The sequence below is a fragment of the Stenotrophomonas sp. AS012628 genome (genome assembly GCF_010608305.1).
Lineage (GTDB): Bacteria > Pseudomonadota > Gammaproteobacteria > Xanthomonadales > Xanthomonadaceae > Stenotrophomonas > Stenotrophomonas geniculata.
In genome coordinates this window covers 56648-114318 of record NZ_VMBJ01000007.1, presented here as the reverse complement: position 1 = coordinate 114318, position 57671 = coordinate 56648, and the positions used below count along the sequence as shown (strand labels likewise).

Genomic DNA, 57671 nt, shown 5'->3' with positions numbered 1-57671 from the left:
CTGGCTGATCCTGGCCATCTTCGATTACGAGAAGCGCCACGACATCGAATTCGCCGGGGTGATCCTGCACGACAGCGAGGACGTGCTGCACCCGATGGAACTGTGCTTCTACAACTACCTGCTGCCACGCAAGGACATGATCCAGTTGCCGGTGACCTCGCTGGACCGCGAGTGGTACGAACTGGTGGCCGGCGTCTACATGGACGAGTTCGCCGAATGGCACGCAAAGGATCTGGTGGTGCGCGAGAGCGTGTCCGGCATGGTGCCCTCCGCGGGCGTGGGTACCTGCTTCTCGCGGCGCGCGCTGCTGGCGCTGAGCGCGCAGACCGACAACCAGCCCTTCAATACCGACAGCCTCACCGAGGATTACGACGTCGGTGCGCGGCTGGCGACGATGGGCATGCAGTCGATCTTCGCCCGCTTCCCGGTGCAGTTCCGCGTGCGCCGTCCGTCATGGTTCGGCTGGGGGCCGGTGCGCGAGCGTACCCAGCAGATGGCGCTGTGCGTGCGCGAGTACTTCCCCGACAACTTCCGTGCCTCGTACCGGCAGAAGGCGCGGTGGGTGCTGGGCATCGGCCTGCAGAGCTGGGAGTCGCTGGGCTGGCGTGGATCACTGGCCACCAAGTACCTGCTGGCGCGCGACCGCAAGGGCATCATCACCTCGTTCGTCAGCATCATCGCCTACATCATCTTCCTGCAGCTGCTGCTGTTCTGGCTGTTGAAGATGACCGGGCTGTGGACGATGCAGTTCCCCAGCGTGTTCCAGGCCGGTACCTGGCAGATGAATGTCGCGCTGCTGACCACCGCAGCGCTGGCGACCCGGGTCGTGCAGCGTTTCTACTTCGTCAACCGGCTGTACGGCTGGGAGCACGCGCTGATGTCGATCCCGCGCATGGTGGTCGGCAACATGATCAATTTCATGGCCACCGCCCGTGCCTGGAAGGTGTTCCTGGCCTACCTGCTGTTCGGCAAGCGCATGGTCTGGGACAAGACAATGCACGACTTCCCCGATGCGGCGCAGCTGGTGCAGACCCGCAAGCAACTGGGTGAGCTGTTGACCACCTGGCAGGCGGTGGAACCCGAGCGCCTGCAGCAGGCGCTGGACCAGCAGCAGGCAGGCCGCCAGCAACCGCTGGGCCGCATCCTGCTCACCCAGGGCTGGCTGGATGACGAGACCCTGGCCGAGGCCATCGCGTTCCAGGGTGACCTGCCACGCGCGGTGATCGACGTGGATTACCTGCGTGCCTGCCAGTTCCCGGTCAGTGCCGATGCCTGCGTGCAATGGCGCATGCTGCCGCTGCCGCCGCGCCAGGAAGGCACCCTGCGGCTGGCCGTGGCCAGTCCGCTGCCCGAGGACGCCGTGGCATTGCTGAAGCAGGAAACGCGCAGCGAGCACATCGAACAGAGCATTGCCCGCGAAAGCGAGATCAACGCGGGCCTGCGCCTGATCGGTGGCGAACGGCAGTGGCACCTGGACAACGTGCCATTGCTGGGCGACCTGCTGGTGGAAATGCGCCTGATCGATCACGCACGCTTCGAGATCGCACTGGACGACTACATGCCGCAGCGCGACGGTCGCATCGGCGACTACCTGGTCAAGCAGGGCATCACCACCGAGGAGGCCGTGGCCCAGGCCATGCAGGAGCAGCGCCGGCTTGCGGCCACGCTGCAGTCGCCGCCGCCCGGAGCCTTGCCGGCATGAAGACCACGCTGCTGTCCACCGTCATTGCCGTGGCACTGGCCACGGCCGCCGCGCCGGTGATGGCGCAGGCCGAGGTGCCACTGCCGCTGTCCGGTGCGGCCTACCGCATCGCCGAGCAGGCGTTTGCTGCCTATGAACGTGGCGATTACCCCACGGCCTACCGGCAGTCCAGCGAAGCGATCCGGCTGCGCCCGGACGTGGTGCGGCTGCGCCTGCTGCAGATCTATGCGCTGCAGAAGCTTGGTCGTGGCGCAGAAGCGCAGCAGCAGGCGCGCCGTGCGCTGGACGCGGGGATGAAGGATCCAGCCTTGCCTGCGCTGGCGGCGCCCAGGACGACCACAGGTGCAGCGCGTAGCACAGCGGTGCCGCGTGCACCCGCAACGGTGGCCGGCCACAACAACCGGCAGGCCTACATGCTGGCAACCGAAGCCTATGCGGCCTACGACGCCGGGCAGATGGGCATCGCCGCCAGCAAGGCCGAACAGGCGTTCCGGCAGCAGCCGGAACAGGGCGCATGGGCCCTGCTGTGGGTGGCGGCGCTGGAGGCACAGCAACAGCCCGAACAGGCCGACGCCGCCATCGGCACCGCGCTGCAGTTGGGTGCACCGAATGTCGAAGCGCTGCGCGCGCGGCGCGTGACACTGGGCCGCCAACGCGCGCTGCTGCAGGCACAGCAGGCCTATCAATTGCTGTCCGCAGGCGAGGATGCCGCCGCCATTGAGCAGGCGCACGCCGCCGTGGAACTGGCACCCGACGTTGCTTCATACCGGTTGCTGCTGATCACCGCGCAGCTGCAGGGCGATCAGCTGGCCGACGCTGAGCACAGTGCTGATCAGGCATTGCAGGTGGACGCCAACGATCTCAATGCCCGGGTGATGCGTGGCTACCTGCGCCAGCGCCAGGGCAGTACGCTGCGGGCCAATGAGGATTTCGATGCCGCGCTCGCCACGCCGGGATCAACCGCGCAGCGGCGCAACGTGCGGCTGCTGGCGGTGGATGCGGCGCTGGCCGCAGGTGATCGGGTACGCGCAGCTGCGCTGCTGGCACCGTTGCAGGCGGCGCTACCGGCAGGTGAAGGCGATGCACGGACACGGCAGCTGCTGCAGCAGGGCATCGAGCAGCGCAGCCGGGCGATCCGCTCCAGTCGCGAGCTTCCCCGCATCAGCGCCGAGGCCTACCCGGCACCGGTCCAGCACTGCCAGTCCGGTGACAGCGGCAACGTCTGCGAACTGGTGCCGGCCGATCTGCAGGGGGATGGCGGTGCCGCACAGCGTGCCTACGCTGCCTACGCGCGCCAGGATTACGCCGATGCCATCGGTGAGGCGCGGCAGGCCGTGCAACTCGCACCGGACGACGCGAACCTGCAAGGCCTGCTGACCACCACGCTGGCGGCGGGCAACCGTGCCCAGCAGGACGAAGCGCGGCAGCGCCTGGATACGGCACTGGCACAGCGTCCTGATGACGCGGGTGCACTGATGCAGCGCGGCTACCTCAACCAGAGGGCCCACGAACCGGCGCGCGCACTGGCCGACTTCCGTGCCGCCGAGGCCACCGGAAAGGCACCGAAAAGCGTAGTGCTCGACCAGGCCTACGCCAGCGCAGCCAACGGTGACCATGCGCAGGCGGTGACGCTGCTGCGCAGCGCCATTGATCGCGCCGATGCCGGCGAGCTGTCACTGGATGCGCATCAGCGCTACAACGTGCGCAATGCCATCGCCAACTATTCGCGCGAGTGGGGCGTGATCGCCTCGGCGGGTTTCCGCGGTGCGCGCCAGGCGGCGACCAATGTGGGCGGTGCGGCGATCAGCACGCCCGGCGATTCGGTGTTCAGCACGCTGGAAGCGTTCTGGCGGCCCCCGGCCTTCAACGACCAGCATGGCACGCTGGAACTCTACGCGCGCCTGCTCAACACGCTGTACGACGAGGGTGGCACTTACGAATCGATCCGCGCGGTGGACCCGTGCACCGGCGAATCAACGCCGGATGCGCGTGCACGCGCGGAGCGCCTCAGCCACTCGCGTTCCACTACCGGCTGGCCCTCCACGATCGCTTCCTTCGGCATGCGCTACGCGTTTGGCCAGACCGGTCTGAGTGCTGGTATCGAGCGCCGACAGTTCCTCGGCAGTGCAACCCGCCAGGGCGAGGTCTACCCCGAGTCGGCAGCGGTGCAGTGCCGCCTGCAGCTGGCCCTGAACCGGCCACTGGAAGCCAGCACGCTGGCGCGCTACCGGCTGGCCAGTGGTTCCGGTGGCTGGATGTCCTACCTGACCTATGGCTACTACCATGGCACCGATCTGCGCACCGATGTGAACCAGTGGTGGATGGTCAGTGGCTACGCGCAGGGGGGATACACCTGGGACGACAACGGTGCCACCTTCACCCTCGACGCGCTTGATGCCAACGGCACGCCGGTGCGGCGCCTGGGTGAGGCCAATGGGCGCCTGCATCGCCAACAGTGGTTCGCTGCCGGTGAACTGCGCGCCGGGCGCAGTTTCCGCTTCGGTGCAGGGCAGACGCATTGGGTGGTCACACCCTATGTCGTGGTGGGTGCCGATTGGCTGGACCAGCGCTCGCGCGTGCGCGACATCCGTTATCCGCCGTTCCCGGCGCAGTCGTTCGCGCTCAACGATACGCAGCGCAGCTGGTCACTTGGCGCAGGGCCGGGCGTGGGCGTGCGTTACGGGTTCCGCGAGGACCACTACAACACGCCGCGTTCCTACCTGGACCTGACCGTGCAGTACCGCTTCGCGATCGGTGGCGGTGATACACAGCGCGCCAAGGGCCTGTTCGCTACCGCCATCCTCTACTATTGACGCAGGCCCCAGCGTCGCCGCAGCGCTGCGGCCTGCGGCGTGTCCTGGGTCAGCCATGGCTCCAGTGCATAGACCAGCACGTGCTGTGCGCCGCTGTCGCGTGCCCATGCCAACTGCCGCTGGATACGTGCGGCATCGGCGGTTTCGCCCTTGAATCCGCTGCCATCAGCGGCGCTGCCAGGCAGTTCGCGGAACAGTTCGATGATCGCATCGAAGCCGATGCCGTGTGCATGGAAATGATCGAGCAACGGTTGGAGCTGCTGCACGTTGCCGGCACCGGCCACCCCCACGCCATCCTGCACCATCGGCCGCAGCGTGGCCTGTGCCAGCACCGCCTGCCACAGCGTGACCAGGTTGCCATCGGTCTGCAGGCGGCTGAAGTAACAGGAGATCGCACAGTCACCGCCGCGCGCGCTGGCGGCCTGCACCAACCCGTGCAGCCACTGCGCCAGCCATTGCTGGCGGGCCGGATCGGCCCAGTGGTACTGCTCCAGTTCGTAGGGCAGGTACCAGCCTCCGAAGGCTGGCTGCTGTGCCCAGGGTGCCTGTGCCAACCAGCTGCGTGCGTGCGCCAGGCTCTCGGCCAGGAAGGCCTGCAGCGTGGCGTCGTCTGCGCCGATAGCCTGCCACCAGCGTTGCTGGAAGGGCAGGCCGACGCGGATGCGGATGTCGTTCTCGCTGGCAGCGGTGAACAGCTGCTGCAGGCTGCCGTCGGGCAGTGACCAGTCGCCGTCGCTGCCACCGACGATGCCGGTCCATTGCAGCACCAGCTGACGGCAGCCCAGCGTATGCGCAAGCTTCAAGGATCGCTGCCAGTCGGCCAGGCCCCATTGCAGGTGGCTGCGCCACGGCTGCAGGAAGGTGCCATCGACCTGCACCGGCAGCGAGCAGCCGGGCAGAGTGGCGAGCGTACCGGCCAATGGCGCCAGCACTGCCGCGCGCAGCAAGCGACGGCGCAACGGCGAAGACGGATCCGCGGGAAGGTCGGGCCGAGCCATGCCCGCATCATCCCAGAGCGCCGTGCGTGGCGGGTGAACCCCGCGCCTGGTAGTCCCGGTCGCGGGCCGAAGCGTGCTCTGGTAGTGCCGGCCGCTTATTCCAGCGCGTAGCGCAGGGTGAACAGCACCGCCACCAGCCACACCGCCGGATGCACTTCGCGCCAACGCCCGGTACCGGCCTTCAGCGCGGCATACGCAATGAAGCCGAACGCCAGGCCGTTGGCAATCGAGTAGGTGAACGGCATCGCCAGCGCACACAGCGCGGCCGGCACCGATTCGGTCAGGTCGCTCCAGTCCACTTCCACCAGCTCACGCAGCATCAGGCCAGCCACGAACAGCAGTGCCGGCGCGGTGGCATAGCTGGGCACCATCGCCGCAAGCGGCGAGAACAGCAGCGCGGCCAGGAACAGCGCCGACACCACCAATGCAGTCAGGCCGGTACGGCCGCCCACCTGCACGCCCGAGGCGCTTTCGGCAAAGGCCGTGGTGCTGCTGGTGCCAAGCATCGAACCGGCCACGATCGCGGTGCTGTCGGCCAGCAGCGCGCGGCCGAAACGCTTCTGCGCGCCCGGCAGCTTCAGCAGGCCGGCGCGACCGACCACGCCGTACAGCGTGCCGGTGGCATCGAACACTTCCACCAGCACGAACACCAGCACCACCTGCAGCAGTACTGCGATGGGTGCGCCACCGTCATGGTGCAGCAGGCCCGGCAGGTCCAGCTGCAGGAAGGTGGGTGCCAGGCTCGGCGGCAACGAGACCAGGCCCTGGTACTGCACATCGCCCAATGCCCAGCCCGCACCGGTCACCGCCAGGATGCCGATCAGGATCGCACCGCGGATGCGGCGCGCTTCCAGCACCGCGATCAGCAGGAAGCCGGCCAGCGCCAGCAGCGGCGGCGCCGTGTTCAACGGGCCCAGCGCCACCAGCGTGTCTTCGTTGCCGACGATCACGCCGGACTTCTGCAGCGCGATGATCGCCAGGAACAGGCCGATGCCAGCCACGATGGCCGAGCGCAGCGACGAGGGGATGCCGGACACCAGCCACGCACGCACGCCGGTCAGCGACAGCACCAGGAACACCAGGCCGGAGATGAACACCGCACCCAGTGCCTGTTGCCATGGCAGGCCAGCGGCACCGACCACGGTGAAGGCGAAGAACGCGTTCAGGCCCATGCCCGGTGCCATGCCCACCGGGAAGTTGGCGGCCAGCGCCATCACTGCCGAACCCAGTGCAGCAGCCAGGCAGGTGGCCACGAACACCGCGCCCGCGTCCATGCCGGTGGTGCCGAGGATCTCGGGGTTCACGAAGACGATGTAGGACATCGTCAGGAAGGTGGTGACACCGGCCAGCAGCTCGGTACGCACGGTGGTGCCGTGCTGCTGCAGCTGGAACAGGCGCTCGAACAGGGACATGGGGAATCTCGACCCGTTGGTGGTGGGTACCGACCGTTGGTCGGTACGCCTTGAAGCGTCACCACCAACGGTGGTGACCTACCGAAAGGAGAAAGGCCGCGCGAGCGCGGCCTTTCCGGTTGCCTTATTTCAGCGCCTTGAAGCGCAGGCGCTTCGGCGCAGCGTCGTCGCCCATGCGGCGGCGCTTGTCTTCTTCGTACTCGCGGTAGTTGCCCTGGAAGAACTCCACGTGCGAGTCGCCTTCGAACGCCAGGATGTGGGTCGCGATGCGATCCAGGAACCAGCGGTCATGCGAGATGACGAAGGTGTTGCCCGGGAACTCCAGCAGCGCATCTTCCAGCGCACGCAGGGTTTCGATGTCCAGGTCGTTGGACGGTTCGTCGAGCAGCAGCACGTTGCCACCCTGCAGCAGGGTCTTGGCCATGTGCAGGCGGCCACGCTCACCACCGGACAGCGAACCGACCATCTTCTGCTGGTCCTGGCCCTTGAAGTTGAAGCGGCCGATGTAGGCGCGCGACTGGATCTCGATGCCGTTGATGTTGAGGATGTCCAGGCCGCCCGCGATTTCCTGGAAGACGTTGTGGTTGCCTTCCAGCGCGTCGCGGCTCTGGTCCACGTAGGACAGCTTCACGGTCGGGCCGACCACGATCTCGCCGGTGTCCGGCTTTTCCTGGCCGGTGATCATCTTGAACAGGGTCGACTTACCGGCACCGTTCGGGCCGATGATGCCGACGATGGCGCCAGCCGGCACCAGGAAGCTCAGGTTGTCGAACAGCAGGCGGTCGCCGAACTTCTTGGAGACGTTCTTGAACTCCATCACCGCATTGCCCAGGCGCTCGCCCGGCGGGATGAAGATTTCATTGGTCTCGTTGCGCTTCTGGTAATCGACCGACTGCAGCTCTTCCAGGCGGGCCAGACGGGCCTTGCCCTTGGTGCGGCCGCCCTTGGCGTTCTGGCGCGACCACTCCAGCTCCTTCTGGATCGCCTTCTGGCGGGCCTTTTCCTGGTTGTCTTCCTGCTTCAGGCGCTCGTCCTTCTGGGTCAGCCAGTCGGTGTAGTTGCCCTTCCACGGAATGCCGCGGCCGCGGTCCAGTTCCAGGATCCATTCGGCGGCGTTGTCCAGGAAGTAGCGATCGTGGGTGACCGCCACCACGGTGCCGGTGTAGCGCGCCAGGAACTGTTCCAGCCATTCCACCGACTCGGCGTCGAGGTGGTTGGTCGGTTCGTCGAGCAGCAGCATGTCCGGCTTCTGCAGCAGCAGGCGGCACAGGGCCACGCGGCGCTTTTCACCACCGGACAGCTTGCCGACCACGGCATCCCACGGCGGCAGGCGCAGCGCATCGGCGGCCACGTCCAGCTGGTTTTCCAGGGTGTGTGCGTCGCCAGCGGCCAGGATCGCCTCCAGGCGCTCCTGTTCCTTGGCCAGCGCGTCGAAGTCGGCGCCTTCCTCGGCGTAGGCGGCGTACACCGCTTCCAGCGCGGCCTGGGCCTGCAGCACTTCGCCCACGCCTTCCTCCACCGCTTCACGCACGGTCTTGGTCGGGTCCAGCTCCGGTTCCTGCGCCAGGTAGCCGACCTTGATGCCCGGCTGCGGGCGGGCTTCGCCCTCGAAATCGGTGTCCACGCCGGCCATGATCTTCAGCACGGTGGACTTGCCGGCGCCGTTCAGGCCCAGCAGGCCGATCTTCGCGCCCGGGAAGAAGGACAGCGAGATGTCCTTGATGATCTGCCGCTTGGGCGGGACCACCTTGGACACGCGGTTCATGGTGTAGATGTATTGCGAGGACATGCGGTCTCCGTAGGCGCGGCCCTGCGCCCGGTCCGTCACGGGAAGATCCCGTTGCGGCAGCGGGCACAGACTGAAATGGAATACCGCCAATTATAGCCGGAACCGGTTCCGGGCCGCGCCCGGGAAGGGGCGCCGGGCTGGCCGCGGCCTGAATACTGGGTCACAGTCCTGCAACGGGAAGCGTTTCCAGCCGGAAACGGTTCAGATCGGTTGCGCAATATGGGCTCACCACCCACCCGAGCAGAGGTCTGACATGCGCATCAATCGAGTAATGGCCAGTGCCGTGGCCTCTGTGCTGGCGCTGGGCGCCGTGGCCCCGGCGTTCGCCGACAACGACCATCGCCGCAACCACGACCGCCGCGAATGGCGCGAGGATCGCCGTGAGTGGCGCCACGACCGCCGTGACTGGGAACGCGACCGCCGCGAGGCCCGGCGCGACTACCGCCAGGATCGCCGCGAGTGGCACCGTGATCATGACCGCTACTACCGCCCGGCACCGCCGCGTGTGGTGTACCGCCCGGCCTATGGCCCGGGCTATGGCTGGAAGGTCGGCCATCGCTACCGCGACTATTACCGCGGCCCGATCTATGTGGTGAACGACTACCCGCGCTATCACCTGCGTCGCCCGCCCTACGGGCACCACTGGATCCGCGATGACCGCGGCAACATGCTGCTGGTTGCCATCGCCACCGGTGTGATCGCCCAGTACGTGCTCAGCAACCGCTGAGTCGGCGGTCATATCCGCGCATGGCGTGGATCTACCGGCACGGCGGGGCAGCGCAATCGAAACCATACGGGGCCGGATTCCTTCGGGGATGCCGGCCCCGTCCGTTTCGGCCCCAGCAGGCCGGTGCGGGGCTACAATCGGGGGCTGAGCCGTACCCCCTTTTCCCTGCCTGCTGGAGTACCCGATGTTCCCGCGTGACGTCCGCATCGAATCCTACGATCCCGAACTGGCCAAGGCCATCGCCGCTGAAACCCAGCGCCAGGAAGACCACGTCGAGCTGATCGCCAGCGAGAACTACACCAGCCCGGCGGTGATGGAAGCGCAGGGCAGCCAGCTGACCAACAAGTACGCCGAAGGCTACCCGGGCAAGCGCTACTACGGTGGCTGCGAATACGTGGACATCGCCGAGCAGCTTGCGATCGACCGCCTGAAGCAGCTGTTCGGCGCGGACTACGCCAACGTGCAGCCGCACAGCGGTTCGCAGGCCAACCAGGCCGTGTACTTCGCCCTGCTGCAGCCGGGTGACACCATCCTCGGCATGAGCCTGGCCCACGGCGGCCACCTCACCCACGGTGCCAAGGTGAATGCCTCGGGCAAGCTGTTCAACGCCGTGCAGTACGGCGTGAACGATCAGGGCCTGATCGATTACGACGAAGTCGAGCGCCTGGCCCTGGAGCACAAGCCGAAGATGGTCGTGGCCGGCTTCTCGGCCTACTCGCAGGTGATCGACTGGGCACGCTTCCGCGCCATCGCCGACAAGGTCGGTGCCTATCTGTTCGTCGACATGGCCCACGTTGCCGGCCTGGTCGCCGCAGGCGTGTACCCCAGCCCGCTGGAGCACGCCCACGTGGTCACCTCCACCACCCACAAGACCCTGCGCGGCCCGCGCGGCGGCATCATCGTCGCCAAGGGCGCCGACGAAGACCTGGTCAAGAAGCTGCAGTCGATCGTGTTCCCGGGCATCCAGGGTGGTCCGCTGATGCACGTCATCGCCGGCAAGGCCGTGGCCTTCAAGGAAGCACTGGAGCCGGGCTTCAAGGCCTACCAGCAGCAGGTGGTGAAGAACGCCCAGGCGATGGCCAACACGCTGATCGCGCGCGGCTACAAGATCGTCTCCGGTGGCACCCAGAACCACCTGATGCTGGTCGACATGATCGGCAAGGACGTGTCCGGCAAGGACGCGGAAGCGGCGCTGGGCAAGGCGCACATCACCGTCAACAAGAACTCGGTGCCGAACGACCCGCGTTCGCCGTTCGTGACCTCGGGCCTGCGCCTGGGTACCCCGGCGGTGACCACCCGTGGTTACGTTGAACAGGACTGCGTGGACCTGGCCAACTGGATCGCCGACGTGCTCGACGCGCCGAACGATGACGCCGTGATCGCCCGCGTGCGCGACGCCGTCAGCGCGCAGTGCCGCAAGTACCCGGTCTACGGCTGATCGGGGCGTGGGGTCGGATCCCTTCCCGCGAGGGAAGGGCTCTGACCCCGGTATTGGAGCAACCGCGCATGGATGAGCGCCACCTCAAGTACCTGTACACCGTGCTGGCGGTGCTGTTTGGCCTGCCCAGCCTGGCGATGGGCGGCGCGGCAGCGACCATGCTGCTGCTGATGGGGCTGGGCCAGTTCGGTCATGGCACGCTGGCCTCGGTGACGGTGATGCCGCTGTGGGGCCTGGCCGGCATTGCCGGCTGCCTGGCCTGGCTGTGGCTCAGCGCGGGTTTCCTGATGCAGGGGCGTGCCGGGCTGCACGTGCACCGCCTCTGGTGGTGGATGCTGCTGGCGGGCGGTCTCGCCGCCTTGCCCCCGCTGGGACTGGCGCTGTGGTGGGGCATCACCGTGCACGCCGAAGGCATCACCCTGTTGCTGCTGGGCCCGTCGATGCTGGTGCCGGCTGCGATGCTGGTGTGGATCAAACGCTGCGCATGACGTGGCCCATGGAAGGACATCGAACGCATGGATGAGCGTCTGCACAAACGCTGGATGGCGATCGCCGGCCTGCTGGTAGGCCTGCCCACTGCGGCAGCAGGCGGCACGGGTGCTGTGCTGGGGCTGATGGTCGTATGGGATGGCAAGTACCTGACAGGCGACGAGCACACACTGTTGCTGCTGTGGTCGACCGCCGGAATCATCGGCCTGCTGTCGTGGTTGTGGCTGAGCGGCCTGTTCCTGTGGCGTGGCCTTGTCGGCCTGCGCGATTCCCCGGTTGTCGCCTGGGTGGGGTTGGCGCTGGGGGGGCTGGCCGCATTGGCCGTGGTTGCCGCCACGCTGTACTTCACCTTCAAGCACGGGGAGATCTCGACATTGGCCTTCCTCGGCTTTGGCCCACCGTTGCTGGTGATGGCCGGGCACCTGGTATGGCTGCGCTGGGCACGCGCGGCCTCGGCGCCACCGGCACCCGGTTGAGCGCACAGCCCTGACCGCGCTGGAGGCTCTGTTCGGCCGAAATGCAGGCACTTCCGCGCAGACAGCATTTGCTGCGGGGCCCTTTCTCAGGTACCTTTGCGACGCTGCCATGACCGTGGCAATAGGTACTTCCCTGAGCCAGGCGTTCCATGCATTGCCCCTTCTGCCAACATGCCGATACCCGGGTCATCGACTCGCGCGTCTCCGAAGACGGCGCGACGATCCGTCGTCGGCGTGAATGCGAAGCCTGCGGCGAGCGCTTCAGCACCCTGGAAACGGTTGAACTGAAGCTGCCGGCCATCGTCAAGAGCGATGGCACCCGCGAGGCGTTCGACCAGCGCAAGGTCCGCGCTGGCTTCGACCGCGCGCTGCAGAAGCGTGCGGTGGCCGAAGACAAGATCGAAGCGGCGGTACGCGCCGTGGTCCACCAGCTGCGCATCAGCGGCGAGCGCGAAGTGCCTTCGATCAAGGTCGGCGAGTTCGTCATGAACGAACTGCGCAAGCTCGACCACGTCGGCTATGTGCGCTTCGCTTCGGTCTACCGCAGCTTCGAGGACGTGGCCGATTTCCGCGAGGAGATCGAAAAGCTGGAACGCGACCTGCCGTCCAGCACCGAACAGCTGCAGCTGCTGGGTGACGTGATTGCCCTGACCAAGAAGAAGAAGGGCTGACCGCCTTTTCCCTGGTAGATGCCAACCTTGGTTGGCACTGATGGCATGGATGCACACCGGCGGCGTTACCATGGCCGCATGACCACCCCGTTCTCCGTCCTCGACCACCTGCACATGGCCAACGCACTGCGCCTGGCCGAGCGTGCCGCCTACACCACCCGCCCCAACCCGATGGTCGGCTGCGTGATCGCCCACGGCGAACGCGTGGTCGGGCAGGGCTGGCACCAGCGCGCCGGTGGTCCGCACGCTGAAGTGTTCGCGCTGCGCGAGGCCGGCAGCGACGCCCGTGGCGCCACCGCCTACGTCACCCTGGAACCCTGCGCGCACTACGGGCGCACGCCACCGTGTGCGCTGGCACTGATCGAAGCGGGCGTGTCGCGTGTGGTCGCGGCGATGCGCGATCCGTTCCCCAAGGTCGATGGCGGTGGCTTCGATCTGCTGCGCAATGCAGGCATCGACGTCGCCGAAGGGCTGATGGCGGCACAGGCGCGCGAGCTCAACAAGGGTTACCTGTCGCGCGTGGAGCGCAACCGCCCGTGGCTGCGGGTGAAGCTGGCCGCCAGCCTCGATGGCCGTACCGCGATGGCCGATGGCAGCTCCAAGTGGATTACCGGTCCGGCCGCGCGCGAAGACGTGCAGCACTGGCGCGCACGTGCGGGTGCGATCCTGACCGGCGCCGACACCGTGCTGGCCGACGACCCGATGCTGACCGTGCGCCTGGCCGATACCGAGGTGATGCCACCGCTGCGCGTGGTGCTCGATTCACGCCTGCGCTCGCTGGAATGCAGCCGTGTGCGCGAGGGTGGGGCGCCGACGTTGTACCTGCATGGCACAGCAGTAAGCGCACCGGATGCGGCCGACGCCGAATTTGCCAGCGTGCCCTGTGTTGATGGGCGGTTGGACCTGGGCGCGGTACTGGCGCTGCTGGCCGAACGTGGCATCAACGAAGTGCATACCGAAGCCGGCGCGACGCTGGCCGGTGCCTTGCTGCGCGGCGGCTGGGTGGACGAACTGCTGCTGTATCAGGCGCCCACGCTGCTGGGCGATAACGGTCGTCCGCTGCTGGCCGGCCTCGGCATCGAGGCGATGGACCAGCAGCGGCGGCTGCACGTGGTGGATCAGCGGCAGGTGGGTGAGGACATCCGCTTGTTGCTGCGGTCGTAGCGCAATGACATGCGCCGGGCATTGTCCGGCGCATGTCGTGGGATGGAACCGCCGGGCATGGCCCGGCGCTACCGCTTACCACCTCACGCGCATTCGTCGGTCCACATCATCTCGGCGATCGGGCGCAGTGCCTTGCACTCCTGCGTCATCTCCTCGGCCGACTGCACCTGCGCCTTGGCCTTCAGTTCCTCGGCCATCGCATCCACGCCGCTGATCTGCTCCGGCGCGATCTTCGCCACGCAGGCGCGGTGCTGCTGCAGCAGCAGGTCGCAGCCCGGTACGCCGGTTACTTTCGGCGCGCTGGCGGCCTGTGCATCCTGCATCCAGTCCTCGAACGGCGCCAGCGCACCGGCTACGGTGCCCACCAGATCATCGAAATTACCGCTGTACCAGTAGCCGTTGTCCTTGGCCGGGTACAGGGTGAAGGTGCCGCTGACCGGCACGCGCACGCCACTCTGCAGTGCCTGGGTGTAGGCATCGGTGAACTGCTTGCGCGCGGCCGGGCTGGCATCAGACGCGAGACTGGCGGCAAACAGCGGGCGGACCTTGCCCAGGTAGGGCAGCTGGCAGCTGTAGGTGATCCGCGCCAGCTTCTGGTCTTCAACGTATTCGTTGTCTTCGACCACGCTCTTGGTCGCGCGGCACTTCGAATCACGCAGCGCCTTGGCATACAGCGCTTCGGTGGCCGCAGCGTCGGACTTGTCACCGGCGCTGGCCAGCACGGTCTGCCACGGCTCGGCCAATGCCTTGGCCAGCGCACCCGGGTTGGGGGTCACGGCGTCCTGGCCTTCGAAGGCCGGCTTCAGTGCGTCGTTGAGCGTGCGCGTGGCGGCCGCGTCGTCTTCCAGCAGCACGCGTGCGTACAGGTCGAAGGCCTGCTCGGGCGTCAGCTGGGCCGGTGCAGCGCTGGCAATCAGCGGGGCGCACAGCAGCACGCTGGCCAGAAGTGTACGGGTGGGGGTCTTCATGACGGTGTTTTCCTGTTCCAGAGGCGCGCAAGCCTAGCGCATCCAGCGCTACTTTCGATGGCGGCCAGAGGTCACATGGCGGTGTACCCCGGCCAAAAAAACGGGCCCCTTGCGGGGCCCGTTCGATCGCACGACGAGGAGCGATCGTTGGATCAGAAGCTGGCGCGCACGCCGGCCGAGTACTGGGTGACGTCACGGTAGCCGGAGATCTCGCCCACCAGACCCCAGGTCCTGGTGAAGTTGATCTGGCCGCCGACGGTGCCGACCCAGGTGCCCTTGAAGTTGTTGCCGCCGTCCATGTAGCCGGCCTTGGCCCAGGCTTCGGTCATGCGCGACGGCTTGCCGCGGATGCCCAGGGTGGCGCGGCCCAGGTTGGTGTGGTCCTTGTAGCGGTCGCTGTAGCCGTCGTAACGGTCGGTCAGTTCAGCGCTCTGGCGCACCCAGGCGATATCGGCGGTGAAGTCCAGGCGGTCGGTCCACGGCATGTGGTAGCCGATGCCCAGCTCCGGCTGATTCAGTTCCAGCTTCAGCGAGCCGTCGCTGTAATGGTAGGTCTTGCTGGTGCGCGACCAGCCACCGAACACGTAGACCTGTTCGGCGATGGCCACGGAGCCACGCAGGTAGCCGCCGTCGACCTTCGGGTCGTCCAGTGCGTTGTCGTCAACCTTGACCTGCGTCCAACCGCCTTCGACGTAGGTGTAGCTCAGGGCGTCGGCCGAAGCCGAGAGCGGGGCGGCGGCCAGCAGGGCGGCCACGATCAGCATCTTGCGCATGGGAATTCCTGTGAATTTCAGTCCTTTGGCGGGCCTGCCCCAGCGGGCTGCCCGTGGCGACCTCATGTCGTCCGGGGTGGAATTTTAATGAAAGTTTTACAAATTGCGAGCGACGGCCGTCACAGCTGTGGCATCCGACCCCGTTCAGCCCGGGCTGGTACACTAGCCACGCCGGTTCGCCGGTACACAAACGTCTTCAGGGCGGGGTGCAATTCCCCACCGGCGGTAGGTGCGCAAGCACGAGCCCGCGAGCGCCCCGGCCCACGGCCGGGGGTCAGCAGATCCGGTCCAATGCCGGAGCCGACGGTCATAGTCCGGATGAAAGAAGACGGTGCCACAGGGCTCATGCCCTGCGCGTGCCTGTTTGCCTTGCGGCGTTTTTCGCTCACTTTTCGCGGAGAACGTTTCTTGTTTACTGGAATCATCGAAGGCGTCGGCCGTCTGGCCGCACGCGAATCCATCGGCGGCGATGTCCGCTTCACCTTCAATGTCGGGAATCTGCCGTTCGACAACGTGCAGATGGGCGAGAGCATTGCCATCAACGGCGTCTGCCTCACCGTCATCGCATTCGACGCCAGCAGCTTCCAGGCCGATGCCTCCACCGAGACCCTGGGCCTGACCACGCTGGGCCAGCTGGGCGAAGGGGCGGTCATCAATCTCGAACGTGCCATGCGCCCGACCGACCGCCTGGGCGGCCATCTGGTCAGCGGCCACGTGGACGGCCTCGGCCAGGTGCTGTCCATCCACGAAGACGCGCGTGCCCAGCGCTGGCGTTTCGCCGCGCCGGCCGCGCTGCGCCGCTACATCGCCAAGAAGGGCTCGATCTGCGTGGACGGCGTCAGCCTCACCGTCAACGAAGTGGACGATGAAGGCTTCGAAGTCGCCCTCATTCCGCACACCGTCGCCAACACCGCCTTCTCCGCCGCAGGCGTGGGCAGCGCGGTCAATCTTGAAATCGATCTGGTCGCCCGGTATGTGGAGCGCCTGATCAGTGTGCCGGCCAACGGTCAGCACCCACAGGGAGATGTCGCATGAATTTCGCCCCGATTCCGGACATCCTGGAAGACATCCGCCTGGGCCGCATGGTGGTCATCGTCGATGACGAAGACCGCGAGAACGAAGGCGACCTGATCATGGCCGCCGAGCTGGTCAAGGCCAGCGACATCAACTTCATGGTCACCCATGGCCGTGGCCTGGTCTGCCTGCCGTTGAACCGCACCCGCGCCGCCGATCTCGGCCTGGCGCCGATGGTGCAGGCCAATACCGCGCAGTTCCAGACCAACTTCACGGTCAGTATCGAAGCCGCCGAGGGCGTCACCACCGGTATCTCGGCGCACGACCGCGCCCACACCATCCGCACTGCGGTGAAACCCAACGCCAAACCGTCGGACCTGCACCAGCCTGGCCACATCTTCCCGCTGATCGCTCAGCCGGGTGGCGTGCTGACCCGCGCCGGCCACACCGAAGCCGCCGTGGACATGGCCATGCTGGCCGGGCTGGAACCGGCCGGCGTGCTGGTGGAGATCCTGAACCCGGATGGCAGCATGGCGCGCCGCCCGGAACTGGAAGTGTTCGCCCGCGAGCACGGCCTGAAGATGGGCTCCATCGCCGACCTGATCGCCTACCGCCTGGCCACCGAAAAGACCGTCGAACGCGTGGACGAGCGCGAGATCGACACCGAATTCGGCCCGTTCAAGCTGGTTACCTACCGCGACCGCATCGCCCACGACCTGCATTTCGCCCTGGTCCGTGGCACGCCGGATGCCGACACCCCCACCCTGGTGCGGGTGCAGGTGGAAAATCCGCTGGCCGACCTGCTGCACTGGCGCCGTGATGACTTCGGCGTGGCCGCCACCGATGCCCTGCGTGCGATCGATGCTGAAGGCAGTGGCGTGATGGTGGTGCTGCAAGCCCCGCGTGATGGCGAGGCCCTGCTGGCCCGCCTGCGCCAGCAGCCGGCGCCGGTGGTGCCGGGCAAGGACAAGGACGTGAGCCAGTGGCGCCGCAACGGTGCCGGCGCGCAGATCCTGTCCGACCTGGGCCTGGGCAAGCTGCGCGTGCTGGGCACCCCGCGCCGCCAGATCGGCCTGGCCGGGTACGGCCTGGAAGTGGTGGAGACGGTTACCCCGTAACGCGCCCGCTGCGCTCGCCGGGCATGGCCCGGCGCTACCCCGGCGCCCCCTAATCCGGTAGCGCCGGGCCATGCCCGGCGGGTTCCCCAGGCCCCCGCCAGCCACGGCCGGGGCCCATCCACGCTAGAATTACCCCCTTATCGAGTCCCCCAAGCCGCATATGAGCCACTACGAAGGCGATCTTCGCACTCCCGAATCGGCGCGCTTCGCCATCCTGGCCAGCCGCTGGAACGCCCGCATCACCGATACGCTGGTCGCTGGCGCCCGCCAGAGCCTGGCCGGCAACGGCATCACCGAAGCCAACATCGACGTGATCCGCGTGCCGGGTGCCTGGGAGCTGCCGCTGGTGGCCGCGCGCCTGGCCGCGGCCCATGAACACGCCGCCATCCTCACCCTGGGCTGCGTGATCCGTGGCGATACCCGCCACTACGAACACGTGGCCGACCGCTGCGCCGAAGGCCTGATGCGCGTGCAGCTGGACTTCGGCGTGCCGGTGCTGAACGGCGTGCTGGCGGTGGAACGCGTTGAAGACGCCGAGGCCCGCGCAGGCGGCAGCCACGGCAACAAGGGCGAGGAAGTCGCACTCGCCGCATTGGAAATGGTCAATCTTCTGGAGCAGCTGCCATGAACAAGAACACCCAGGGCAAGCCCTCCGGTAAACCCGTCCGCCGCGATGGCGTCGATCCGGTGCTGCGCTCGCGCGCCCGCCGTCGTGCCGTGCAGGCCATCTACGCCTGGCAGATCTCCGGCGGCAACGCACAGTCGCTGATCGCCCAGTTCGCTCACGAGCAGGCCCGCGAAATCGCCGATCTGGCGTACTTCGAGGCACTGCTGCACGGCGTGCTCGACAACCGCCGCGACATCGACGAAGCGCTCGGCCCGTACCTGGACCGCGGCATCGAAGAAGTGGACGCGATCGAACGCGCGGTGCTGCGCCTGGCCGCCTACGAGCTGCGCTACCGCCTGGATGTGCCGTACCGCGTAGTGATCAACGAAGCCATCGAATCGGCCAAGCGCTTCGGTTCCGAACACGGCCACACCTACGTCAACGGCGTGCTGGATCGTGCCGCCGTGGAATGGCGCAAGGTCGAATCGGGTCACTGACCCGGTTCTGCTCGTCCTGGACGGGCCGTGACCTGCTGGGTCGATGCCGGCCCTGACTCCGCTTCTGGTGGGTGCCAACCTTGGTTGGCACCGATGCCCGATATCGCCGCCACCCCCACGGGAACGCCCCATGTCCCTGGCTGAATTCGCCCTCATCGACCGCATCCGCGCCCGCACCGCCGAGCGCGACGACATCGTGCTCGGTATTGGCGACGACGCCGCACTGCTGCAGCCACGCCCGAACGAACAGCTGGTGGTCACCGCCGATACGCTCAACAGCGGCGTGCACTTCCCGGCCGAAACGCCGGCGTTCGATATCGGCTGGAAGACGCTGGCCGTCAACCTGTCCGACCTCGCCGCGATGGGCGCGCGCCCGGCGTGGTGCACGCTGGCGCTGTCGTTGCCGGAAGCCAGCGAAGACTGGATCGAGGCCTTCGCCGACGGTTTCTTCGCACTGGCCGACCAGCACGACATCGCCCTGATTGGTGGCGACACCACGCGTGGCCCGCTGTCGCTGTCGGTCACTGCGATGGGGCAGGTGTCGCGCGGCCAGGCGCTGCGTCGTGATCGCGCACAGATTGGCGATGACATCTGGGTCAGCGGCACCCTCGGCGACGCTGCCGGTGCGCTGCGGCTATGGCAGCAGGGTGCGCTGAACGTGGCCACCGCCACGCTGCTGGCCGATTACGAAAGCCTGCGCCTGCGCCTGCTGCGGCCGACCCCGCGCGTCACCCTCGGCCTGCGCCTGCGTGCATTCGCGCATGCGGCCGTGGATATCTCCGATGGGTTGCTGGCCGACCTTGGCCACATTGCTGCCCGCAGCGGCGTGCGCGCCGAAGTCGATGCCGATGCGTTGCCGATGTCAGCGGCGCTGCGCGAACTGCTGGGCCGCGATGTTGCCCGTGAGTGCGCGCTGCACGGCGGCGACGATTACGAACTGTGCTTCACCGCCGCCGCCGACCAGCGCGACGCGTTGCACTTCGTTGCCGAATCGCTGGATCTGCCGATCACCCGCATCGGCCGCATCATGGAAGGGCAGGGCGTGCACACCGAAGGCCACGACGGCCCCAGCGGGTACGAGCACTTCGCCGGCTGAGCACGCAGGTCATGCCTGCTGCTGCGCGGCAACCTGACGTTCGATGCTCGCCGCGATCAACGCGATAGCCTCAATGACGATCGCCTTCGACGTCGCATCTGTCACACCGGTGCTACGCAAGGCCTGCTCGGCCTGTTGGCAGCTGCGCGCTGCCTGGGCTTCTCCCAGAAATACCAGCGCGCCGGCGAAGCTGTGCAGCTGATCGATCATGGCCGGTGCGTCGGCACTGTCCAGCGCCTGGGTCAGCGCCGCGTAGTCGCGATGCGCGGTCTGCAGGAACGCCTCGCGCATCTGCCGCTGAACCGCCTCGCTCACCACCGGAGGTAAGGGTGGCTGTGCCGAGCGATCGAGGTCGAATCCATGCAGCGCGGCCTGCAGCGACGGCAGATCGAGCGGCTTCAGCAGCAGTGTGGACATACCGGCCTCGCGTACGCGCTGCGCGTCCTCGGGCATCGCATTGGCGGTGAGTGCGACGATGGGGATGGAGGGGTCATCCGCACGCAGTTTCCGGGCCAGCCCGTATCCGTCCAGGTGCGGCATGTTCAGATCAGTCAGCACGATGTCGAACCGGCCCCCGCGCCAGCGGTGCCACGCCTCCTCGCCGTCGGCCGCGAGGGTGACCTGCCAACCCAGCGCATGCAGTTGCCCCAGCGTCACGTCACGGCTGATCACGCTGTCATCCACCAGCAAGGCGTGGCCACGCGGGGAATGCGCGCGCTCTACAGGCGCTGGCCGTGGCGGCGTGCCTGCCACGGCGGTGGTCCGGCGTGCTGGAATGTCCAGGCGGAAAACGCTGCCGGTGCCCGGGGTGCTGCGCACGCCGAGGGTGCCGCCGAGCAGTTCGGCGAAGCGTTGGCACAAGGCCAGCCCCAGGCCGCTGCCGCCGTGCTGCCGTGCCGAGCCGGCACCGACCTGCACGAACGGTTTGAACAACACGGCCTGTGCTTCGGCATCGATGCCCGGGCCGGTATCGCGCACCTCCACGTGCAGCCACTCGGTGCCATCGGACCGCAGCGAGGCATCAACGCTGACCGCCACCGTTCCCGATGCCGTGAACTTCACCGCGTTGCCCACCAGGTTGTTGATCACCTGCGCCACACGGCCTGCGTCCGCCACGTAGGCTGGCCCCAGCGCATCGCCGGTGTGCAGCTCCAGGCGCAGGCCCTTCGCGGCAGCCTGTGGTTCGAACAGTGTCGCAGTCTGCTGCAGCAGCGCACGCGGATCGAAAGGCGACGGTTCCAGCGTCATCAGCCCGGCTTCGATACGGGAAAGGTCGAGGGTGTCGTTCACCAGCCCCTGCAGCACATCGGCGGCGCTGCGCGCGCGCGCGACATGCGCGTGCGCCGCCGCCGGCATGGTCTGGCGGGCAAGCAGTTCAAGATGGCCGAGCACGCCGCTCAAAGGGGTGCGGATTTCATGGCTGATCATCGCCACGAAGGCCGTCTTGGCCTGGTCCGCAGCCTCGGCATCGTGCTGGGCCTGTTCGGCATGACGCCGTGCATCCAGCAGACGCTGCTGGGTTTCCGTCTGTGCGGTCACATCGGTCACCGCGCAGACCCAGATCGCCCGCCGCTGGTAGCGCGCGGCGGCCACGATGGATTGCAGGTAGCGCGATGGACCGTGCTCATCCGCGGACGGCGCCTCGAACAGCTGCCCGTGTACCTGGCCGTCAACGCGTTGCACCAGGCGGCCGACCAGTGCGTCCAACAGGTTGCCGGTGGTGTCGCCGATCAGCTGCTGCAGTGCCTGGTTGTGCAGGATCACCTGCCCGCTCTGCTGGTCGAGCAGGCACAGGCCGACCGGCGACGTTTCGATCAAGGTGCGGCTCAACGCTTCGCTTTCATGCACCCGTGCGGCTTCTTCCAGCGCCGGCCGCAGCACGCGCCGGTCCACCAGCAGCAACAGCGTCCACAGTGCGGCCAGCAGGGCGGCCAGGGCCAGCCCACCGCCGAGCAGATAGGTCCGCTGCGCCGCCCAGATGTCGGTCCAGCGGTAGAGCCGCAGCAGCGTCCAGTCGATGCCCTGCAAGGGTGCGGACATCACGAAGGCACGGCCGGCAGGCAGTGCCAATAGCATAGGCCGGGGCGATGGCGCGGCGCGCAGCGCACGCCCGGAAATCGCAGCGTCCGCAGCGCTGCGCAGAACATCGTTTCCCTGCCGGTCCAGCACCACCCACATCCCCGGGCTGGCCTCCTCCAACCGCTCGCGCAGGCCTTGAAGCGGTTCAAACGTCAGCCGGTTGATGAAGGGGACGCCATTGCTGCGCAGGCGCATCTGGGTGACCAGTGCATCCTCGCCGGTGAACGGATTGCGGCCGAAGTAGGCGCGCAGCTGGCCGCTGGCCAGTTGAAGCTCGGACTCCGCCCCCGCTGACTGCCAGCCGGCATCGGCGGTCTGTGCCAGCGCGGCCAGTGCCTGTTCACGGGTAGGCACCTTCATGAGTTGCAGCAGCTGCGCTTCATCATGCAGCCCGGCGATCGCAAACAGGCGCCCTTCCGGTTCGAAGGCGAAGGAGATCAAGGAAGTGGGCGAATCCTGCGCCGCTACGGTGGCGGCCATGTACGCCGAATAGGTCTGCACCATGCCCAGGTACGCCGCCTCCACCTGTGGCGGAAGACGGCCCTCGCGCGGGGACAGCGCCAGCCAAGGGACGGACAGGGCGCCGGGGGCCACCACGCCGGCCTGGCCATCCTGTGCTGAAAAGCGGGCAGCAACAGGCAGGCCACCGGCCACCAGTGCGGTTTGCTGGGTAGCCCACAGCATGGCGTTGGTGTTCAAGCTGGCCACGTAGGCCCGCCTGCGCTCGCCAATGTAGCGATCCACCGTCTGCTGGCCGCGCTGCAGCGCCTCGCGCTCGTTGAGGTGCACCGTTTCCAGCCGCAGCCACAGCGCCGCGCAGCCGGCGGCCAGGAGAAGCAGGGTCAAGATGGCACCGCCGCCGAACAGCAGCCGGCGCTGCAGGCCTTGCAGGGTGGCAAGCACGGAGCCCGGGGGTGACGCCATGGTGCGAACCTGGGTTGTGAGGCTGTGGCGTGCAGCGTGACGCGTATGCCACCCTCAGTGCAAGTCATTGCCGGAGCACTGCGGAAGCCCGATCTACGTTTACCGATCAACGCGCGCCTCGGCCTCACGGGGCGTGCCGTAATCATCCAGCCATTTGAACGCCACCGTTGCGGGCATCGCTGCACCTTTCGGCAGCGCATAGCGTACCTGTGCCCCCGGCGCGATCATATCCACGTCCACGCGGCGGCCATCGGCCAGCGTCAATGAACTCAACGACACGTGGTACGCGCTCGGGTTGCGTACCTGCAGCGCATCACCATCGGCAGTCCACTGCAGCGTGGCTGCTGCGTCGCGTGCATTGCCCGGCAGCCCGGCGGGTCGATGAAACAGCTTCACCCGCGTACGCACCGCGAACTGCAGCAGGTTCTTGCCACTGGCATCGCTGGGCTTGGGCGGAATGTCCAGCAGGTTGAAATAGAACACCGATTCGCGATCGGTTGGCAGCGGTGACTCCGACGGGCGCGGTGCGTAGGTGACGCGATATGCCTGGCCCTGCTTCGGTTGTAGCAGTCGCGGCTCGGCGGGTGTCAGCCGGAACGGCGTGCGTACGCTCTCCGGGCGCGACTGGCTGTCGCCGTCATCGATCCACACCTGGGTCATCGCCGGCAGTTCACCCACGTTGCTCGCCCTGACCGTTACGTCGCGACCCTTGCTGGCGTCGTGAACGATGCGCGTGCCCTGCAGTGTCACCGCGGCCGATGCCGGCAGCGCTACCGACACGGCCAGCAGCGCGCATTTCCACGTCCTGGCGCGGAGTTTCATGGTCAACCTCATTCAAGGGTGCAGGCCAGCGCAGCGTGGCGCTGGCCTGCCGGAAGCGGATTACTTGTAGAGCACCACGAAGTCGCCCGAGGCATTGGCGGTGCCTGCCTGCGCGTTCTGCGCCGGTGAGGCGTACCACGCGCTGTAGTCCAGCTGGCCGCTGCCACCGGCGGCGATGGTCACCCACACGGCCGGGTCCTCACCGATCTTCTGCTGGTTGCCCGCAGCGTCGTACAGGGCCACGCCAACATTGGCTGCAGAAGACGCCGCGGTCAGTGCCAGGTTGCCGGTGCTGCCATCGGGCGTGCCGCCGAAGCGCACACCTACATCCTGTGATGCACCCGAACCCGAGCAGTCCAGGGCGATGGTGAAGTTCTTCTGGCCGGCACGGGTGCTGGCGTTGACCGAGGCCAGATCGACCTTGCCCATCGGTACGGTGATGGTGCCACCGGTGGAGCCCACCGAGCAGGTGGAGGTCATCAGTTCGCCGGTGATTTCCAGCGTCTCGGCTGACACCGACGGCGCGGCGACCGCGAGGGCGGAAAGCGACAGGAGGCGGAGTGTGAGTGGCATGACAGTTCTCTGTAGTGGAATGGAGGCACGCGGTGGCCGCCCACGGCAGCCAGTGCGACCAGTTTCGATGCGCGCGCCAGGCCGCGGAATGCAACAAGTTGCAAAAGCGCGTTGACGTTCGCGAACTGCAATAAATCCGATAGGAAGTGACAGTGCCGCTGCCTAGACTGCGCGGCCTCGATTGGCTTTCAAAGCAACCTTCATGAATATCTCGCGGGCTCACGGGGTCATGCCGTATGCGCTTGCTCTCGCATTTGCGGGCCTACATGCAGCGGTCGTTGCCGATGCATCGGCCTGCCAGAGACTGAGTTTCGAAGATCGTGACGAAGAAATATCGCGTTCGATGCCCAATGTCGACTTTCCTGATCGCTACTTTGCTGGCACGGGAAGCTCAATCACCGATTCGTTCGACTGTCCCCAGGGGCAGATGGTGTTTCTGGTGGAAATGACACTTCCAGGCTTGACCTATGTGCGAGACATCGTCTCGGACGGGAGGGTCTACCCCGCCTATCAGGTAAGTGAACGTTCGCCTCTCCTCATCTTCAGTCACGCCCTGCCGCTCCAATCGGGTTTGGGTTCGGGAGTCGCGTTGCACAACGGGCAGGTCAATCGACATGTGGCTGCGGTTCTGCCCGCTTCTCGAACAATCGACCACTTTGTGCAGATGCGTGTCTTCTTTCGTGGTGGCGCAATGGAGCGTGTGCCGCGTACGCATCTGGGAACAATCGAGGTCTGGTCGGAAAACGACCCCGGGAATCGCTTCCGACATTCCTTTACGCTGGAACTGAATATCCCGCTTCTTACCTGCACCCTCGCCAACGCCTCCCACACCCTCGACGACGTTCTCGCCAACGAACTCGCCGCCAGCGGCAGCAACGCGAAGGAATCCAGCTTCGACGTCGCGATGAACTGCCCGATGGATAACATCGACGTGCAGCTGTCGTTGGCCGATGCCAATGATCCTGGCAGCAGCAACGGCCAGCTCGCACCTGCCCCCGGCACCACCGCCGGCGGCGTGCAGGTGCAGCTGCTACGCGGTGGCCAGCCAGTGCAGTTCGGCCAGGCGTGGTCGCATGGCTGGTCCAGCAAGGGCCAGCAGGCCATCCCGTTCAGTGCGCGCTATCTGCGTACAGCCGATCCGCTGGTGCCCGGCGACGTCAAAGGCGAGGCGGTGCTGACCGCCGACTACCGATGATGGCCGTTGGCCATGCCCGTGCCGCCACGCGTTCGCTCTGCACTGCCATCGGTGCGGTGTTGTCGACGGGGCTGGCGTTCGATGCCGCCGCTGCGCCGGTTGAGTTCAGCGAAGGCTTCCTGATCGGCGGCGAAGCCATCGACATGGCGCGATACGCCAACGGCAATCCGTTGCCGGCTGGCGATTACGCGGTGGACGTGCATGTGAACGGCCAGTTCCTGCGCAGCCAGGACATCCGCTTTGTCATCCAGGACGACCCGCAGATCGCGGTGCCATGCCTTTCTCCGATGCTGGTACGCGGGTTGCCATTGAAGCCTGCGTTTCTTGAGGCCCTGCCGTCCGAAGAGAACACCTGTGTGGATCTGCCCGCGCTGGTGGAGGGTGCCAGTACCACCTTTGACAGCGGCGAGTTGCAGTTGTCCCTGAGTATTCCGCAAGCGGCCCAGGCCATCGCCGCGCGTGGCTTCGTGGCACCGGAACTGCGCGACGACGGCATCACCGCCGCCTTCATCGACTACAGCGCCAACCACTACCGCAGCCAGGGCAGCGACAGCAGCTACCTCGGCCTTCAGGCGGGCCTGAACCTGGGCGCATGGCGCCTGCGCCACCGCGCGTCGTTCACCCATGGCAGCCAAGGCACCCGCCACGAGGTCATCAGCAGCCATCTACAGCGCGACATTCCGCGCTGGAACAGCCAGCTGCTGCTGGGCCAGGGCAACACCGGTGGCGAGCTGTTCGAAAGCGTGCCGTTTACCGGCGTGCGCGTGGCCAGCGACGAACGCATGCTGCCCGATTCGCTGCGCGGCTATGCGCCGGTGGTGCAGGGCATTGCCGAAGGCAATGCGGTGGTCACCATCCGCCAGAACGGCAGCATCATTCACGAAAGCAATGTGGCGCCGGGCCCGTTCACCATCGAGGATCTGTATCCCACCAACTTCGGCGGCGATCTGGACGTCAGCGTTACCGAAGCCGATGGCCGCGTGCAACGCTTCAGCGTCAACTTCTCCGCTGTACCGCAGGCGCTGCGCGCTGGGTCGTCGCGCTTCGCAGTCACCGCCGGCGAGCTGCGCGACACCGGCAACACGCTGCAGGCGCTGCGCTTCACCGAGGGCACCTACGCGCGCGGCCTGAACAACCGGCTTACCGTGCTGGGTGGCGCGCAGCTGGGTGAGGACTATCGCGCCCTGCTCGCCGGTGCTGCGGTCAACACGGCCATCGGTGCATTCGGTGCCGATGTCACCCATTCGCGCGCCCGCCTGCGCGGCAACGACACCGCCACCGGCAACAGCTTCCGCGTGAATTACCAACGTTACGTGGCGCGCACCGGTACCAACTTCGGCCTGGCCGCGTATCGCTACAGTACGCGCGGCTTCCTCAGCCTCAACGATGTGGCACGCGCGCAGAGCGACGACTGGGGTTACGGCCAGCGCGCCCGCCAGCGCTACCAGGTGAACTTCTCGCAGAAGGTCGGCCAGCGCAGCAACCTGTATCTCAGCGGCGGCCATGTGTCTTACTGGGACAGCGCCCGACGCCGCAACGATTTCCAGGTGGGCTTCCAGAGCACGCTGGGGCGGGTCAACTACGGTGTGTCCGCGCTGCGCTTCCGCGTGGGCGATGGCCGCCAGGACACCCGCTATGCATTCACCCTCAGCGTGCCGCTGGGCCGTAGCGCCAACGCACCGCGTGCCAGCACCCAGCTCAGCCACGCCGATAGTGGCAGGCAGTCGCAGCTGGGCATCACCGGCAGCCTGGGTGAGTCACGTGCGCTGAGCTACAGCCTGTCCGGCTCACAAGGCAATGGACAGAACAGCCATAGTGCTTATGCCGCGTGGCAAGGCAGCCGTGGCAATCTCAATGCTGGCTACAGCCGCAGTGGCGACTACCGCAGCCTGTCGCTTGGCGCATCGGGCAGCGTGGCGCTGCACAGCGGTGGCCTGAACCTGGGCGCTCCCGTGGGCGACGGCTTCGTACTGGTGCAGGCGCCGGGTGCGCAGGGCGCGCGCATCGGCAGCAGCACTGACCTGCGCGTAGCGCGCAATGGCTACGCGCTGCTGCCGCACATCAGCCCCTATCGCTGGAACACCATTGACCTGGATCCGTCCGGCCTGCCGATCGAGGTGGAGCTGCTGCAGACCTCGCAACGTGTGGCGCCCACCGCCGGTGGCATCGTGCGCGTGCCGTTCCAGGTGCGCCGCGAGCGCACGCTGTTCATCGACGCCACCGATGCCCTGGGTCAGTCGCTGCCGTTTGCGGCGGTGGTGCAGAGCGAAGACGGCGCGCCGGTCGGCGCGGTGGGGCAGGGCGGGGTGATCCAGCTGCGCGGTGCGCAGGACAGCGGCGCGTTGATCGTCGATCCCGATGGCAAGCGGCGCTGCCGCATCGACTACCGCATGCCCGAGGCGCCGGACGCGTACGGGTTGTCGTGGAGCCAGGCCGTGTGCGTGCCGCAGCCGTTGCCGCCGGAGGGTCTGCAGGTGGCCACGCCAGAAGCGGTCGAGAACACGGCCCCGTAATTCCCGTTGTCCCTTTCATCGCTCACAGGAGCTTCCGCATGTCCCGTTCCTTCCTTCAGCTGGCAACCGCCGCCGCGCTATGCCTGAGTGCTTCGGCCGCATTCGCTGACCAGGCCACACTGACAATCACCGGCCGTGTGCTGCCGGGTACCTGCACCCTGGCGGCGCCTGCTATTGACTTGGACCCGATCAAGGCCGATGAACTGGTGCAGGGCGACAACAAGCTCAAAGCTGGCACCTTGGACTTCACTGGCTGTGTGGGCGTGGGCAAGGCCACGCTGTCCTTCGCCGGTACTGCAGCCGATGGCGATGCCGATCGCTGGAAGAACACCGCCGCCACTGATGCGGCCGATGGCGTATCGGTCGCATTGCTGGCCGGTTCCACAGGAAACACGTATCTGAAGAACGGTGACACCGGCATAGAGGTGGTGGTGAGTGGTGCGACAGCCAGCTACCCACTGCGAGCCGGCTACTACCTGCCGGCTGTGGCAGGGGTGAGCGCAGGTGCCGTGCAGGCTGAAATCGTGGTGACGGCGGATTACGAGTGATGCGGAACAGATCAGCTAAAAGAGGCCTCGGCGTGCTTGCAGGAGGAGTCGCGCTGATGGTTGCAGGCGCCGGGACTGCCCGGGCCTGCACATCGTCTGAGTACCGGGCGATGAACCACGACAGCGTGCATCAAACCTATCCATCATGGCCCGGCCAGGAGATTGCAAAAGAGGTCGCCATCCACCACATCCGCGGTTGTACTGTGCCGGATGAAGACCTTGCGATGGACGTGCGCGTCGAATTCCCGGGATTGCGCCCCGCAGGAACCATCTACTGGCAAGGAGAGACATTTCCTGCCTACGAAGCGGCACCCGACTCGCCACTGATCATTTTCTACTGGATCCAGGCCCTACCCCTGTATCCGCCGCTCACACCGCTGGAGGTGGGGGCGGCAATGCCAATCGTCAGGACATCCACGGGAACCCTGCCGGCGAACGTGCAATTCAATTCGGGCGTTGCCTTCTTCACACGGTCGGACGACCGTCGATTGCGATCGTTTGAGATTGGTGGAGGGAGCATGCATGTCAATGCGGGTGCTTACCCATCCGTCAGTGGCACGTTTCCGCTTTATCTGAAGATGGTCTTTCCTGCCACGACCTGCCCTCTGGATGATGCGGCTGAGACGCTGCAGGATGTGCAGGTTGCCGAACTGACCACGCCGGGAAGTACTGCGAAGGAGAAAGTCGTGGCACTCCGCATGAACTGCGGGGTTGATGCGCCGCGAGCAAGAATGATGCTGTCGGATGCAGCAGATGCGTCCAACACGGGCAGTCTGCTCACCCCAAGCGCCGGATCAGACGCGAAGGGCGTGCGGGTGCAGATGTTGCGCAATGGCAGTGAAGTCCAGTTTGGGCAGCAATGGGATTTCGATCCCGGCACTGGCGGTGTGCACGACCATGCATTCACTGCGCGCTACTTCCGCACTGGTGATGCGTTGCAGCCTGGCTTGATCAGGGGCGAGGCGGTATTGAACGTGGACTACTGGTAAGGGAAGGCGGCTGATCTGCGGCTGCAGCACCGAACCGCATGCTCGGCTGCATGCATGGCTCGCCGGCATTCCAGAGGCCATGACGAAGAGCAGCCGAGCATGGCTCGGCGCTACACGGCTTCCCGCAACTGCACATCCACATGCTCGGCCAGCCCGCGGCAGGCCAGCAGCAGTCCCTCACGCACGTCATCGCCCACCTGCTGACCCTCATCGCCGTCTACGCGCACACGTTCGATGGCATGCAGTAGTTCCAGCAGCAGCGTCAGCCCGGCGTTGGCGCGGTCGAGGCGTGCCATCGCGATGCCATGACCCTGGGTGCGGGTTTTCCAGGGCCACGCTCGCCCGTCGGCGGCCTCCACGTGGCGAATGCGCTGCTGGCAGCCGAGCAGGGTAATGCCCTCGTCGGCGTGGGCGCCCATCGTGCTGCCCAGCGTGGTTTCCAGCGCTTTGGCCAGGTCATCCGGCAGGCGTTCAACGGCATCACCCAGTGTGGCGAACAGATAGGGATAGAGCGAAGAAGTCATGGCGGCATCCTTGTGCTGATGGCAAAGGGCCGCCCTCGCGCTGGGTGAGGGCGGCGGACGGTGCGTGGTTGCAATACCGGGGACCAACGCGTGTTAGCCGGCGGGCACAAGGCCCCCACGCACCGCCCGCCATAAGGCGCGGACGGATTGCCTGCCGACGCCGCCCAACAAGGAGAGAGCGACGCCGACAGGCAAGCGTAAACAACGCGATAGTCCAACGGGATTGCAAGCCCATGCCACCCGTTGTCGGTGGCGATCCATGATGTGCACGGAAGTGCCGCTGCACCAATCAGATAATTTTCAAATTCAAAATTATTGCAATCTGCATGCACGCGTTGCGTGGTCATGCGGAGTGAGGCGATTGCGTCAGAGTTCGCACGGATTCCCTGTAGAGCCGAGCCTATGCTCGGCTCACCGCGCGAAGCGCGGCGTTCTTCGTGATCTGACCGGAGAGTAGCCAAGCGTGGGCTCGGCTCTACAGAAAGCGCATCGTGCACAGTGGAACGGCGCCGGATTGCTCCGGCGCCGTTCTTGTTTCATTACCAGCTGTACGCCACAGACAGGTTGGCAGTTGCTTCGCGGTACCCACTGTCACCACGCATCACCCCAAACCCACCCCAGGCACTGAAGCCGGAACGGAATTCCACGCGCGCCCCGGCACTCAGCTCATAGCGGTTACGCGGAATGCCAGCCTTCAGCACTTCATCGTCGAATGCGATGCCATTACCGGCGCCATCGCGGTACCAGTTGGCCGCCAGATACGGGCTGACCAAGGCACCCGCTGCCGAGCGCGATTCACCCTGCAGGCGCAGGCCAGCACGGCCGGACAGGCCGTTGTTGCCTGCTGCACGCACCACGGTGCCGTTGGTTTCGGTATGCACGTCGGTCTTCGCATCGGTGTAGACGAGCTGCAGTTCCGGCTGCAGGCTCAGCGCGGTGTTGCCGATCTGGCCGATGCCGAAGCGGTAACCGGCTTCCACGGACGACTGCCAGATATCCGAGTCGTAACGTTCTTCGGCCAGGCCCTCGCCCTGCACGCGGTTGCGGAACTGGCCGCGCTGCACGCTGGCATCCACGTACATCGCATCGTTGGCCCAGCTGCCGTACACGCCCAGTGCACCACCTTCCACCTTGCCGCGTGCACTGAAACCGGTCACGTCCGAACGCGAGGTGGCGCTGCTGCGTGCAGCGGTGCCCATCACGCCAACGCGGCCACGGCCGTCATCGAATACGCCGATGTCCGCACCCAGCTGCAGGCGCGAGCGGTCCACGCGCAGGTCGAGCTGGTCATCCACCGCACCCAGCTTGCTCTGGGTGGCGTCCACTCGGGCCCAGCCACGGATGCCATCCGCCGCCGCGGCGCCGCCCTGGCGGTCGCGATAGCTGTGGCGCAGCATCTGGTCCAGCGCGAACTGGTTGGCCAGATACGCGCCGGTTTCCGGGCGTAGCACCGGGATCGGGTTGATCGGGTCAATGGGGTCAACCGGATCAATGATCGGCTTGCACTGCGGCAGCGACGGGTCAGCCAGGCACGGGTCCGGCGTGGTTGCCAGCTCCGAGCGCAGGTACCAGTTGCCGTTGGCATCCTTCACCAGGAAGTACTCGTACTGACCGCCCACAGCGCGGCCGACCAGATCGAACTGCGCGTTGGAGGTGCCGCCGATATCGATCAGCTCGATGCCGCGATCGGTCTTGGCACCGGCACCGCCGGCATTGAGCACGCGCACATTGGCCTGGCCATTGGCATCGCCAGCAATCACCAGCTTGTCGGTCAGCGAGGTGTCGTCACCCAGCTGGGTGTTGAACAGCAGGGTGCCGCCGTTGCCAGTGAACTCGTCCAGGCTGAGCGTGTTGAAGCTGCTGCCATTGCCCAGCGCCACGGTACCGCCCGCGCCCAAGGTGAGGTGGCCGACGTTGCTGTCGCCGGTCATCAGCCAGGCGCTGTCGGTATCGATGGTGGCGCTGGTGACGTTGATGAAGCGGCCGTCGATCTGGGCTTTGTTGCGCAGGATCACGTCCAGCGTGCCATTGGTGACCGTGGTCGGGTCGAAGGTCACGTTGCCGGCCAGCCGGGAATCATCAACGGTGAAGTTGACGTCGGTGCGCGCAGCGAGAGGGCCGAATTCACTCCTGACAAGCAGCAGGTTGCCATCAGCGCCCGACAGCTTGGCGTCGTTGCGGATCGTGATGTTGTAGTCGTTGTCTTCCAACGGCATGACCTGGATGGCCGCGCTGCGCTGGGATACCAGCGTGGAGTCATCAACGTTGAGCGTCACCGCACCCGCCGGATTGAGCTCGGCCCACAGCATCGCGCCCACGTTGGCGCCGGTCACATGGGAGCCGTTGAGGATATCCATCGTGCCGAACTGCAGGCGAACGCCCAGGCCGCTGTTGTAGGCGGCGGCCGTGCCAGGATTGTCCTCTACGCGGACCTGCATGGCATCAAGTACAGCAAGCGGGTTGCGGTTTCCTGAGCCGCTGGGCAGGCTGCGCAGGTCGACACCCACCGCGAGACTCTGGGGCGCCAGATCGGCAGCGGCCACGATGATGGAGCCGCCCGTCATTCGAGCTACAGCGTCACCATTCAGTGCAATGCCACCACCGCGAAAATGAGTGCCGACCGTCGTCAACGTGGCGTTGCCCGCGAGCGTTACCGCTGCAGACTTGCTGACCGACGTCACGGTGCCACCCTCGAGTGTGATGGTCGACGTATCCTCGGCGGAGATCTCATTCATTGCCGCATCGCGACCGGCCAGCGTGGACCCATTCTTCAGCGTCCAGGCTTCCACCGGATCACCTGCGACGACCTCGGCAGACTGGCCATCGAGATCGCCCGCCAATGCGACGCCAGTGGAGAGCGTGGAAAGCGCCAGCAGCAGGCTGCGGGCCAACGGGCACAGCGACAGGGGACGGGCAGGATGAAGGTGCATGGTCTTGTCCTTTGCAGAGAGAAACGAGCGGGACACTGCATGACAACCGGAAACCCCTGTTCAGCGGGGTGACGTATAAGCCTGCAACTCGTGAAGAAAGTGTGAGGTGGGCGGTTGTTTGCGAATGTGCGTGTCTGGAATGGCCGCGAGTGTCCTCTCGCCGCAGGAGGGTTCCCATGCAATTAGTTGCAAAGCGCGCTTGGCGGGCTAATCCGCTATGGGAGCCGTTAAGGCGCGGATATGGGGCCCAGCGATCTGCGACATTCGGACGCAGCCGTGATTGCAACGGATTCGATGGCGGCGCGTTGGTCGCGCCGCGAGCATGTCGGCCACCTCCCGGAGACCTCGAATGCGCACTGCTTCCCCGCATCACCATCCCCTCGCAATCGCCCTGGCGGGTGCGCTGTTCGTCTCACCTGCCGTCCAGGCTCAGCAGGTGGTGGCTGATGGCACAAATGAGAATCCCGCTGGCGGCAGCTATTCCACCACTGGGGTCGACGCGCACGCGTTCCATGTACTCAACGGCGGCCGCATCGCGGCCAACGATGCGGTCGTGCTGGCAACCGAGGGTAATGGGGCCGCTGGCATCCGCGTGGAAGGCACCGGCAGCAGCCTGTACGTTGCCGATGCAACCATCGCCACCCGTGGCGACAATGCAGCAGGCGTGTCCATTTCCGGCACTGACGGTTCGATCCAGATCGCCAGGGTCAGCATCGAGACACAGGGTTCAGCCAGTCACGGCATGAACGTTGTGGGTTCCGGTGCCAGCGTTGGCCACGCAGACATTCTCACCCGTGGCAATGGCGCGCACGGCGTGATGGTCAGTGGCGGCGGTGTTCTGGAGTTGGGCGGCGGTGCGATCACCGTGGAAGGAAGCAATGCCAACGCGGTGATGGTCAGTGGTGCGGGCAGTACGGCACGGATCGCAGAGAGCACCCTGGTCAGCCGCGGCGCGGGGAACTACGTTGCCCTGGCCAACTCGGGCGCCGCCCTGCACCTGCAGGACACACAGGTTGTCCATGAGGGTGCAGGTCTTGGCGTCGCCATCCACGCAGGCAGTACCGGCGAGCTGCGCAATGTGCACATCACGGTGCAGGGCTTGGGGACCGGTCTGGCAGGTGGCGGCGACGTCGCCTTGCTTGGAGGTTCCGTTACCGCAGTTGCAGCAGGGAGCACGGCCGTCGAAGCCCACGGTGGGAGCATGCGACTGGAATCGGTGGATGTTCGCGGTGACTATGGCATCAGCGCGATTGGTGGTGCGCGGCTGGAGTTGACGGGCAGTCGTGTGCATGCGGCGAACGGGGCGCTGCGGCTCTCAGGGCTGGGGACGACCGCCCATGTCGAGGGATCCGAACTGCTGGGCGATGGAGGGGCGGCCACGATTGCAGTTTACGACTCGGCAACGTTGGAACTCCTGCGCAGTGTGGTCCGTAGCGAAGGTGACAATCGGGTTGGCATCGACAATCGCGGCGGTGCGGTGACGCTGGACGGCGCGGAGGTCCACACCACGGGCGCGTCCAGCCATGCGCTGTACGCGGAACTCAGCGGCGCGGTGCGCCCCCGCTTCGATGTCCGTGGCTCGTTGCTGAGCACCACCGGCAACAACGCGATAGGGGCTGTTGCGCGAAAGGGCGGCAGCATCGATCTGGTGGACAGCACCGTGCTGACCACCGGTGAGGGCGCGAATGGTGTGCTCTCCGGTGGCGTGGGCGAAATGACGCTGGCCAATACCCACGTGCGCACCGAAGGTGAAGGTGCCTGGGCGGCGGTGATCAACGACAACGGCCAGATGAGCATCGACGGCGGCTCGCTGGTGAGTGCGCAGCACGGTGGCATCTGGTTGCGCAGCAGCCGCGATCCGGCGCTGACGTTGAGTAACGGCGTGGTGGTGTCTGGTGGCAATGGCATCGGCCTGGCGCTGGATGCTGCCGTGGCCGGCCGCTTCGACGTGGCGCTGGAAGGGGGCTCTCAGCTGCACGGCGATATCGTCATCACGCCCGAGGACGAAGACGCCGGACTGGCGCCGCAGTCCGATGTACACGTGCGCCTGGCGGATGGCGCGCTGTGGCAGGGGTCTTCCAATCTGGTGCAGACGCTTGCGCTTGAAAGCGGCAGCCAATGGACGTTGACCGGCGATGCCATGGTGGGTGATCTGCAGGTGCGCGACAGCGCGCTGGCACTGTCCGACGGCAGCGGCCGCTTCAACACGCTTACCGTGGACGGCGACCTGCACAGTGAAGGCGCCACGTTCCTGTTCCAGGGCGCGCTGGCCGGCGATGATTCGGCCATCGACCGCCTGCACGTGCGCGGTGATACCTCCGGTGATGCCTTGATTGCGGTGAGGAACATCGGCGGTGTGGGTGCCCCCACCGTTGATGGCATCCAGCTGATCGAAGTGGACGGCGCATCGCTGGCCAGCTATGCGCTGACCGGGCGTGCCGTGGGTGGTTCGTACGAGTACTTCCTGTTCCAGGGCGGCGTGGCAGATCCCACCGATGGCCATTGGTACCTGCGCTCGCAGTGGTTCGATGTCTGCGAGGACGACCCGGGTGCGCCGGGGTGCGTGGTGAACCCGGGCCCGGGTCCGGACCCGATTGAAGGTGGCGAGGGCGAGGACGGTGGCGGCATCGTGGATCCGATCCGGCCGCCGCCGGTACTGCGCCCGGAAGCCGGTGCCTATCTGGCGAACCAGTCGGCCGCGGTGAACATGTTCGCGCATCGTATGCATGATCGCACCGGCACCCTCACGGGTGAGCGCACTGCCTGGGCACGCGTGGGTCGTAGCAATGCGGACTTCACTGCGGTGGGGGGGCAGCTGTCGGTGGATGGCAACACCTCGGTGCTGCAGATCGGCAGTGATCTGCTGCGTCGTGGCAACGCCGCGTTCGGTGTGATGCTGGGCAACGGGCGCGCTGACAGCAGTGTGCTATCCGAGCTGACCGGCTACAGCGCCAAGGGGCGTGTGCGTGGCACTGCGTTGGGCGTGTACGGCACCTGGCTGCAGGATGCAGAAGGAACCGGCGGTGCCTACGTGGACGCAGCCATGCAGTTTGGCCGCTTCGACAACCGTGTGCAGGGTATCGGCCTGGAGCCGGAGCACTATGATGCGCGTGTGGCCACTGCGTCACTGGAGATGGGCCATACCTTCAATGTGCGGCAGGGTGCTGGCAGTTCGTTCTACGTGCAGCCGCAGCTGCAGCTGACGTATGCGGACTACCGTGCGGATCGCCACGTGGAGAGCAATGGCACGGTTGTCGACCATGCGGATGCAGGTGGCCTGAGCGGGCGCCTGGGCGTGCGCGTGTTCGGCCATGGCATTGCGGGTGGCAACACCGTACAGCCGTACCTGGGCGTGAACTGGCTGCGCGGCAGCGGTACCAGCACGTTGCAGTTCAACGATGACACGCTGGGCGCGGATGTGCCGCGCAATCGCTATGAAATGCAGGCCGGTGCTGAGTTGAAGCTGGGCCAGCGCTGGGGCGCATGGGGCGGGCTGAGTGTTCAGCGCGGTGACCATGGCTACCGCAACGTGGGTGGCCAGGTGGGCGTGCGCATGGCCTGGTAAGCGGGCGTGCAGCGGGGTCGGATCCCATTTGCGCAAGCAATGGGCTCTGACTCCCATTGTTTGAGAAGGACGGTGCCTGTGGTTGGCGGCGCCACACTTTGGGCCCGCATATCAACATTTTCGACCAACCCGCCACTGGATAGTGGTTTCAAGCTTCGAGGCTCAAAAACATGCGCACCTCCAAAAGTGTCGCGAGAAAGTGGATCACTTAGTCAAGCTTCAAGCTCAAGAAGTATCTTCTTCACGAAAATTAATGTCGCATATGCGTCGGAATGTCGCATCTGACATTGCAACTAATTGAATGGTGGGCGTTCAACGCGACATCCACCATGCCGGTCTCGACAAAAGGAGACCTCAATATGCGATCCCATCAGATCCAACACTCGGCGCTGGCCCTCGCACTGACGGCTACACTCGCCGTTGGCATTCCCATCAAGGCACACGCACAGCAGGTCATTGCGGACGGTGACGCGCAAATCCCGGCAGCGGGCGATTACAGTGCAACCGGAGTGGGCAATCATGCGTTCCATGCGCTGAATGGCGGCAGCATCGTGCCGTTGGGTGCGGTCAACGTGAGTACGGATGGCGATGGTGCATCCGCGGCCCGTGCCGAAGGCGCTGGTAGTCGTATCGAACTGAACGGTTCGACCTTGGTCACCACCGGCTTCGGTGCCACCACGGCACTGGCGACGACGGGCGGTGAACTGAATCTGACGGCGACCGACGTGATCAACAAGGGTACCGGCATGGGCGTTGTGGCCCATACCGGGAGCCAGGCCACGCTGCAGGACGTGAACATCCGCATGGAGGGGGTGTCGTCAGTGGGTCTCTCCGGCGGCGGTGACATCACGATGACCGGCGGCTCGATCTCGGCAATGGGGCTGGGGAGCCGGGCGGTGTCGGCCACCGGAGCGAACATGAGCCTGACCGGCGTTGAGATTGAGGGTGCGTCCGGCATCTGGCTGGCCGATAACAACCAGCTCGACCTTGCGGGAAGCACCGTGAGGGCCAGCGGCATCGCGCTGGACATCAATGGCCGCGGCAACGCAGTCACTGTGGTGGACTCCAGCTTCCATAGCACCGGCGATGGGACGGGAACCGTCAAGATGTTCTCCGATTCAACGTTGGCGATGGCACGCAGTTCCGTCATCAGCGAGGGTGATCGCGCTGTCGGCATCGATGTGCGAACCGGTACGGTGGATCTAGACAGTGTGAATGTGACCACGTCGGGCGAGAGCAGCCATGGGTTGTATGCCGACTTCACTGGTATCGGTATCGATCCGACCATCAGCGCACGTGCGACCCAGGTTGTTACGTCTGGCGTCGGGGCCATTGGCGCCGTGGCACGCAAGGGCGGCAGCATCCACCTGGACGACAGCATCATCCGCACCGAGGGGCGCGAGGCCTACGGTGTGCTGGCCGGTGGCACCGGTGCGATGACGTTGACCGGGACCGATGTCCGTACCGAGGGTGAGGGCGCATGGGCCGCCGTCATCAATGACAACGGCAGCCTGGGCATCGATGGTAGTTCGCTGGTGAGCGCCCAGCATGGCGGTGTCTGGGTACGCAGCAGCCGTGACCCTGGTTTGACGCTGTCCAACAACGCCTACGTATCCGGTGGCAACGGCATCGCCATCGCGCTGGATGCGGCGGTGGCCGGTCGCTTCGACGTGGTCGTCCAGGGGGGCTCGCAGATGGTCGGCGATATCGTCATCACGCCCGAAGACGAGGATGCCGGTCTGGTGCCGCAGTCCGATGTACACGTGCGCCTGGCTGACGGATCGCTGTGGCAGGGGTCTTCCGACCTGGTGCGGACGATGGCGATTGAAGGCGGCAGCCAGTGGACACTGACCGGCGACGCCACGGTGGGCGAGCTGGATGTGCGCAACAGCGGCGTGGCGTTGTCTGACGGCAGTGGCCGCTTCAACACGCTCACCGTGGAGGGCGACCTGCACAGCGAAGGCGCCACGTTCCTGTTCCAGGGCGCCTTGGGCGGTGACGACAGCGCCTTTGATCGCCTGCATGTGCGTGGCGATACTTCGGGCGATGCAAGCATTGCGGTGAAGAACATTGGCGGCGTTGGCGCTCAGACCACCGATGGCATCCAGCTGATCGAAGTGGACGGTGCATCGCTGGCAACCTATGCGCTGGCCGGCCGCGCCGTGGGCGGCTCCTATGAGTACTTCCTGTTCAAGGGGGGCGTGACTGATCCCACCGATGGCAACTGGTATCTGCGTTCGCAATGGTTTGATGTCTGCAAGGACAATCCGGCCGCGCCGGGCTGTGTGGTGGACCCGGTTGATCCGGTTGACCCCATCGATCCGGTGGACCCCGTGGACCCCGTGGATCCGGTGGACCCCGTGGATCCGGTGGACCCCGTGGATCCGGTGGACCCGGTGCCGGTGCTGCGTCCCGAAGCCGGGGCGTACCTGGCCAACCAGTCGGCAGCCATCAACATGTTTTCCCATCGCCTGAACGACCGCATCGGTGCCGTTTCGCTGGATGAAGGCCGTGCCGCGTGGGCGCGCGTGGGCCGTCAGCAGGCGGACTTCAGCGCGGTCGGTGGTCAGCTGTCGATTGATGGCAACACCTCGGTGCTGCAGATCGGCAGTGATCTGGTTCGCCGAGGCAATGCAGCGTTCGGCGTGATGCTGGGCACGGGGCGTGCTGACAGCAGTGCAGTGTCCGATCTGACCGGCTACAGCGCCAAGGGTCGGGTGCGCGGCAGCGCGGTGGGTGTGTACGGCACCTGGTTGCAGGCGGCTGACGGTACGCAGGGTGCGTACATGGATGCGAACCTGCAGCACGGCCGTTTCGATAACCGGGTGCAGGGCATCGGCCTGGAGCCGGAGCACTACGATTCGCGCATGACCAGTGCGTCGCTGGAGACCGGCTACACCTTCAACGTGTGGCAGGGCAACGCCAGCGCGCTGTATGTGCAGCCGCAGCTACAGCTGAGCTATGTCGATTTCCGCGCCGATCGCCACGTGGAGAGCAATGGCACGGTGATCGACCACGCCGATGCCGGTGGCCTGAGTGGGCGCCTGGGCATGCGTGTGTTCGGTCATGGCACTGCGGCCGGCAACACCGTGCAGCCGTACCTGGGCATGAACTGGCTGCGCGGCAGCGGCACCAGCACGTTGCAGTTCAACGATGACACGCTGGGCGCGGATGTGCCGCGCAATCGTTATGAAGTGCAGGCCGGTGCCGAGCTTAAGCTGGGCCAGCGTTGGAACGCATGGGGCGGGCTGAGCGTACAGCGGGGTGAGCACGGCTACCGCAACGTGGGTGGCCAGGTGGGCGCGCGCATGGCCTGGTAAGCGGGCGTGTCGGGGTCGGAGCCCATTGCTTGGCAATGGGATCCGACCCCAACCGTTTCGGCACGCGGACCTTTGTAGAGCCGAGCCCATGCTCGGCTCACCGCGCGAAGTGCGGGTGCATCGTGATCTGAACGAAGAGCAGCCGAGCGTGGGCTCGGCTCTACAGCTGCACGCCTTGGTAGCGCCGGTTCATGCCCGGCCAGCATCACACCGGCGGCAGCACCTTGCCCGGGTTGAGAATTCCATCCGGGTCCAGTGCGGTCTTGATCGCGCGCATCGTCGCCAGCGTGGCCGGGCTGAACGCCTGTGCCATGAAATCGCGCTTGGCCAGACCAATGCCATGCTCACCGGACAACGTGCCGCCCAGGGACAGCGTCAGTTCGAAGATCTTCGGCAGCGCGGCATGCGCGCGTGCGTTCTCATCGGCATCGTCCGGGTGGTAAAGAATGTTGACGTGCAGGTTGCCGTTGCCGGCATGACCGAAGGTGACGATGGTTAGCGAATAGTCGCGCGCCAACGCCTGCACGCCAGCCACCAGTTCCGGAATGCGCGACACCGGCACCACCACGTCTTCATTGATCTTGCCGGGCGCTACGGTGCGCAGTGCCGGCGACAGTGCCTTGCGCGCGGCCCACAGCTGGTCGCGTGCACGGCCTTCCATCGCCACGTCCAGCTCGATCATGCCGTCGCCTTCGGCGGCGCTGGCCAGTGCCTGCAGCAGGTAGGGCAGGGTGTCGTGGTCACCATCGGCTTCGACCAGCAGCATCGCGCCTGCCTCGGGTACGTCAGCACCATTGAGGCGCAACAGCTCCAGGCTGCGTGAATCCATGAATTCCAGGCGCGTGGGCACCACCGGCTGCGACATCAGTCGCGACACCGCTGCTGCGGCCGCATCGGCGTCGCGGTACAGCACGCGCAGGCCGGCCTGGCTGACCGGCAGCGGGGTGAGCTTGAGGGTGGCTTCCACGATCAGCGCCAGTGTGCCTTCGCTGCCTACCAGCAGGTGGGTGAGGTCGTAGCCGGTCGAATCCTTGGTGTAGGCGCCGCCGCAGCGGATCACCTCGCCGGTGCCGGTGACCGCGACCAGGCCGAGCACGTTGTCGCGGCTGGTGCCGTACTTCACCGCGCGTGGGCCACCGGCGTTGCAGGCCAGGTTGCCACCCACGCTGCAGATCTCCGCGCTGGACGGGTCCGGCGCCCAGAACAGGCCGTGCGGCGCCAGCGCCTGCTGCAGCGTTCCATTGAGCACGCCGGGTTGCACCACGGCGCAGCGGTCGCCAGCGCGGATTTCGACAATGCGGTCCATGCGGGTGAACGACAGCACGATGCTGCCCGGCAAGGGCACGGCAGCGCCGGTGGTACCGGTGCCCGCGCCGCGCGCGACCAGCGCCACGTGATGTGCACGGCAGGCGCGCACCAGTGCCTGCACCTGTTCGATGCTGGCGGGCAGCGCGACGGCGGCAGGGCGCTGGTGGCGCCACGAGTTGTCCTCCGCGTTCGCTTCCAGCGCGTTGTCATCCATGCGCCAGCCCTCCGCGCCCAGCAGGGCAGAAAGTTCGGCAATCAATGCGGCGGGCAGGGCAGTACTCATGACAGATCTCTTGGGGCAGCAGGAGCGGGTTGGATCAGTTTCCAGGCAACAACGGCGCCGGCCAGCGGCAGCCAGACCCAGCGCAGTTCAGAGAGCAGGGTGGCGATGCCGCGCGCGCTGAAGAACTGCGGCGCAAACGGTGAAACGCGGATCGGCCGCCACGGGGCGAAGAAGCGCTGTTCGCTCCACGGCCAGGCGAGGGCAACGCCGAGGCCACCGGAGGTCATTGCGTCGAGCAGGGGATGGCTGGCGGCGCAGATGAAGACGAACACCGCCGCCTGTACGGTGGACGCCAACGTTGGCCCTCGCTGGGTAGGTGCCAACCTTGGTTGGCGCGAAACCGCCGACCAAGGTCGGCGACTGCCGGAGCTGTGTGGTGCCGACCAAGGTCGGCCGCTACCAAAGAACGCCCACACCGCGGCCAACGCGGCCAGCACGCAGGCAAACAACAACGAATGGCTGGCACCGCGATGGCCGAACGCATCGGCATAGGGAATGTGCAGGGCAAAGGCCAGCACGTCGGCATCGGGCAGCATCGCGGCGACCACACCGGCAGCCAGCAGCCATGCCGGAATGCGGCCACGATCCGCGGCGCACCACAGCGCCAAAGGCACAGCGGCATGAGTGATGATCGAAGGCATCAGTCACGCACCATGGTCGTGCCGGCCAGGCTGCGCGCTGGTAGGTGCCAACCTTGGTTGGCACAGAAGCGCAGACCAAGGTCGGTCTCTACCAGTGCGGACGGTACACATCAGCAATCATCCAGCCGGAACGCATCGCGCAGCCAGTTCAACTGCGGCGGTTCACCCGTGGCTTCCACCACATCGAAACGGCAGGGCGCATCGGCAAGCGCGGGATGGTCCTGCAGGTACAACAACGCGGCATGCGCCAGGCGTCGACACTTGCGCACATCCACTGAGGCCGCACCGCCACCGAAATCGGATCGCGCGCGGTAACGCACTTCCACGAACACCACGGTGCCGGCGTCGTCCATCACCAGGTCCAGTTCACCGCCGCGATAACGCACGTTGCGCGCACGCGGCTGCAGTCCGGCCTGTTGCAGATGCTGCTCGGCGGCGGCTTCCACCGCCGAGCCCCGTTGGCTGCGCTCAGCGACCACCGACGATCGGCATCGGCCGGCCACCGCTGAAGGTCGACCATGCCGGCTGGCGCAGGATGTTGCCGTTGCTGTCCAGGTACAGCGTGCCGGTGGCGCCGTCCAGGCCGCCTTCGTTGGACAGCTTGTCCAGGTAGGCGGTGATCTTCCAGGCATCGGCGCCGAAGGCGAACAGGCGGCCGGCGGCACCGCGTGCGCTGGGCAGGGTGCTGGCGACCTGGCTGGCTGAGGGCAGGCCGGACACGCTGCGCACGTTCCAGGCTTCGTTCGGGTAGACGATGCCGTCCAGCGCCACGTCTTCTTCCACCTTGCCGCTGCCGACGGTCAGCTGCGAGGTGCCCACGCGGGTGGCGCCACCGGCACCGGCCAGCGCCAGCTGCGGCGCCAGCAGGCGGGCCTGCGGCGCGCGCACGGCGAGGAACACGGCATCGACCTGGCCGGCATTGCGCACCTGCGCGCCGACATCGCCAACCGCGTCGCTGACGCCGACGGTGGCCACCACCTGGCCACCACGCTGAGCGAAGCGCTGGGCGAAGGCGGCGGCGGCACGGCGGCCGGTGTCGTCGGCGCTGTTGATCACCAACGCCTTGCCGCGCTCGCGGCCACGCAGGTATTCGGCGGCGACGATGCCGTCGTCTTCCGGCGCCAGCGAGAAGCCGGCGCTGCCGGCTGGCGGCGCGTCCTTGCCACGGTTCAGGGCCAGCACCGGTACCTGCAGCTGCTGGCGGCCATAGACCGCATCCACTTCGTCGCGGCCCAGCGGGCCGACCACGAAGTCGGCGCCGGAGGCGACGGCCTTGTCATAGGCGGCCAGCGCACCGGCCGGGGTACCGGCGGTGTCGATGAAGTTGATGTCCGGTCGGCGGCGGGTCTCGCCGTAGTACGCCGCCAGCAGGCCATCGCGCACCGGCTGCGCGGCGGTGGCCAGGCGGCCGCTGAGCGGCAGCAGCACGGCCAGCTTGGCCGGCGGACGGTAGCCGTCGCTCATGGCCGGCGGGCGCTTGCTGGTATCGAACTGGGCGGCGCCATCGCGGTCGAACGGGCGCGGCAGCGGCAGGCCACGCGCGATCAGTGCGCGGCCGGCGAAGTTGTACAGCGGGTCGTTGGCCGGCAGCGCGGCGGCACGGCTGCGCAGGGTGGCGTCGTCAAGCGTACCGAGCAGACCGGCGATGACGGCCTGGTTCTCGCTGCGTGCGCTGCCGGTCAGGCTGGCGTGGGCGCGGGCGCGCTCGGTGGCGGCACCGAAGGCATCGCCGGTGCCCTGCAGCGCGTTGGCGCGGGCTACGTGCCAGCGCGTGCGCAGCGCGGGGAAGACGTTGTCGCCCTGTTCCTTCAGCAGGGCCAGGGCCTGCGCCGGCTGCTTGTCGGCCAGTGCCAGCTCGGCGCCGGTCAGCTGGTAGCGCTGCAGGCTGGCGCCGGACAGCTGGCGGGCGGTGAGCTGGCCAAGCAGGCTGCGCGCGCGGGCACTGTCGCCGGCCAGGTGCCAGGCCCAGGCGGCATCGGCCAGGGCGTTGCTGCGGGCGCCACCTTTCAGGGTTGCGGCCAGCGCTTCCAGCTGCAGGGCGGCGTCGCGCGGTTTGCCTTGTTCGATCAGCGCCAGCGCCTGGCTCTGGGCCGGCGATTCGGGCGCGCTGGTCAGGCTGGTGGTGGCACAGCCGGCCAGCAGCATCAGCGACAGCGACAGGGCGGAGATCCGTGCGGCGGGCTTGTTCATGATCGGGTCCATGCGATGAGGGCAGCGGCCTTGGCCGGGTACACGCTACGATTCTACCCTTGCCCCGTGAGTACCGCTGAAATGAGTGTCCCAACCCTGTACGTCGTCGCCACCCCGATCGGCAACCTGGCCGATCTGAGCCCGCGCGCGCAGGAGGTGCTGCGTTCGGTGGCGGCCATCTGTGCCGAGGACACCCGCCGCAGCGGCCAGTTGCTGTCCCATTTCGGCATCCAGCAGCCGCTGGTGGCCCTGCATGAACACAATGAAGAGGCCCTGGCGCAGCGCTTGGTGTCGCGCCTGCAGGCCGGTGAGTCGCTGGCGCTGGTCAGCGATGCCGGCACCCCGCTGGTCAGTGACCCCGGTTTCCGCCTGGTGCGTGCCGCGCGCGCGGCCGGCATCAAGGTCAGCCCGATTCCCGGGGCCTGTGCCGCCATCGCCGCGCTGAGCGTGGCCGGCCTGCCCAGCGACCGCTTCAGCTTCGAAGGTTTCCTGCCGGCCAAGGCCAGCGGCCGCCGCGACCGGCTGCAGGCGCTGGCGGGTGAAGTGCGCACGATGGTGTTCTACGAATCCTCGCACCGCATCGCCGAATCGCTGGCCGACATGGCGGCGATCTTCGGGGGCGAGCGCCCGGCGGTGCTGGCGCGCGAGCTGACCAAGCTGTTCGAGACCGTGCTCGATGGCGATCTGGCCGGCCTGCTGGCCAAGGTGGAAGCCGACGAGAACCAGCGCAAGGGCGAGTTCGTGGTGATGGTGCAGGGCGCCGGCGACGATGAGGAAGCGCAGCTGGCGCATGGCCGCCGTGTCTACGCCAAGCTGAGCGAGCATCTGCCGCCGTCGACCGCGGCGAAGCTGGCGGCCGAGCTGACCGGCGCGCCGCGCAAGGCGTTGTACGGGAGTTGATGGATCGTGCGGACCAAGGTCCGCACCCATCAGAGCGGAGATGGCAATAGATCCACGCCATGCGTGGATGGATGAACCGGATGCCGCGATCAGCACGGCAGGAAGGACGTGCGTAGGCTAGAATGTGCGCTGGCGGAGTCGGCCAGACAGTCGCGTCATCCCTTCGGGGGTGCCGAGGAAAGTCCGGGCTCCATAGGGCAAGGTGCCAGGTAACGCCTGGGCGGCGCAAGCCGACGGAAAGTGCAACAGAAAGATACCGCCTACGTCTTCTTCGGAAGGCCGGTAAGGGTGAAATGGTGCGGTAAGAGCGCACCGCGAGTCTGGTAACAGACCGGCACGGCAAACCCCACCTGGAGCAAGACCAAATAGGGATCCTTTGGCGCGGCCCGCGTTGGATCCGGGTAGGTTGCTTGAGCGTTGCGGTGACGTAACGCCTAGAGGAATGACTGTCCACGACAGAACCCGGCTTATCGGCCGGCTCCGCCTCTTTCTTACGGTAGGCCGAGCATGGCTCGGCTCTGCAGTAGAGCTGAGTCATGCTCGGCTGCTCTCCGCCCAGATGCTTGGGATGTTGTTCAACCCGGCGTGCGGTACTGCCCGGCGGAAATGAACTGCTCGAACCGTTCGCACCACACCACTACGGTGGTGTAATCGTCCACGTTGACGCTTTCAGGCACGTCCACCAGGAAACGGTTGAAGGTCTTCACCTCGCCGATGCGCTGGGCCTGTGCCTTGATCTTCAGGAAATCGGCCTTGTTGTCGACGAAGTCGCGCACGAGGTAGACCTTGTAGTCCGGCCCCGGGCCCATCTTGCCGTCGAACGCGACCTGGCGCGGGCTGACGCTGACCTTGCCGTCGGCCCAGTGCACGGCGTCGCTGCCCTTGAGGTCGCGACGGAAGGTGGTGTGGTAACGGGCGTCGCCCATCGCCGCCTGTACCTGCGCGACCGGCGGGTCGTCGGGAGCGATCAGGATCGGCAGCAGGTAGATGCCAAGGCCGAAGCCGAGGCCGAGGGCGAGCAGGTGGGTGACGACAAGTACGAGAACACGGCGCATCGATGACTCCCTGTGGATCGGTGAGGCGCGCGGCAGAACCGCGCCGGGTCATCGTGTGGCGTGCGTGCAGACATTTATAGACACAGAAAACAGGTACAGGGTCAGAAATCGACCTGGCTCTGGCCGAGGGCGACACCCTGCGGGCCGAAGCGACGCTCGTGGATCTGCCCGTGCCCTTCGGCATCGATCAGCAGCACCGTGCTGGCGCGGGTGCCATAGTCGTCGCCGCGGATGAAGGCCGGGCTCAGCCAGCGCTCGCGTTCCAGTCCGATGCCGGTGTCGGGCAGGTCGCTGTCGGCGGGGCGATGTTCGTCCGCCAGGGCGGCCCAGAGCGGGGTCAGGTCCTCATCGCCGGCCTCGAACCAGGCTTCAAGCGCAGCCATCAGCCGCCGGGTCTTCGGCCAGGGCGCGTCCAGCGCGCCGTTGGACATGCCATGCACGCCCGGGCCCAGGCGCTGGCGCTCGGCAGGGTGGTTGCCCAGGAACTCCAGGCTGTGGCCGTCGGCCAGCAGCAGGTTGAATGGGGCGTAGGCGCCGGCCACCGTTGCCAGTCGGTCGATATGCACGGCGGCGGGGTCGCGGCCGCGCAGGAAGTCGGCCACCAGCGCACCCCGTGAAGGACCGGTCTGGGCGGCCAGCGGGGCGCGGACATTGGTGACCACGGCCATGCGTCCATCGGCACCGACGCCGGCCCAGCCGCCGCCGGAGCGCAGGTCGCGCCCCCCGATGACGGAGGTCTCATCTTGCCAGGGGGCCAGCGCCGCTGTCGGGCGGGCGTGGAACTCATCACGGTTGCCGGTCATCACCAGCCGCCAGCGCGGGTGGTGCATCCAGCCAAGAGCGAGCAGGCACATGGCTTCATTGTGCACGGTTTGCGCAGTCTGGCGCCGCTTCCTGCCCGTCCCGGATGAATGCGCGAGCGATGTTTCACGCTCTGTCCACACCCCTGAACTTCCGTTCAATCTCAAAAATTGAGACGGATCAGCAACTTGTGGATAAGCCTTGAACAATTCTCTAAAGGTTGTTGCAAGCCATTGATGCGGCTGGCGATTTCCCCGCTGAAAAGTTGTTGACAACCCTTCGGCCGCTGCTAAGGTGGGCATCAGAGGGAAATCCGGGTGTTTTGTGGGTTTTCGTGGTTCAATGTTTCACCGGGCGAAGGATAGGTGCACGCGTCGTGTTCCAGGGCGAGACGGCCATCACAGTTGACGATAAAGGGCGCATGGCGGTTCCCACCGCTTACCGCGACCTCGTCGCGCGCGCCAGCAACAACCGTCTCGTGCTGACCTACAACCCGTTCGAAGCCGGCTGCCTGTGGCTGTATGCAGAGTCGGAATGGGAGCGGGTCCGCGACGACGTCATGTCCAAGCCCAACACCCAGCGCGTCGTGCGCCTGTTGCAGCAGAAGCTGGTCGGCTCGGCCGCCCATCTGGAGCTCGACGGCAACGGTCGCATCAGCATCCCCGCCAGCCACCGCGGTGCGGTGGGCATTGAGAAGAAGGCGGTATTGCTCGGTATGGGCGACAAGTTCGAATTGTGGAGCGAGCAGGCGCATCGGGCCCTGATCCAGCAGACGTTGTCTGACGAGGATCTGGGTGATGGGTTGCTCGACCTGAAGTTGTGAGCCGGGGTGCCCGGATGCGCCCAGAAGCGCAGGCCGGTCACCTTCCGGTGTCGCAGTCGCCGGCGGTGCACCTGCCGGTCCTGTACACCCAGGTCATCGAAGGCCTGAGGGTGATCGAAAACGGACGTTATCTGGATGGCACGTTCGGTCGTGGCGGTCATGCACGTGGCGTGCTCACCCAGCTTGGTCCCGAGGGGCGCCTGCTGGTCATGGACAAGGATCCGGAAGCCATTGCCGTTGCCGAGCGCGATTTCGCGCCGGACCCGCGCGTGTCCATCTTCCGTGGCAGCTTCGCCCAGCTGCTGCAGTGGGATGCGACGGCCGAAGGCCTGGACGGCGTGCTGTTCGACCTGGGCGTGTCGTCGCCGCAGCTGGACGTGGCCGAACGTGGCTTCAGCTTCGGCAAGGACGGCCCGCTGGACATGCGCATGGATCCGGACAGCGGCGAAAGCGCCGCGCAGTGGATCAACCGCGTCGAAGACCGCGAGATTGCCGACGTGCTGTGGACCTACGGCGAAGAGCGGCAGAGCCGCCGCATCGCCCGTGCCATCGTGGCCCGCCGCGAGAAGCAGCCGTTCACCCGCACCGCCGAACTGGCCGAGCTGATCGCCTCGGTGATGCCGCGTGGCAAGGACAAGATCCACCCGGCCACGCGCAGCTTCCAGGCCATCCGCATCCACATCAACCGCGAGCTGGCCGATCTGGAAGCCGGGCTCGATGCGGCGGTGGAACGGCTCAAGCCCGGTGGCCGCCTGGCGGTGATCAGCTTCCATTCGCTGGAAGACCGCATCGTCAAGCAGTACATGAACCGCCTGGCCAAGGCGCCGCCGGCCAACCGCCGCCTGCCCGAGGCGGTCGCGTTCGTGCCGACGCTGGACCTGATCGGCGGTGCCATCAAGGCCACCGACGAAGAGCTGGCCGCCAACCCGCGCGCCCGCAGCGCCGTGCTGCGCGTGGCCCAGAAGCGGGAGGCCGATGCATGAGCCGGCTGCTGCTGATCATCCTGCTGGCTTCCACCGTGGCCTCGGCGATCGGCGTCGTGTTCGTGCGTCACCGTCACCGGCAGACGTTCATCGAGTTGTCGCGCGCCGAGCGCAAGCGCGATGACATCAATCTGGAATTCGGCCGCCTGCAGCTGGAGCAGGCGACCCTGGCCGAAGCCAACCGTGTCGATCGCATCGCCCGCGAGAAGCTCGGCATGAAGTTCCCCGAGGCCGCCGACATCGTGGTGGTGCGGCCATGAGCAAGACCGGCCGCAACCGCCCGCGCAACGCCTTCAACCTGCGCCAGCGCCTGCGCTGGGTCGCGCTGGCGCTCGGCCTGTGCTCGGTGTCGCTGGTCGGTCGTGCCGCCTACGTGCAGATCATCAACAGCGACTTCTACCAGCGCCAGGGCGAGGCCCGCTACCTGCGCGAACTGCCGATCAAGACCTCGCGCGGCATGATCACCGACCGCAATGGCGAGCCGCTGGCGGTATCCACGCCGGTCGCCTCGATCTGGGTCAACCCGCAGGACCTGCTGCGCTCGCCCGAGCGCATTCCGGAGCTGGCCCAGGCGGTCGGCATGTCGGTGGATGAGCTGAGCAGCCGCCTGTCGCAGAAGTCGGACAAGGAATTCATGTACCTGCGTCGCCGGATCAATCCGGACGAGGCAGAAAAGGTGGTCGCGCTGAAGATTCCGGGCGTGGCCGCGCAGCGCGAGTTCCGCCGCTTCTACCCGCAGGGCGAAGCGATGGCGCACGTGCTGGGCTTCACCAACATTGACGACCGCGGCCAGGAAGGCCTGGAGCTGGCGTTCGACGAATGGCTGCGCGGCAAGGCCGGTGCGAAGCGGGTCATCCGCAACCGCAAGGGCGAAACCGTCGAGAGCGATCTGCTGCGCGCTGCTGAACCGGGCAAGGACCTGACCCTCAGCATCGATCGCCGCATCCAGTACCTGGCGTTCAAGGAACTGCGCAACGCGCTGGTGGCCAACAAGGCGGCCGGCGGTTCGATGGTGATCATGGACGTGACCACCGGCGAGATCCTGGCCATGGTCAACCTGCCGACCTACAACCCGAATTCGCTGACCGGCGCGCTGCCCGATGCGCGCCGCAACCGTGCGGTGACCGATCTGGTCGAGCCGGGTTCGACGATGAAGCCGCTGACCATCGCCACCGCGCTGCAGGCCGGTGCGGTGACCAAGGACACCATCATCGATACCAACCCGGGTTACATGACCCTGGGTCGCTTCACCATCCGCGACGTGCCGCGCAACAACGGCGTGCTGAACGTGACCGGCGTGATCACCCGCAGTTCGAACGTGGGCGCGGCCAAGGTTGCGGCGAAGATGCCGGACCAGGTGTTCTACGACGGCGTGCGCCGCTTCGGCTATGGCTCGGTGCCGCATAGCGGTTTCCCCGGTGAATCCGGTGGCGTGGTGCTGCGCCCGGCGCGCTGGTCGGGCACCACCAAGACCACGATGTCCTACGGCTACGGCCTGAACGTCACCCCGCTGCAGATCGCTACGGCTTATTCGGCACTGGCGAACGGCGGTCGTCTGATCGCGCCGACCTTCGTCAAGGGCCAGCGCAATGAAGGTCAGCAGATCATCGACGAGAATGTCGCCAAGCAGGTGGTGGCGATGATGGAAACGGTGGTCACCCAGGGCGGCGCCAAGCAGGCGGCGGTGCTGGGTTACCGCGTGGCCGGCAAGACCGGTACCGCGCGAAAGGCCGGTCCGGGCGGCTACGAGCGCGGCCACTACAACGCGCTGTTCGCCGGCGTGGTGCCGGCCACCAACCCGCGCTTCGCCACCGTCATCGTCATCAACGACCCGCAGGCCGGCAAGTTCTACGGTGGCCTGGTGTCGGCGCCGGTCTACCACAACGTGATGGAAGGCACTCTGCGCCTGATGGACGTGCCGCTGGACGACCTGCAGTCGTGGCTGGCCGCACAGCAGTCCGGCAAGGTCGGCCACTCGGCCTCGATCCTGCCTGCGCCGCCCGCAGAGGCTGCGCTGCCGGTGGATGCCGCCGCTGAATTCGACGCTGCGCTGCCCAGCGCGCAAGCCCAGACGCCGCCCGCTACGGGAGGCACGCAATGAGTCCTTCGATGTTGCTTTCGCAGTTGCTTCCGGACGTGGCCCTGGCGGGCCATGATCCCGTTCTGACCGGCCTGGTGCTGGACAGCCGCGCCGTGCGCCCCGGCAATGCCTTCGTCGCCATCGCCGGTTTCGGCGCGCATGGCCTGGGCTTTGTCGAGCAGGCCCGCGCGGCGGGCGCTGGCGCCATCCTGTTCGAACCGCCGGCCCCTGCCGAGTTGCCGGCCCCGGCCGATGCGATCGCGGTGCCGGGCCTGCGTGCGCGCATGGGGGCGATGGCCGACCAGTTCCATGGCGCACCGTCGCGGGCGATGGCGATGGTGGGCGTGACCGGCACCAACGGCAAGACCTCCACCGTGCAGCTGCTGGCCCAGGCCTGGCACCTGCTCGGCACGCCCAGTGGCAGTATCGGCACGCTGGGCGCCGGACTTTATGGTGCGGTTGAACCGACCGGTTTCACTACGCCGCTGGTGCTGCAGATGCACGCGCTGCTGGCGCAGCTGCGCGACGCCGGTGCGCGCGCGGTAGCGATGGAAGTCAGCTCGCACGCGCTGGACCAGGGCCGCGTCGATGCCGTGCATTACGACGTGGCGGTGTTCACCAACCTCACCCGCGATCATCTGGATTACCACGGCGACATGGCCAGCTACGGCGCGGCCAAGGCGCGGCTGTTCCATCGTCCGGGCCTGAAGGCCGCGGTGATCAATCTTGACGACGCCTTCGGCCGCCAGCTGTTTGCCGGCCTGCCGGCGGGCGTGCAGCCGATCGGACTGAGCTCGCGTGGTGCCAGCGATGCCAGCGTGCGCGCTGAAGCGCTGCAGCTGGATGGCCGAGGCATTGCGTTCGAACTGGTCATCGACGGCCAACGTGCCGCGGTGCAGTCGCCGCTGCTGGGCCGGTTCAACGTGGACAACCTGCTGGCCGTGGCCGGTACCCTGCATGCACAGGGCCAGCCGCTGCCACGCATCGCTGAAGTGCTGTCGGCGCTGCAGCCGATCCGCGGCCGCATGAACCGCCTCGGCGGCGAAGACGGCCTGCCGACCGTGGTGGTCGATTACGCACATACCCCGGACGCGCTGGAACAGGCATTGGACAGCCTGCACGGCCACCTGCACGGCGCGCTGTTCTGCGTGTTCGGCTGCGGTGGCGAGCGCGATACCGGCAAGCGTCCTCAGATGGCCGCGATCGCCGAGCGCCTGGCCAACCAGGTCATCGTCACCGACGACAACCCGCGTGGCGAGGATGGCGACGTGATCGTGGCCGACATCCTGGCGGGCTTCCAGAATGCCGATGCCGTGACCGTGCAGCGCAGCCGCGCGCGTGCGATCGGCCTGGCGGTGAAGCGCGCCGGTGCCGGCGACATCATCCTGATTGCCGGCAAGGGCCACGAGCCATACCAGGAAGTAAATGGCGTACGCCATGACTTCGACGACACCGAAGTGGCCGCCGCTGCGTTGGCTGCCAAGGCCGGTGTTCTGAGCTCGCAGGCCGGGGAGGGCATCGCATGAAGCGCACCCTGCTTTCGCTGATCGCACACTGGGCCGGCGGCGAGATCCACGGCGACGACGTGGCCATCGATGCGGTCAGCCATGACACCCGCAGCCTCGGTCCGGGCAGCCTGTATGTGGCGCTGCGCGGCGAGCGTTTTGACGGCCATGATTTCGCCGCCGACGCACAGGCGCGCGGTGCCAGTGCGCTGCTGGTCGAGCGCCTGCTGCCGATCGAGCTGCCGCAGGTGCTGGTGGCTGACAGTGAACTGGCGCTGGCGAAGATCGCCACCGGCATGCAGCGTGACCGCGGCACCGAGGTGTTCGCGATCACCGGCAGCAACGGCAAGACCAGCGTGAAGAGCCTGCTGCTGTCGATCCTGCAGCAGGTGGCACAGCACGCGCACAAGGTGGTCTACGCCAACCCGGGCAACCGCAACAACGAGATCGGCCTGCCGCTGGCGGTGATCGATGCGCCGGAAGATGCCGACTACGCCGTCTACGAGATGGGCGCTGGCAAGCCGGGTGACATCGCCTACCTGACCGATATCGCCCGCCCGCGCTATGCGCTGGTCAACAACATCGCCCCGGCCCATCTGGAACGCATGGGCAGCCTGCTCGGCGTGGCGGTGACCAAGGGCGCGATCTATGCCGCATTGCCGGCCGATGGTGTGGCGGTGATCAACGCCGACGATGCCTACGGCCGCTGGTTCGAACAGCATTTCGTCGGCACTCCGCCGCGCTGCCGCGTGCTGCGCTATGGCCTGGAACATACCGCCGACGTGACGGCGCGCGACATCCGCGCCGGTGCGCAGGGCAGCCAGTTCACCCTGGTTTCGCCGGCCGGCGAAGCGCGCGTGGTGCTCGGCCTGCCGGGTCGCCACAACGTCAGCAATGCACTGGCCGCGGCCAGCCTGGCGCTGGCCGCCGGTGTCGATCTCGCGCTGATTGCCGCCGGTCTGGCCGAGGCACAGCCGGTGCCGGGTCGGCAGATCGCCCATCAGCTGCGCAACGGCGCGGTGCTGGTGGATGACAGCTACAACGCCAATCCCGGCTCGCTGGCTGCGGCCATCGATGCCCTGGCCGCAGCCCCGGAAGAGGGCTGGCTGGTGCTGGGCGACATGCGCGAGCTGGGGCCGGACGCTGAAGCGCTGCACGCGCAGGCGGGGCTCCGCGCGCGCGCTGCTGGCCTCAAGCGCCTGTATGCGCTGGGCCCGCTCAGCGCCGCTGCCGCCACCGCCTTCGGCGAAGGCGGCCGTCATTTCGCCACCCATGACGCGCTGTCGCAGGCGCTGAAGGACGAGCTGCACGCCGGCGTGCGCTGCCTGGTCAAGGGTTCCCGTGGCAGCGCCATGGACACGATTGTCAAAGCGCTGCTGGCGCAAGGAGAGGAATCCCCGCATGTTGTATGAACTGGCTCGATGGTTGCAGCAGTTGGAGAGCCTGTTCGGGCTGTTCAACTACCAGACGTTCCGCGCCATCCTTGCCGCGCTGACGGCCCTGTTCCTGTCGCTGTGGCTCGGCCCGGCGATGATCCGCAAGCTTGCCCAGTTCAAGGGCGGCCAGCCGATCCGCAAGGACGGTCCGCAGACCCATTTCTCCAAGGCCGGCACACCGACCATGGGCGGTTCGCTGATCCTGCTCACCATCACACTGTCGGTGCTGATGTGGGCTGACCTGCGCAACCGCTACGTGTGGCTGGTGCTGGCGGTGATGCTGTGCTTCGGCGCCATCGGCTGGTATGACGACTGGATCAAGATCGTCCGCCGCGACCCGAACGGCCTGAAGTCGCGCTGGAAGTACCTGCTGCAGTCGATCTTCGGCCTGGCCGCGGGCCTGTTCCTGTTCTACACGGCCGACGTGCCGGCGGCGCTGACCTTCTACATCCCGATGTTCAAGTCGATCGCGCTGCCGCTGGCCGGCATCGGCTTCGTGGCCATCGCCTACTTCTGGATCGTCGGTTTCTCCAACGCGGTGAACCTGACCGACGGCCTGGACGGCCTGGCGATCATGCCGACCGTGCTGGTGGCCTGCGCGCTGGGTGTGTTCGCCTACGCCTCGGGCAACGTAGTGTTCGCCAACTACCTGCAGATCCCGCAGATCCCGGGCGCCGGCGAGCTGGTCATCATCTGCGCGGCCATCGCCGGTGCGGGCCTCGGCTTCCTGTGGTTCAACACCTATCCGGCCATGGTGTTCATGGGCGACATCGGTGCACTGGCGCTGGGTGCGGTGCTGGGCACGATCGCGGTGATCACCCGCCAGGAACTGGTGCTGGTGATCATGGGCGGCGTGTTCGTCATCGAAACGCTGTCGGTGATGATCCAGGTCGCCTCGTTCAAGCTGACCGGCAAGCGCGTGTTCCGCATGGCGCCGATCCATCACCACTTCGAACTGAAGGGCTGGCCGGAGCCGCGCGTGATCGTGCGCTTCTGGATCATCTCCGTCGTGCTCGTGCTGATCGGCCTGGCCACGTTGAAGGTGCGCTGAGATGAACGACCTGTCCCGCCAGGCAACACGCCTTGAAGCCATCGAAGGCAGCTACGACAAGTGGCTGCTGGGCGCGATCATCGCGCTCACGGGCATTGGCGTGGTGATGGTGGCGTCCAGTTCGATCGCGCTGATGAGCAGCCCGTTCTACTACCTCAACCGCCACCTGATCTTCCTGGCGGTGGGCATCGTGCTGGCGGTCGTGGCCGCCCGCACTGAACTGAAGTCCATCGAGCAGTACAACCAGATGCTGCTGCTGGGCTGCTTCGTGCTGCTGCTGGCGGTGTTCGCACCGGGCCTGGGCAGCACGGTCAACGGCGCACGCCGCTGGATCAACCTGGGCATCTCCAAGTTCCAGACGGTGGAAGCGGTGAAGGTGCTCTACATCGTCTGGCTGTCCAGCTATCTGGTGCGCTTCCGCGACGAGGTCAACGCGACCTGGCCGGCGATGCTCAAGCCGTTGGGCGTGGCCGGTGCGCTGGTGCTGTTGCTGCTGCTGCAGCCGGACTTCGGTTCGTCCACCCTGCTGCTGGCGATCACCGCCGGCATGCTGGTGCTGGGCGGTGTGAACATGCCGCGCATGTCGATGCCGGTGATCATCGGCCTGGTCGGCATGAGCGCGCTGGCGATCATCGAGCCGTACCGCATGCGCCGCATCACCTCCTTCCTGGACCCGTGGGCCGACCAGCAGGGCGACGGCTACCAGCTGTCCAACGCGCTGATGGCGGTGGGCCGTGGCGAGTGGACCGGCGTCGGCCTGGGCAACTCGGTGCAGAAGCTGTACTACCTGCCTGAAGCGCACACCGACTTCATCTTCTCGGTAACCGCCGAGGAATTCGGCTTCCTGGGCACCTGCGTGATCGTGGCCCTGTACGCGCTGCTGGTCGGTCGTACCTTCTGGCTGGGCATGCGCTGCGTGGAAATGAAGCGCCACTTCTCCGGCTATATCGCCTTCGGCATCGGCCTGTGGATCAGCATGCAGACCTTCGTCTCGATCGGCGTGAACCTGGGCATCCTGCCGACCAAGGGCCTGACCCTGCCGCTGATCTCCTCCGGCGGTTCGTCGGTGCTGATGACCTGCGTGGCGATGGGCCTGCTGCTGCGCGTGTCCTATGAGCTCAAGCGCGCCGAGCGCCGCCAGGCCGTGCGCATCGGCGGCGCCGAAGACGCCGCTGCCGAGCCGATGGACGGGCCCGCCGCGCCGGTGGCCGCCAGCGTGCCGATGAGCGCCGAGCCGGTGGCTGCCGCTGCGCCGAACGCTGCGCGTGGCACCAGCCGCCTGCAGTCGCGCATCGAACCGACCTTCGGGAGGCTGTCATGAGCAGTGCTTCCAACGCCCGCCCGGTGATGATCCTGGCCGGTGGCACCGGCGGTCACATCTTCCCCGGCCTGGCCGTGGCCCGCGTGCTGCGCCAGCGCGGCGTGCCGGTCACCTGGATGGGCGCCGATGGTGCGATGGAAACGCGCCTGGTGCCGCAGCACGACATTCCGATCGACACGCTGGCCATCACCGGCCTGCGCGGCAAGGGCAAGCTGGCCCTGCTGGGCGCGCCGTGGCGGCTGATGCGCGCGCTGCGCGCGGCCGGCATGATCATCCGCAAGCGCCAGCCGCGAGCGGTGGTCGCCTTCGGTGGCTTTGCCTCCGGTCCCGGTGGCATGGCCACGCGCCTGCACGGCCTGCCGCTGCTGGTACACGAACAGAATCGCGCGCCCGGCATGACCAACCGCATCCTGTCGCGCTATGCGCGCCGGTTGCTGACCGGCTTCCCCGGTACCTTCGCCGCGCGCGAGGAGTTCGTCGGCAACCCGGTGCGTGCGGAGATCGCCGCCATCGCGCCGCCGGAACAGCGCTTCGCCGACCGCCACGGCCCGCTGCGCGTGCTGGTGGTCGGCGGCAGCCAGGGCGCGCGTGCGCTCAACACCGGCGTGCCGCAGGCGATTGCCGCGCTGGGCACGGGTGTGCCGGTGCAGGTGCGCCACCAGAGTGGCGAGAAGCTGCATGCCGAAGCGGTCGAGGCGTATGCCAAGGCCGGCGTGCAGGCTGAAATCACCCCGTTCATCGCGGACATGGCCGAAGCCTTCGCCTGGGCCGACCTGGTCGTGTGCCGTGCCGGCGCGTCCACGCTGGCCGAGCTGTGCGCGGTCGGTGTCGGCAGCGTGCTGGTGCCATTCCCCGCTGCCGTCGACGATCACCAGACCCGCAATGCGGAGTTCCTGGTCGAGCGCGGCGCGGCGGTTTTGCTGAAGCAGGACGGAACACTGGCCGACGGCATTGCCGCACTGCTGCGCGATCTGTCCGAAAATCCCGCCCGCCGCATGCAGATGGCGCAAGCCGCGCGTGCCCTGGCCCAGGTCGATGCCGCCGAGCGCATCGCCGATATCATTCTTGAGGAAGCTGTATGAAGAAGGCATGCCACCGCGCCTGCCCTGCGCGAGGCCGCGCATGATCCGTCGCCTGCACGACACCAACGACCTGGTGCGCGCATTCCCGCGCGTGCATTTCGTCGGCATCGGCGGCACCGGCATGAGCGGTATCGCCGAAGTGATGCTGACGCTGGGCTATGAGGTGTCCGGCTCGGACAATGCCGACAACGTGGCGACCCGCCGCCTGGCCAGCCTGGGTGCGCGCATCATGCGCGGCCACTCCGCGGCCAACGTGCTGGGCACCGACTGCGTGGTGGTCTCCAGTGCCATCCGCGAGGACAACCCGGAACTGATGGAAGCGCGCAGCCAGCGTATTCCGATCATGCCGCGCGCAGCGATGCTGGCCGAACTGATGCGCTTCCGCCGCGGCATTGCCGTGGCCGGTACCCATGGCAAGACCACCACCACCAGCCTCACCGCTGCGGTGCTGAGCGAAGGTGGCCTGGACCCGACCTTC

General features: G+C 66.8%; 46 protein-coding genes, 1 other RNA gene and 1 riboswitch (2 of these 48 running past the window's edge). Of the genes, 31 read left to right on the top strand and 16 right to left on the bottom strand.

The annotated features are described in order from the left end of the window. On the top strand, positions 1–1702 hold the 3' portion of the coding sequence (locus G5A07_RS05645; protein WP_191862996.1) for a glycosyl transferase family protein. It extends 446 nt beyond the left edge of the window; the window shows 1702 of its 2148 coding nt (coding positions 447–2148); its start codon lies off the left edge, out of view; its stop codon occupies positions 1700–1702. After that, complete coding sequence (locus tag G5A07_RS05640; protein ID WP_191862995.1) at positions 1699–4515, top strand: hypothetical protein; 2817 nt, start codon at positions 1699–1701, stop codon at positions 4513–4515. The genes G5A07_RS05645 and G5A07_RS05640 overlap by 4 nt, the downstream gene beginning before the upstream one ends. Here G5A07_RS05640 and G5A07_RS05635 read toward each other — a convergent pair. The 3 genes from G5A07_RS05635 to ettA form a co-directional block, all read right to left on the bottom strand. Next, a complete protein-coding gene (locus G5A07_RS05635; RefSeq protein ID WP_191850630.1) occupies positions 4509–5513 on the bottom strand; it encodes a DUF4434 domain-containing protein in 1005 nt (334 codons plus the stop codon). The genes G5A07_RS05640 and G5A07_RS05635 overlap by 7 nt on opposite strands. Before the next feature lie 95 nt (positions 5514–5608). Beyond that, positions 5609–6925, bottom strand: coding sequence for an NCS2 family permease (locus tag G5A07_RS05630; protein ID WP_005408048.1), 1317 nt, complete (start codon positions 6923–6925; stop codon positions 5609–5611). 124 nt (positions 6926–7049) lie between these two features. Further along, the gene (gene ettA, locus G5A07_RS05625; protein ID WP_010481992.1) at positions 7050–8714 is read right to left on the bottom strand and encodes an energy-dependent translational throttle protein EttA; all 1665 of its coding nucleotides are present in this window, start codon (positions 8712–8714) and stop codon (positions 7050–7052) included. Positions 8715–8967: 253 nt separating this feature from the next. On the opposite strand from ettA, the gene G5A07_RS05620 reads away from it, so the two are divergent. From G5A07_RS05620 to ribD, 6 genes are all read left to right on the top strand, one after another. After that, on the top strand, positions 8968–9441 hold the full coding sequence (locus G5A07_RS05620; RefSeq protein ID WP_019338039.1) for an RcnB family protein: 474 nt from the start codon (positions 8968–8970) through the stop codon (positions 9439–9441). 184 nt (positions 9442–9625) lie between these two features. Next, positions 9626–10879, top strand: a complete 1254-nt coding sequence (gene glyA, locus G5A07_RS05615) for a serine hydroxymethyltransferase (protein ID WP_010481990.1) — start codon at positions 9626–9628, stop codon at positions 10877–10879. Positions 10880–10947: 68 nt separating this feature from the next. Next, positions 10948–11367, top strand: coding sequence for a hypothetical protein (locus G5A07_RS05610; protein WP_191862994.1), 420 nt, complete (start codon positions 10948–10950; stop codon positions 11365–11367). Positions 11368–11394: 27 nt separating this feature from the next. Then, positions 11395–11844: a hypothetical protein gene (locus G5A07_RS05605; RefSeq protein ID WP_053442506.1), complete on the top strand. Its 450-nt coding sequence runs from the start codon at positions 11395–11397 to the stop codon at positions 11842–11844. A 149-nt stretch (positions 11845–11993) separates the two neighbouring features. Further along, positions 11994–12515: a transcriptional regulator NrdR gene (gene nrdR, locus G5A07_RS05600; RefSeq protein WP_010481984.1), complete on the top strand. Its 522-nt coding sequence runs from the start codon at positions 11994–11996 to the stop codon at positions 12513–12515. 78 nt (positions 12516–12593) lie between these two features. Continuing rightward, a complete protein-coding gene (ribD, locus tag G5A07_RS05595) occupies positions 12594–13679 on the top strand; it encodes a bifunctional diaminohydroxyphosphoribosylaminopyrimidine deaminase/5-amino-6-(5-phosphoribosylamino)uracil reductase RibD (protein WP_049453463.1) in 1086 nt (361 codons plus the stop codon). Between the two features lie 83 nt (positions 13680–13762). Here ribD and G5A07_RS05590 read toward each other — a convergent pair whose 3' ends face one another. Both G5A07_RS05590 and G5A07_RS05585 read right to left on the bottom strand, forming a co-directional pair. Beyond that, complete coding sequence (locus G5A07_RS05590; RefSeq protein WP_191862993.1) at positions 13763–14647, bottom strand: hypothetical protein; 885 nt, start codon at positions 14645–14647, stop codon at positions 13763–13765. Between the two features lie 152 nt (positions 14648–14799). Then, a complete protein-coding gene (locus G5A07_RS05585; protein WP_010481980.1) occupies positions 14800–15420 on the bottom strand; it encodes a hypothetical protein in 621 nt (206 codons plus the stop codon). A 188-nt stretch (positions 15421–15608) separates the two neighbouring features. After that, a riboswitch (FMN riboswitch) is annotated at positions 15609–15754 on the top strand. Between the two features lie 74 nt (positions 15755–15828). On the opposite strand from G5A07_RS05585, the gene G5A07_RS05580 reads away from it, so the two are divergent. From G5A07_RS05580 to thiL, 5 genes are all read left to right on the top strand, one after another. After that, on the top strand, positions 15829–16455 hold the full coding sequence (locus G5A07_RS05580) for a riboflavin synthase (RefSeq protein ID WP_191862992.1): 627 nt from the start codon (positions 15829–15831) through the stop codon (positions 16453–16455). Continuing rightward, the gene (ribB, locus tag G5A07_RS05575; protein ID WP_049453398.1) at positions 16452–17552 is read left to right on the top strand and encodes a 3,4-dihydroxy-2-butanone-4-phosphate synthase; all 1101 of its coding nucleotides are present in this window, start codon (positions 16452–16454) and stop codon (positions 17550–17552) included. Before G5A07_RS05580 ends, ribB begins: the two co-directional genes overlap by 4 nt. 160 nt (positions 17553–17712) lie before the next feature. Then, on the top strand, positions 17713–18180 hold the full coding sequence (gene ribH / locus G5A07_RS05570) for a 6,7-dimethyl-8-ribityllumazine synthase (protein ID WP_010481977.1): 468 nt from the start codon (positions 17713–17715) through the stop codon (positions 18178–18180). After that, entirely contained in the window at positions 18177–18656 is a 480-nt protein-coding gene (gene nusB / locus G5A07_RS05565; protein ID WP_005408062.1) for a transcription antitermination factor NusB, read from the top strand. The genes ribH and nusB overlap by 4 nt, the downstream gene beginning before the upstream one ends. A gap of 130 nt (positions 18657–18786) precedes the next feature. Further along, entirely contained in the window at positions 18787–19752 is a 966-nt protein-coding gene (gene thiL / locus G5A07_RS05560) for a thiamine-phosphate kinase (RefSeq protein ID WP_191862991.1), read from the top strand. 9 nt (positions 19753–19761) lie between these two features. Here the strand turns inward: thiL and G5A07_RS05555 are convergent, their stop codons facing one another. The 3 genes from G5A07_RS05555 to G5A07_RS05545 all read right to left on the bottom strand — a co-directional run bounded on the left by G5A07_RS05555 (position 19762) and on the right by G5A07_RS05545 (position 24150). Then, complete coding sequence (locus G5A07_RS05555; RefSeq protein WP_191862990.1) at positions 19762–22755, bottom strand: ATP-binding protein; 2994 nt, start codon at positions 22753–22755, stop codon at positions 19762–19764. Between the two features lie 99 nt (positions 22756–22854). Beyond that, complete coding sequence (locus G5A07_RS05550; protein WP_191862989.1) at positions 22855–23577, bottom strand: fimbria/pilus periplasmic chaperone; 723 nt, start codon at positions 23575–23577, stop codon at positions 22855–22857. Positions 23578–23637: 60 nt separating this feature from the next. Beyond that, positions 23638–24150: a fimbrial protein gene (locus G5A07_RS05545; protein WP_191862988.1), complete on the bottom strand. Its 513-nt coding sequence runs from the start codon at positions 24148–24150 to the stop codon at positions 23638–23640. 202 nt (positions 24151–24352) lie between these two features. On the opposite strand from G5A07_RS05545, the gene G5A07_RS22440 reads away from it, so the two are divergent. The 4 genes from G5A07_RS22440 (at position 24353) to G5A07_RS22435 (ending at position 29395) form a co-directional block, all read left to right on the top strand. Beyond that, positions 24353–25345 carry a fimbrial protein gene (locus G5A07_RS22440; protein ID WP_237707026.1) on the top strand — a complete coding sequence of 331 codons (993 nt, stop codon included), beginning with the start codon at positions 24353–24355 and terminating at the stop codon, positions 25343–25345. Continuing rightward, positions 25342–27858, top strand: a complete 2517-nt coding sequence (locus G5A07_RS05535; protein ID WP_191862987.1) for a fimbria/pilus outer membrane usher protein — start codon at positions 25342–25344, stop codon at positions 27856–27858. The genes G5A07_RS22440 and G5A07_RS05535 overlap by 4 nt, the downstream gene beginning before the upstream one ends. A gap of 38 nt (positions 27859–27896) precedes the next feature. Then, positions 27897–28406 carry a fimbrial protein gene (locus tag G5A07_RS05530; RefSeq protein ID WP_191862986.1) on the top strand — a complete coding sequence of 170 codons (510 nt, stop codon included), beginning with the start codon at positions 27897–27899 and terminating at the stop codon, positions 28404–28406. Between the two features lie 110 nt (positions 28407–28516). Continuing rightward, on the top strand, positions 28517–29395 hold the full coding sequence (locus G5A07_RS22435) for a fimbrial protein (RefSeq protein ID WP_262405846.1): 879 nt from the start codon (positions 28517–28519) through the stop codon (positions 29393–29395). A gap of 110 nt (positions 29396–29505) precedes the next feature. On the opposite strand, the gene G5A07_RS05520 is transcribed toward G5A07_RS22435, so the two are convergent. Continuing rightward, entirely contained in the window at positions 29506–29919 is a 414-nt protein-coding gene (locus G5A07_RS05520; RefSeq protein ID WP_191862985.1) for a hypothetical protein, read from the bottom strand. Positions 29920–30458: 539 nt separating this feature from the next. Further along, complete coding sequence (locus G5A07_RS05515; RefSeq protein WP_191862984.1) at positions 30459–32849, bottom strand: autotransporter outer membrane beta-barrel domain-containing protein; 2391 nt, start codon at positions 32847–32849, stop codon at positions 30459–30461. Positions 32850–33198: 349 nt separating this feature from the next. On the opposite strand from G5A07_RS05515, the gene G5A07_RS05510 reads away from it, so the two are divergent. Together G5A07_RS05510 and G5A07_RS05505 are read left to right on the top strand one after the other, a co-directional pair. After that, the gene (locus tag G5A07_RS05510) at positions 33199–36414 is read left to right on the top strand and encodes an autotransporter outer membrane beta-barrel domain-containing protein (protein ID WP_191862983.1); all 3216 of its coding nucleotides are present in this window, start codon (positions 33199–33201) and stop codon (positions 36412–36414) included. A 359-nt stretch (positions 36415–36773) separates the two neighbouring features. Next, positions 36774–39734, top strand: a complete 2961-nt coding sequence (locus G5A07_RS05505; RefSeq protein WP_191862982.1) for an autotransporter outer membrane beta-barrel domain-containing protein — start codon at positions 36774–36776, stop codon at positions 39732–39734. A gap of 205 nt (positions 39735–39939) precedes the next feature. On the opposite strand, the gene G5A07_RS05500 is transcribed toward G5A07_RS05505, so the two are convergent. The 4 genes from G5A07_RS05500 to G5A07_RS05485 form a co-directional block, all read right to left on the bottom strand. Beyond that, positions 39940–41325, bottom strand: coding sequence for an FAD-linked oxidase C-terminal domain-containing protein (locus G5A07_RS05500; RefSeq protein ID WP_191862981.1), 1386 nt, complete (start codon positions 41323–41325; stop codon positions 39940–39942). Further along, a complete protein-coding gene (locus G5A07_RS05495; protein ID WP_010481952.1) occupies positions 41322–41966 on the bottom strand; it encodes a metal-dependent hydrolase in 645 nt (214 codons plus the stop codon). Before G5A07_RS05495 ends, G5A07_RS05500 begins: the two co-directional genes overlap by 4 nt. Before the next feature lie 110 nt (positions 41967–42076). Then, positions 42077–42445, bottom strand: a complete 369-nt coding sequence (locus tag G5A07_RS05490; RefSeq protein ID WP_029379788.1) for a YraN family protein — start codon at positions 42443–42445, stop codon at positions 42077–42079. Beyond that, complete coding sequence (locus G5A07_RS05485) at positions 42435–44156, bottom strand: penicillin-binding protein activator (RefSeq protein ID WP_191862980.1); 1722 nt, start codon at positions 44154–44156, stop codon at positions 42435–42437. Before G5A07_RS05485 ends, G5A07_RS05490 begins: the two co-directional genes overlap by 11 nt. 81 nt (positions 44157–44237) lie before the next feature. Here G5A07_RS05485 and rsmI point away from each other — a divergent pair, with 81 nt between their 5' ends. Then, a complete protein-coding gene (gene rsmI, locus G5A07_RS05480; RefSeq protein ID WP_005412235.1) occupies positions 44238–45056 on the top strand; it encodes a 16S rRNA (cytidine(1402)-2'-O)-methyltransferase in 819 nt (272 codons plus the stop codon). A gap of 134 nt (positions 45057–45190) precedes the next feature. Next, positions 45191–45542, top strand: an RNA gene (gene rnpB, locus G5A07_RS05475) — RNase P RNA component class A. A gap of 89 nt (positions 45543–45631) precedes the next feature. On the opposite strand, the gene G5A07_RS05470 is transcribed toward rnpB, so the two are convergent. Next, positions 45632–46111, bottom strand: coding sequence for a DM13 domain-containing protein (locus G5A07_RS05470; RefSeq protein WP_010481944.1), 480 nt, complete (start codon positions 46109–46111; stop codon positions 45632–45634). A gap of 101 nt (positions 46112–46212) precedes the next feature. Continuing rightward, complete coding sequence (locus G5A07_RS05465) at positions 46213–46965, bottom strand: NRDE family protein (protein ID WP_191862979.1); 753 nt, start codon at positions 46963–46965, stop codon at positions 46213–46215. Between the two features lie 323 nt (positions 46966–47288). Between G5A07_RS05465 and mraZ the strand changes: the two genes are divergently transcribed. The 10 genes in view from mraZ to murC are tightly spaced (at most 40 nt apart) and all read left to right on the top strand, a layout consistent with a single transcriptional unit that may run on beyond the window. Further along, entirely contained in the window at positions 47289–47735 is a 447-nt protein-coding gene (mraZ, locus tag G5A07_RS05460) for a division/cell wall cluster transcriptional repressor MraZ (protein WP_004143635.1), read from the top strand. Between the two features lie 14 nt (positions 47736–47749). After that, a complete protein-coding gene (gene rsmH, locus G5A07_RS05455) occupies positions 47750–48718 on the top strand; it encodes a 16S rRNA (cytosine(1402)-N(4))-methyltransferase RsmH (protein WP_010481940.1) in 969 nt (322 codons plus the stop codon). Beyond that, positions 48715–48978: a cell division protein FtsL gene (gene ftsL / locus G5A07_RS05450; RefSeq protein WP_005412242.1), complete on the top strand. Its 264-nt coding sequence runs from the start codon at positions 48715–48717 to the stop codon at positions 48976–48978. The genes rsmH and ftsL overlap by 4 nt, the downstream gene beginning before the upstream one ends. Then, the gene (locus G5A07_RS05445; protein ID WP_049461624.1) at positions 48975–50819 is read left to right on the top strand and encodes a penicillin-binding transpeptidase domain-containing protein; all 1845 of its coding nucleotides are present in this window, start codon (positions 48975–48977) and stop codon (positions 50817–50819) included. The genes ftsL and G5A07_RS05445 overlap by 4 nt, the downstream gene beginning before the upstream one ends. Beyond that, positions 50816–52324, top strand: coding sequence for a UDP-N-acetylmuramoyl-L-alanyl-D-glutamate--2,6-diaminopimelate ligase (locus G5A07_RS05440; protein WP_029379787.1), 1509 nt, complete (start codon positions 50816–50818; stop codon positions 52322–52324). Before G5A07_RS05445 ends, G5A07_RS05440 begins: the two co-directional genes overlap by 4 nt. Next, positions 52321–53715 carry a UDP-N-acetylmuramoyl-tripeptide--D-alanyl-D-alanine ligase gene (murF, locus tag G5A07_RS05435; protein ID WP_049411259.1) on the top strand — a complete coding sequence of 465 codons (1395 nt, stop codon included), beginning with the start codon at positions 52321–52323 and terminating at the stop codon, positions 53713–53715. Before G5A07_RS05440 ends, murF begins: the two co-directional genes overlap by 4 nt. Next, positions 53705–54790 (top strand): phospho-N-acetylmuramoyl-pentapeptide-transferase, encoded by a 1086-nt coding sequence (gene mraY / locus G5A07_RS05430; protein ID WP_010481929.1) that lies wholly within the window; start codon positions 53705–53707, stop codon positions 54788–54790. Before murF ends, mraY begins: the two co-directional genes overlap by 11 nt. A gap of 1 nt (position 54791) precedes the next feature. Then, complete coding sequence (gene ftsW / locus G5A07_RS05425; RefSeq protein WP_049411261.1) at positions 54792–56111, top strand: putative lipid II flippase FtsW; 1320 nt, start codon at positions 54792–54794, stop codon at positions 56109–56111. Further along, on the top strand, positions 56108–57193 hold the full coding sequence (gene murG, locus G5A07_RS05420; RefSeq protein ID WP_191862978.1) for an undecaprenyldiphospho-muramoylpentapeptide beta-N-acetylglucosaminyltransferase: 1086 nt from the start codon (positions 56108–56110) through the stop codon (positions 57191–57193). Before ftsW ends, murG begins: the two co-directional genes overlap by 4 nt. 40 nt (positions 57194–57233) lie before the next feature. Beyond that, positions 57234–57671, top strand: the beginning of a protein-coding gene (gene murC, locus G5A07_RS05415) for a UDP-N-acetylmuramate--L-alanine ligase (protein WP_191862977.1). It continues 999 nt past the right edge of the window; only the first 438 of its 1437 coding nucleotides appear in the window; its start codon is at positions 57234–57236; its stop codon lies off the right edge, out of view.

Bases quoted from the DNA above. Each gene is read 5' to 3' on its own strand.
- mraY (WP_010481929.1), top strand. From the start codon at position 53,705: ATGTTGTATGAACTGGCTCGATGGTTGCAGCAGTTGGAGAGCCTGTTC.
- G5A07_RS05505 (WP_191862982.1), top strand. From the start codon at position 36,774: ATGCGATCCCATCAGATCCAACACTCGGCGCTGGCCCTCGCACTGACG.
- ribH (WP_010481977.1), top strand. From the start codon at position 17,713: ATGAGCCACTACGAAGGCGATCTTCGCACTCCCGAATCGGCGCGCTTC.
- G5A07_RS05515 (WP_191862984.1), bottom strand. From the start codon at position 32,849: ATGCACCTTCATCCTGCCCGTCCCCTGTCGCTGTGCCCGTTGGCCCGC.
- G5A07_RS05640 (WP_191862995.1), top strand. From the start codon at position 1,699: ATGAAGACCACGCTGCTGTCCACCGTCATTGCCGTGGCACTGGCCACG.
- glyA (WP_010481990.1), top strand. From the start codon at position 9,626: ATGTTCCCGCGTGACGTCCGCATCGAATCCTACGATCCCGAACTGGCC.
- G5A07_RS05510 (WP_191862983.1), top strand. From the start codon at position 33,199: ATGCGCACTGCTTCCCCGCATCACCATCCCCTCGCAATCGCCCTGGCG.
- G5A07_RS05485 (WP_191862980.1), bottom strand. From the start codon at position 44,156: ATGAACAAGCCCGCCGCACGGATCTCCGCCCTGTCGCTGTCGCTGATG.
- rsmH (WP_010481940.1), top strand. From the start codon at position 47,750: ATGCGCCCAGAAGCGCAGGCCGGTCACCTTCCGGTGTCGCAGTCGCCG.
- thiL (WP_191862991.1), top strand. From the start codon at position 18,787: ATGTCCCTGGCTGAATTCGCCCTCATCGACCGCATCCGCGCCCGCACC.
- G5A07_RS05500 (WP_191862981.1), bottom strand. From the start codon at position 41,325: ATGAGTACTGCCCTGCCCGCCGCATTGATTGCCGAACTTTCTGCCCTG.
- murG (WP_191862978.1), top strand. From the start codon at position 56,108: ATGAGCAGTGCTTCCAACGCCCGCCCGGTGATGATCCTGGCCGGTGGC.
- G5A07_RS05545 (WP_191862988.1), bottom strand. From the start codon at position 24,150: ATGCCACTCACACTCCGCCTCCTGTCGCTTTCCGCCCTCGCGGTCGCC.
- ribD (WP_049453463.1), top strand. From the start codon at position 12,594: ATGACCACCCCGTTCTCCGTCCTCGACCACCTGCACATGGCCAACGCA.
- nusB (WP_005408062.1), top strand. From the start codon at position 18,177: ATGAACAAGAACACCCAGGGCAAGCCCTCCGGTAAACCCGTCCGCCGC.
- G5A07_RS22440 (WP_237707026.1), top strand. From the start codon at position 24,353: ATGAATATCTCGCGGGCTCACGGGGTCATGCCGTATGCGCTTGCTCTC.
- G5A07_RS05520 (WP_191862985.1), bottom strand. From the start codon at position 29,919: ATGACTTCTTCGCTCTATCCCTATCTGTTCGCCACACTGGGTGATGCC.
- G5A07_RS05585 (WP_010481980.1), bottom strand. From the start codon at position 15,420: ATGCGCAAGATGCTGATCGTGGCCGCCCTGCTGGCCGCCGCCCCGCTC.
- G5A07_RS05630 (WP_005408048.1), bottom strand. From the start codon at position 6,925: ATGTCCCTGTTCGAGCGCCTGTTCCAGCTGCAGCAGCACGGCACCACC.
- nrdR (WP_010481984.1), top strand. From the start codon at position 11,994: ATGCATTGCCCCTTCTGCCAACATGCCGATACCCGGGTCATCGACTCG.
- G5A07_RS05590 (WP_191862993.1), bottom strand. From the start codon at position 14,647: ATGAAGACCCCCACCCGTACACTTCTGGCCAGCGTGCTGCTGTGCGCC.
- G5A07_RS05465 (WP_191862979.1), bottom strand. From the start codon at position 46,965: ATGTGCCTGCTCGCTCTTGGCTGGATGCACCACCCGCGCTGGCGGCTG.
- G5A07_RS05535 (WP_191862987.1), top strand. From the start codon at position 25,342: ATGATGGCCGTTGGCCATGCCCGTGCCGCCACGCGTTCGCTCTGCACT.
- G5A07_RS05550 (WP_191862989.1), bottom strand. From the start codon at position 23,577: ATGAAACTCCGCGCCAGGACGTGGAAATGCGCGCTGCTGGCCGTGTCG.
- G5A07_RS05610 (WP_191862994.1), top strand. From the start codon at position 10,948: ATGGATGAGCGCCACCTCAAGTACCTGTACACCGTGCTGGCGGTGCTG.
- rsmI (WP_005412235.1), top strand. From the start codon at position 44,238: ATGAGTGTCCCAACCCTGTACGTCGTCGCCACCCCGATCGGCAACCTG.
- G5A07_RS05440 (WP_029379787.1), top strand. From the start codon at position 50,816: ATGAGTCCTTCGATGTTGCTTTCGCAGTTGCTTCCGGACGTGGCCCTG.
- G5A07_RS05555 (WP_191862990.1), bottom strand. From the start codon at position 22,755: ATGGCGTCACCCCCGGGCTCCGTGCTTGCCACCCTGCAAGGCCTGCAG.
- ftsL (WP_005412242.1), top strand. From the start codon at position 48,715: ATGAGCCGGCTGCTGCTGATCATCCTGCTGGCTTCCACCGTGGCCTCG.
- G5A07_RS05470 (WP_010481944.1), bottom strand. From the start codon at position 46,111: ATGCGCCGTGTTCTCGTACTTGTCGTCACCCACCTGCTCGCCCTCGGC.
- G5A07_RS05635 (WP_191850630.1), bottom strand. From the start codon at position 5,513: ATGGCTCGGCCCGACCTTCCCGCGGATCCGTCTTCGCCGTTGCGCCGT.
- G5A07_RS05495 (WP_010481952.1), bottom strand. From the start codon at position 41,966: ATGCCTTCGATCATCACTCATGCCGCTGTGCCTTTGGCGCTGTGGTGC.
- ftsW (WP_049411261.1), top strand. From the start codon at position 54,792: ATGAACGACCTGTCCCGCCAGGCAACACGCCTTGAAGCCATCGAAGGC.
- G5A07_RS22435 (WP_262405846.1), top strand. From the start codon at position 28,517: ATGAACCACGACAGCGTGCATCAAACCTATCCATCATGGCCCGGCCAG.
- murF (WP_049411259.1), top strand. From the start codon at position 52,321: ATGAAGCGCACCCTGCTTTCGCTGATCGCACACTGGGCCGGCGGCGAG.
- G5A07_RS05445 (WP_049461624.1), top strand. From the start codon at position 48,975: ATGAGCAAGACCGGCCGCAACCGCCCGCGCAACGCCTTCAACCTGCGC.
- ettA (WP_010481992.1), bottom strand. From the start codon at position 8,714: ATGTCCTCGCAATACATCTACACCATGAACCGCGTGTCCAAGGTGGTC.
- G5A07_RS05605 (WP_053442506.1), top strand. From the start codon at position 11,395: ATGGATGAGCGTCTGCACAAACGCTGGATGGCGATCGCCGGCCTGCTG.
- G5A07_RS05530 (WP_191862986.1), top strand. From the start codon at position 27,897: ATGTCCCGTTCCTTCCTTCAGCTGGCAACCGCCGCCGCGCTATGCCTG.
- ribB (WP_049453398.1), top strand. From the start codon at position 16,452: ATGAATTTCGCCCCGATTCCGGACATCCTGGAAGACATCCGCCTGGGC.
- G5A07_RS05620 (WP_019338039.1), top strand. From the start codon at position 8,968: ATGCGCATCAATCGAGTAATGGCCAGTGCCGTGGCCTCTGTGCTGGCG.